61 protein-coding genes, 1 tRNA gene and 2 pseudogenes (1 of these 64 running past the window's edge) are annotated in these 47,463 nt (G+C 62.0%); 53 read left to right on the top strand and 11 right to left on the bottom strand.

All coding sequences use genetic code 11. From position 1 onward, the window contains the following. The 35 genes from tuf to BLP10_RS15265 all read left to right on the top strand — a co-directional run bounded on the left by tuf (position 1) and on the right by BLP10_RS15265 (position 22,163). Complete coding sequence (gene tuf, locus BLP10_RS15435) at positions 1 to 1,191, top strand: elongation factor Tu (protein WP_091136389.1); 1,191 nt, start codon at positions 1 to 3, stop codon at positions 1,189 to 1,191. A 67-nt stretch (positions 1,192 to 1,258) separates the two neighbouring features. Then, positions 1,259 to 1,567 (top strand): 30S ribosomal protein S10, encoded by a 309-nt coding sequence (rpsJ, locus tag BLP10_RS15430; protein ID WP_009764298.1) that lies wholly within the window; start codon positions 1,259 to 1,261, stop codon positions 1,565 to 1,567. A gap of 47 nt (positions 1,568 to 1,614) precedes the next feature. After that, positions 1,615 to 2,343 carry a 50S ribosomal protein L3 gene (rplC, locus tag BLP10_RS15425; protein ID WP_091136386.1) on the top strand — a complete coding sequence of 243 codons (729 nt, stop codon included), beginning with the start codon at positions 1,615 to 1,617 and terminating at the stop codon, positions 2,341 to 2,343. Further along, positions 2,343 to 2,963 carry a 50S ribosomal protein L4 gene (rplD, locus tag BLP10_RS15420; protein ID WP_091136382.1) on the top strand — a complete coding sequence of 207 codons (621 nt, stop codon included), beginning with the start codon at positions 2,343 to 2,345 and terminating at the stop codon, positions 2,961 to 2,963. The genes rplC and rplD overlap by 1 nt, the downstream gene beginning before the upstream one ends. Continuing rightward, positions 2,960 to 3,256 carry a 50S ribosomal protein L23 gene (locus BLP10_RS15415; protein ID WP_091136379.1) on the top strand — a complete coding sequence of 99 codons (297 nt, stop codon included), beginning with the start codon at positions 2,960 to 2,962 and terminating at the stop codon, positions 3,254 to 3,256. The genes rplD and BLP10_RS15415 overlap by 4 nt, the downstream gene beginning before the upstream one ends. A 20-nt stretch (positions 3,257 to 3,276) precedes the next feature. Beyond that, positions 3,277 to 4,113 (top strand): 50S ribosomal protein L2, encoded by an 837-nt coding sequence (rplB, locus tag BLP10_RS15410; RefSeq protein WP_091136376.1) that lies wholly within the window; start codon positions 3,277 to 3,279, stop codon positions 4,111 to 4,113. Positions 4,114 to 4,128: 15 nt separating this feature from the next. Continuing rightward, positions 4,129 to 4,407 (top strand): 30S ribosomal protein S19, encoded by a 279-nt coding sequence (gene rpsS, locus BLP10_RS15405; RefSeq protein ID WP_036358350.1) that lies wholly within the window; start codon positions 4,129 to 4,131, stop codon positions 4,405 to 4,407. Between the two features lies 1 nt (position 4,408). Beyond that, complete coding sequence (gene rplV, locus BLP10_RS15400) at positions 4,409 to 4,789, top strand: 50S ribosomal protein L22 (protein WP_091136373.1); 381 nt, start codon at positions 4,409 to 4,411, stop codon at positions 4,787 to 4,789. Positions 4,790 to 4,800: 11 nt separating this feature from the next. Further along, the gene (gene rpsC, locus BLP10_RS15395; RefSeq protein WP_091136370.1) at positions 4,801 to 5,505 is read left to right on the top strand and encodes a 30S ribosomal protein S3; all 705 of its coding nucleotides are present in this window, start codon (positions 4,801 to 4,803) and stop codon (positions 5,503 to 5,505) included. A gap of 24 nt (positions 5,506 to 5,529) precedes the next feature. After that, positions 5,530 to 5,943: a 50S ribosomal protein L16 gene (rplP, locus tag BLP10_RS15390; protein WP_091136366.1), complete on the top strand. Its 414-nt coding sequence runs from the start codon at positions 5,530 to 5,532 to the stop codon at positions 5,941 to 5,943. A gap of 12 nt (positions 5,944 to 5,955) precedes the next feature. Continuing rightward, the gene (gene rpmC / locus BLP10_RS15385; protein WP_091136363.1) at positions 5,956 to 6,168 is read left to right on the top strand and encodes a 50S ribosomal protein L29; all 213 of its coding nucleotides are present in this window, start codon (positions 5,956 to 5,958) and stop codon (positions 6,166 to 6,168) included. Between the two features lie 12 nt (positions 6,169 to 6,180). After that, entirely contained in the window at positions 6,181 to 6,420 is a 240-nt protein-coding gene (gene rpsQ / locus BLP10_RS15380) for a 30S ribosomal protein S17 (protein WP_091136359.1), read from the top strand. 164 nt (positions 6,421 to 6,584) lie between these two features. After that, complete coding sequence (gene rplN / locus BLP10_RS15375) at positions 6,585 to 6,953, top strand: 50S ribosomal protein L14 (protein ID WP_009764309.1); 369 nt, start codon at positions 6,585 to 6,587, stop codon at positions 6,951 to 6,953. Further along, positions 6,953 to 7,270: a 50S ribosomal protein L24 gene (gene rplX, locus BLP10_RS15370; RefSeq protein ID WP_091136356.1), complete on the top strand. Its 318-nt coding sequence runs from the start codon at positions 6,953 to 6,955 to the stop codon at positions 7,268 to 7,270. Before rplN ends, rplX begins: the two co-directional genes overlap by 1 nt. Further along, entirely contained in the window at positions 7,263 to 7,829 is a 567-nt protein-coding gene (rplE, locus tag BLP10_RS15365; protein WP_091136352.1) for a 50S ribosomal protein L5, read from the top strand. Before rplX ends, rplE begins: the two co-directional genes overlap by 8 nt. Before the next feature lie 38 nt (positions 7,830 to 7,867). Further along, entirely contained in the window at positions 7,868 to 8,173 is a 306-nt protein-coding gene (gene rpsN, locus BLP10_RS15360; RefSeq protein ID WP_091136349.1) for a 30S ribosomal protein S14, read from the top strand. A gap of 15 nt (positions 8,174 to 8,188) precedes the next feature. Then, positions 8,189 to 8,584, top strand: a complete 396-nt coding sequence (rpsH, locus tag BLP10_RS15355) for a 30S ribosomal protein S8 (RefSeq protein WP_091136345.1) — start codon at positions 8,189 to 8,191, stop codon at positions 8,582 to 8,584. 37 nt (positions 8,585 to 8,621) lie between these two features. After that, positions 8,622 to 9,155 (top strand): 50S ribosomal protein L6, encoded by a 534-nt coding sequence (gene rplF, locus BLP10_RS15350; RefSeq protein ID WP_091136343.1) that lies wholly within the window; start codon positions 8,622 to 8,624, stop codon positions 9,153 to 9,155. 12 nt (positions 9,156 to 9,167) lie between these two features. Next, on the top strand, positions 9,168 to 9,530 hold the full coding sequence (gene rplR, locus BLP10_RS15345) for a 50S ribosomal protein L18 (RefSeq protein WP_091136340.1): 363 nt from the start codon (positions 9,168 to 9,170) through the stop codon (positions 9,528 to 9,530). Between the two features lie 122 nt (positions 9,531 to 9,652). Beyond that, positions 9,653 to 10,222 (top strand): 30S ribosomal protein S5, encoded by a 570-nt coding sequence (rpsE, locus tag BLP10_RS15340; protein WP_091136336.1) that lies wholly within the window; start codon positions 9,653 to 9,655, stop codon positions 10,220 to 10,222. 14 nt (positions 10,223 to 10,236) lie between these two features. Continuing rightward, positions 10,237 to 10,443 carry a 50S ribosomal protein L30 gene (rpmD, locus tag BLP10_RS15335; protein WP_091136331.1) on the top strand — a complete coding sequence of 69 codons (207 nt, stop codon included), beginning with the start codon at positions 10,237 to 10,239 and terminating at the stop codon, positions 10,441 to 10,443. 11 nt (positions 10,444 to 10,454) lie between these two features. After that, complete coding sequence (rplO, locus tag BLP10_RS15330; protein WP_091136328.1) at positions 10,455 to 10,928, top strand: 50S ribosomal protein L15; 474 nt, start codon at positions 10,455 to 10,457, stop codon at positions 10,926 to 10,928. Positions 10,929 to 11,135: 207 nt separating this feature from the next. Beyond that, a complete protein-coding gene (gene secY / locus BLP10_RS15325) occupies positions 11,136 to 12,473 on the top strand; it encodes a preprotein translocase subunit SecY (protein WP_091136324.1) in 1,338 nt (445 codons plus the stop codon). A 60-nt stretch (positions 12,474 to 12,533) separates the two neighbouring features. Next, complete coding sequence (locus tag BLP10_RS15320) at positions 12,534 to 13,115, top strand: adenylate kinase (protein ID WP_091136322.1); 582 nt, start codon at positions 12,534 to 12,536, stop codon at positions 13,113 to 13,115. Positions 13,116 to 13,309: 194 nt separating this feature from the next. Further along, positions 13,310 to 13,678: a 30S ribosomal protein S13 gene (gene rpsM / locus BLP10_RS15315; protein WP_091136319.1), complete on the top strand. Its 369-nt coding sequence runs from the start codon at positions 13,310 to 13,312 to the stop codon at positions 13,676 to 13,678. 79 nt (positions 13,679 to 13,757) lie between these two features. Then, entirely contained in the window at positions 13,758 to 14,147 is a 390-nt protein-coding gene (gene rpsK / locus BLP10_RS15310; RefSeq protein WP_091136316.1) for a 30S ribosomal protein S11, read from the top strand. Between the two features lie 92 nt (positions 14,148 to 14,239). Further along, positions 14,240 to 15,262, top strand: coding sequence for a DNA-directed RNA polymerase subunit alpha (locus BLP10_RS15305; RefSeq protein WP_175493930.1), 1,023 nt, complete (start codon positions 14,240 to 14,242; stop codon positions 15,260 to 15,262). Between the two features lie 122 nt (positions 15,263 to 15,384). Then, positions 15,385 to 15,807 carry a 50S ribosomal protein L17 gene (gene rplQ, locus BLP10_RS15300; RefSeq protein WP_091136314.1) on the top strand — a complete coding sequence of 141 codons (423 nt, stop codon included), beginning with the start codon at positions 15,385 to 15,387 and terminating at the stop codon, positions 15,805 to 15,807. 150 nt (positions 15,808 to 15,957) lie between these two features. After that, the gene (locus BLP10_RS15295; RefSeq protein WP_091136311.1) at positions 15,958 to 17,364 is read left to right on the top strand and encodes a Do family serine endopeptidase; all 1,407 of its coding nucleotides are present in this window, start codon (positions 15,958 to 15,960) and stop codon (positions 17,362 to 17,364) included. Beyond that, on the top strand, positions 17,361 to 17,807 hold the full coding sequence (locus BLP10_RS15290) for a GNAT family N-acetyltransferase (RefSeq protein ID WP_091136308.1): 447 nt from the start codon (positions 17,361 to 17,363) through the stop codon (positions 17,805 to 17,807). Before BLP10_RS15295 ends, BLP10_RS15290 begins: the two co-directional genes overlap by 4 nt. Then, positions 17,804 to 19,126 (top strand): replication-associated recombination protein A, encoded by a 1,323-nt coding sequence (locus BLP10_RS15285; protein ID WP_091136304.1) that lies wholly within the window; start codon positions 17,804 to 17,806, stop codon positions 19,124 to 19,126. Before BLP10_RS15290 ends, BLP10_RS15285 begins: the two co-directional genes overlap by 4 nt. Before the next feature lie 2 nt (positions 19,127 to 19,128). Then, complete coding sequence (gene crcB, locus BLP10_RS15280) at positions 19,129 to 19,515, top strand: fluoride efflux transporter CrcB (protein ID WP_091136300.1); 387 nt, start codon at positions 19,129 to 19,131, stop codon at positions 19,513 to 19,515. Positions 19,516 to 19,558: 43 nt separating this feature from the next. Then, positions 19,559 to 20,872, top strand: a complete 1,314-nt coding sequence (locus BLP10_RS15275; protein WP_091136458.1) for an RluA family pseudouridine synthase — start codon at positions 19,559 to 19,561, stop codon at positions 20,870 to 20,872. Between the two features lie 117 nt (positions 20,873 to 20,989). Then, positions 20,990 to 21,451 carry a hypothetical protein gene (locus BLP10_RS15270; protein WP_091136296.1) on the top strand — a complete coding sequence of 154 codons (462 nt, stop codon included), beginning with the start codon at positions 20,990 to 20,992 and terminating at the stop codon, positions 21,449 to 21,451. Between the two features lie 124 nt (positions 21,452 to 21,575). Then, on the top strand, positions 21,576 to 22,163 hold the full coding sequence (locus BLP10_RS15265) for a GNAT family N-acetyltransferase (RefSeq protein ID WP_091136293.1): 588 nt from the start codon (positions 21,576 to 21,578) through the stop codon (positions 22,161 to 22,163). On the opposite strand, the gene BLP10_RS15260 is transcribed toward BLP10_RS15265, so the two are convergent. Next, on the bottom strand, positions 22,160 to 22,627 hold the full coding sequence (locus tag BLP10_RS15260) for a 5' nucleotidase, NT5C type (RefSeq protein ID WP_091136290.1): 468 nt from the start codon (positions 22,625 to 22,627) through the stop codon (positions 22,160 to 22,162). The genes BLP10_RS15265 and BLP10_RS15260 overlap by 4 nt on opposite strands. A 134-nt stretch (positions 22,628 to 22,761) precedes the next feature. Between BLP10_RS15260 and BLP10_RS15255 the strand changes: the two genes are divergently transcribed. Further along, positions 22,762 to 23,037, top strand: a complete 276-nt coding sequence (locus BLP10_RS15255; protein WP_091136286.1) for a GNAT family N-acetyltransferase — start codon at positions 22,762 to 22,764, stop codon at positions 23,035 to 23,037. 143 nt (positions 23,038 to 23,180) lie between these two features. Continuing rightward, positions 23,181 to 24,923, top strand: a complete 1,743-nt coding sequence (ftsH, locus tag BLP10_RS15250; RefSeq protein WP_244510560.1) for an ATP-dependent zinc metalloprotease FtsH — start codon at positions 23,181 to 23,183, stop codon at positions 24,921 to 24,923. Between the two features lie 6 nt (positions 24,924 to 24,929). On the opposite strand, the gene BLP10_RS15245 is transcribed toward ftsH, so the two are convergent. Further along, positions 24,930 to 26,531, bottom strand: coding sequence for a sensor histidine kinase (locus BLP10_RS15245; RefSeq protein ID WP_175493929.1), 1,602 nt, complete (start codon positions 26,529 to 26,531; stop codon positions 24,930 to 24,932). Between the two features lie 372 nt (positions 26,532 to 26,903). On the opposite strand from BLP10_RS15245, the gene BLP10_RS15240 reads away from it, so the two are divergent. The 4 genes from BLP10_RS15240 to BLP10_RS15225 all read left to right on the top strand — a co-directional run bounded on the left by BLP10_RS15240 (position 26,904) and on the right by BLP10_RS15225 (position 31,245). After that, the gene (locus BLP10_RS15240) at positions 26,904 to 27,581 is read left to right on the top strand and encodes an HAD-IA family hydrolase (RefSeq protein ID WP_091136275.1); all 678 of its coding nucleotides are present in this window, start codon (positions 26,904 to 26,906) and stop codon (positions 27,579 to 27,581) included. A gap of 17 nt (positions 27,582 to 27,598) precedes the next feature. Then, the gene (locus BLP10_RS15235; protein ID WP_091136273.1) at positions 27,599 to 28,381 is read left to right on the top strand and encodes an ATP12 family chaperone protein; all 783 of its coding nucleotides are present in this window, start codon (positions 27,599 to 27,601) and stop codon (positions 28,379 to 28,381) included. 258 nt (positions 28,382 to 28,639) lie between these two features. Continuing rightward, positions 28,640 to 30,172 (top strand): acyl-CoA carboxylase subunit beta, encoded by a 1,533-nt coding sequence (locus BLP10_RS15230; protein ID WP_091136269.1) that lies wholly within the window; start codon positions 28,640 to 28,642, stop codon positions 30,170 to 30,172. A 2-nt stretch (positions 30,173 to 30,174) separates the two neighbouring features. Further along, the gene (locus tag BLP10_RS15225; protein WP_091136265.1) at positions 30,175 to 31,245 is read left to right on the top strand and encodes a PLP-dependent cysteine synthase family protein; all 1,071 of its coding nucleotides are present in this window, start codon (positions 30,175 to 30,177) and stop codon (positions 31,243 to 31,245) included. A gap of 216 nt (positions 31,246 to 31,461) precedes the next feature. Here the strand turns inward: BLP10_RS15225 and BLP10_RS15220 are convergent, their stop codons facing one another. Both BLP10_RS15220 and BLP10_RS15215 read right to left on the bottom strand, forming a co-directional pair. Beyond that, positions 31,462 to 32,079 (bottom strand): alpha/beta hydrolase, encoded by a 618-nt coding sequence (locus tag BLP10_RS15220; protein WP_091136262.1) that lies wholly within the window; start codon positions 32,077 to 32,079, stop codon positions 31,462 to 31,464. Between the two features lie 50 nt (positions 32,080 to 32,129). Beyond that, positions 32,130 to 33,059 carry a ring-cleaving dioxygenase gene (locus BLP10_RS15215; protein ID WP_091136258.1) on the bottom strand — a complete coding sequence of 310 codons (930 nt, stop codon included), beginning with the start codon at positions 33,057 to 33,059 and terminating at the stop codon, positions 32,130 to 32,132. Positions 33,060 to 33,375: 316 nt separating this feature from the next. Between BLP10_RS15215 and BLP10_RS15210 the strand changes: the two genes are divergently transcribed. The 6 genes and pseudogenes from BLP10_RS15210 to BLP10_RS24055 form a co-directional block, all read left to right on the top strand. Further along, entirely contained in the window at positions 33,376 to 33,789 is a 414-nt protein-coding gene (locus BLP10_RS15210) for a hypothetical protein (RefSeq protein ID WP_091136255.1), read from the top strand. 112 nt (positions 33,790 to 33,901) lie between these two features. Then, positions 33,902 to 35,369: pseudogene (locus BLP10_RS15205) on the top strand (acetyl-CoA carboxylase biotin carboxylase subunit); the annotation flags it as partial. Beyond that, positions 35,354 to 35,902, top strand: coding sequence for a biotin/lipoyl-containing protein (locus BLP10_RS24060; RefSeq protein WP_425286959.1), 549 nt, complete (start codon positions 35,354 to 35,356; stop codon positions 35,900 to 35,902). The pseudogene BLP10_RS15205 and the gene BLP10_RS24060, both read left to right, overlap by 16 nt. A gap of 28 nt (positions 35,903 to 35,930) precedes the next feature. Further along, entirely contained in the window at positions 35,931 to 36,434 is a 504-nt protein-coding gene (locus BLP10_RS15200) for a gamma-glutamylcyclotransferase family protein (protein WP_091136252.1), read from the top strand. Positions 36,435 to 36,519: 85 nt separating this feature from the next. Beyond that, positions 36,520 to 36,924 (top strand): DUF6766 family protein, encoded by a 405-nt coding sequence (locus BLP10_RS15195; RefSeq protein ID WP_244510558.1) that lies wholly within the window; start codon positions 36,520 to 36,522, stop codon positions 36,922 to 36,924. Between the two features lie 6 nt (positions 36,925 to 36,930). Then, positions 36,931 to 37,101, top strand: a pseudogene (locus BLP10_RS24055) (acylphosphatase); the annotation flags it as partial. A gap of 119 nt (positions 37,102 to 37,220) precedes the next feature. Here BLP10_RS24055 and BLP10_RS15185 read toward each other — a convergent pair. Then, positions 37,221 to 37,628, bottom strand: coding sequence for a rhodanese-like domain-containing protein (locus tag BLP10_RS15185; protein ID WP_091136243.1), 408 nt, complete (start codon positions 37,626 to 37,628; stop codon positions 37,221 to 37,223). A 73-nt stretch (positions 37,629 to 37,701) separates the two neighbouring features. Here BLP10_RS15185 and BLP10_RS15180 point away from each other — a divergent pair, with 73 nt between their 5' ends. Beyond that, on the top strand, positions 37,702 to 38,394 hold the full coding sequence (locus BLP10_RS15180; RefSeq protein WP_091136239.1) for a DUF599 domain-containing protein: 693 nt from the start codon (positions 37,702 to 37,704) through the stop codon (positions 38,392 to 38,394). Further along, positions 38,387 to 38,668: a DUF3253 domain-containing protein gene (locus BLP10_RS15175; RefSeq protein WP_091136235.1), complete on the top strand. Its 282-nt coding sequence runs from the start codon at positions 38,387 to 38,389 to the stop codon at positions 38,666 to 38,668. Before BLP10_RS15180 ends, BLP10_RS15175 begins: the two co-directional genes overlap by 8 nt. On the opposite strand, the gene BLP10_RS15170 is transcribed toward BLP10_RS15175, so the two are convergent. After that, positions 38,629 to 39,462 carry a YdcF family protein gene (locus tag BLP10_RS15170; RefSeq protein ID WP_244510556.1) on the bottom strand — a complete coding sequence of 278 codons (834 nt, stop codon included), beginning with the start codon at positions 39,460 to 39,462 and terminating at the stop codon, positions 38,629 to 38,631. The two genes, BLP10_RS15175 and BLP10_RS15170, sit on opposite strands and share 40 nt — an antisense overlap. 149 nt (positions 39,463 to 39,611) lie before the next feature. Then, positions 39,612 to 40,313, bottom strand: coding sequence for a ribonuclease activity regulator RraA (locus BLP10_RS15165; RefSeq protein ID WP_091136229.1), 702 nt, complete (start codon positions 40,311 to 40,313; stop codon positions 39,612 to 39,614). Between the two features lie 141 nt (positions 40,314 to 40,454). Between BLP10_RS15165 and BLP10_RS15160 the strand changes: the two genes are divergently transcribed. Next, positions 40,455 to 41,033 carry a hypothetical protein gene (locus BLP10_RS15160; protein WP_091136225.1) on the top strand — a complete coding sequence of 193 codons (579 nt, stop codon included), beginning with the start codon at positions 40,455 to 40,457 and terminating at the stop codon, positions 41,031 to 41,033. A gap of 6 nt (positions 41,034 to 41,039) precedes the next feature. Here the strand turns inward: BLP10_RS15160 and BLP10_RS15155 are convergent, their stop codons facing one another. The 4 genes from BLP10_RS15155 to BLP10_RS15140 all read right to left on the bottom strand — a co-directional run bounded on the left by BLP10_RS15155 (position 41,040) and on the right by BLP10_RS15140 (position 45,135). Next, positions 41,040 to 42,212, bottom strand: coding sequence for an isovaleryl-CoA dehydrogenase (locus BLP10_RS15155; protein ID WP_091136221.1), 1,173 nt, complete (start codon positions 42,210 to 42,212; stop codon positions 41,040 to 41,042). Between the two features lie 189 nt (positions 42,213 to 42,401). Next, positions 42,402 to 43,307, bottom strand: coding sequence for a glycoside hydrolase family 25 protein (locus BLP10_RS15150; protein WP_091136218.1), 906 nt, complete (start codon positions 43,305 to 43,307; stop codon positions 42,402 to 42,404). 94 nt (positions 43,308 to 43,401) lie between these two features. Further along, the gene (gene mgtE / locus BLP10_RS15145) at positions 43,402 to 44,826 is read right to left on the bottom strand and encodes a magnesium transporter (RefSeq protein WP_091136215.1); all 1,425 of its coding nucleotides are present in this window, start codon (positions 44,824 to 44,826) and stop codon (positions 43,402 to 43,404) included. A 224-nt stretch (positions 44,827 to 45,050) separates the two neighbouring features. Beyond that, a tRNA-Leu gene (locus BLP10_RS15140) sits at positions 45,051 to 45,135 on the bottom strand. A 227-nt stretch (positions 45,136 to 45,362) separates the two neighbouring features. On the opposite strand from BLP10_RS15140, the gene lipB reads away from it, so the two are divergent. The 3 genes from lipB to BLP10_RS15125 form a co-directional block, all read left to right on the top strand. Beyond that, entirely contained in the window at positions 45,363 to 46,094 is a 732-nt protein-coding gene (gene lipB / locus BLP10_RS15135; protein WP_091136211.1) for a lipoyl(octanoyl) transferase LipB, read from the top strand. Positions 46,095 to 46,189: 95 nt separating this feature from the next. Then, the gene (locus BLP10_RS15130) at positions 46,190 to 46,516 is read left to right on the top strand and encodes a hypothetical protein (protein WP_091136208.1); all 327 of its coding nucleotides are present in this window, start codon (positions 46,190 to 46,192) and stop codon (positions 46,514 to 46,516) included. 108 nt (positions 46,517 to 46,624) lie between these two features. Continuing rightward, positions 46,625 to 47,463, top strand: the 5' portion of a protein-coding gene (locus tag BLP10_RS15125) for a carboxyl transferase domain-containing protein (protein WP_091136205.1). The gene runs 769 nt beyond the window's last position; the window shows 839 of its 1,608 coding nt (coding positions 1-839); its start codon is at positions 46,625 to 46,627; the stop codon falls past the right edge of the window.

Genomic DNA, 47,463 nt, shown 5'->3' with positions numbered 1-47,463 from the left:
ATGGCGAAGGAAAAGTTTGAACGCAATAAGCCGCACTGCAACATCGGCACGATTGGTCACGTTGACCACGGCAAGACGTCGCTGACGGCTGCGATCACGAAGGTTCTGGCTGAGTCTGGCGGTGCAACGTTCACCGCCTACGACCAGATTGACAAGGCGCCGGAAGAGAAGGCGCGCGGCATCACGATCTCGACGGCGCACGTTGAGTACGAGACCACGAACCGCCACTATGCGCACGTGGACTGCCCCGGCCACGCCGACTACGTGAAGAACATGATCACGGGTGCCGCCCAGATGGACGGCGCGATCCTGGTGGTGTCGTCGGCTGACGGCCCGATGCCGCAGACCCGCGAGCACATCCTTCTGGCCCGTCAGGTCGGCGTGCCGGCTCTGGTGGTGTTCATGAACAAGGTCGACATGGTCGACGACGCCGAGCTGCTCGACCTGGTTGAGCTCGAGGTGCGCGAGCTTCTGTCGAAGTACGACTTCCCCGGCGACGACATTCCGATCGTGAAGGGCTCGGCTCTTTGCGCTCTGGAAGACCGCTCGCCTGAGATCGGCCGCGACCGCGTGCTTGAGCTGATGGCTGAGGTTGACCGCTACATCCCGCAGCCGGAGCGTCCGATTGACCAGCCGTTCCTGATGCCGATCGAAGACGTGTTCTCGATCTCGGGCCGCGGCACGGTGGTGACGGGTCGCGTGGAGCGCGGCATCGTGAAGGTCGGCGAGGAAGTGGAGATCGTGGGTCTGCGCGACACGCAGAAGACGACGGTCACGGGCGTCGAGATGTTCCGCAAGCTGCTCGATCAGGGTCAGGCTGGCGACAACGTGGGCGTTCTGCTGCGCGGCACGAAGCGCGAGGACGTGGAGCGCGGCCAGGTGCTGTGCAAGCCGGGCTCGATCAAGCCGCACACGAAGTTCAAGGCCGAGGCGTACATCCTGACGAAGGAAGAGGGCGGCCGTCATACGCCGTTCTTCGGCAACTACCGTCCGCAGTTCTACTTCCGCACGACCGACGTGACGGGCGTGGTGAAGCTGCCCGAGGGCACCGAGATGGTGATGCCGGGCGACAACATCACGATGGAAGTGGAGCTGATTGCTCCGATCGCCATGGAAGAGAAGCTGCGCTTTGCTATCCGTGAAGGCGGTCGTACCGTCGGCGCCGGCGTCGTCGCCGCCGTGATGGATTGATAAGAGAGGATCAAAGGACAGCGGCCGGATTACGGTCCGGTCGCTTCCCTTGTTGAATGGATAAGCCATGAACGGTCAAAACATTCGTATTCGCCTTAAGGCGTTCGACCATCGGATCCTCGACGCTTCGACACGTGAAATCGTGTCGACTGCGAAGCGGACCGGCGCCCAGGTTCGCGGGCCCATCCCGCTACCGACGCGCATCGAGCGCTTTACGGTGCTTCGCTCGCCGCACATCGACAAGAAGTCGCGCGAGCAGTTCGAGATGCGCACTCATAAGCGTGTTCTCGATATCGTGGACCCCACCCCGCAGACGGTTGATGCTCTGATGAAGCTCGATCTTGCTGCTGGTGTGGACGTGGAAATCAAGCTCTAAGCCGTTGGGCTAGGAGCTTTCGGTAGACACGCCGAGAGGATACGCACATGCGCTCAGGCGTCATTGCACAGAAACTCGGGATGACCCGCATCTTCACGGATGCCGGTGAACATATCCCAGTCACGGTTCTGAAGGTCGACAGCTGCCAGGTTGTCGCTCACCGGACCATGGAAAAGAACGGCTACACCGCGCTGCAGGTCGGCGTCGGCAAGGCCAAGGTAAAGAACGTTTCGAAGGCTGAGCGCGGACGGTTCGCCGTTGCGCAGGTCGAGCCGAAGCGCAAGCTCGCGGAGTTCCGCGTTTCCGAGGATGCTGTCATCCCCGTGGGCGCCGAGATCACCGCTGATCACTTCATTGCCGGTCAGTTCGTGGACGTCACGGGCATCACCACCGGTAAGGGCTTCGCAGGCGGTATGAAGCGCTGGAACTTCGGCGGTCTTCGCGCCACTCACGGCGTGTCGGTCTCCCACCGTTCGATCGGTTCGACCGGTGGCCGTCAGGATCCCGGCAAGACGTTCAAGAACAAGAAGATGCCAGGTCACCTGGGTGTCGAGCGCGTCACCACGCAGAATCTGCGTGTTGTGTCGACCGACGTCGAGCGCGGTCTGATCCTCGTCGAAGGCGCCGTTCCTGGCGTTGCCGGCGGCTGGATCTTTGTCCGTGACGCGGTGAAGCGGAAGCTGCCGAAGGAAGTGCCGATGCCCGGCGCATTCCGCTCGGCCAACGACGCTGCGCCGGCCCCCCAGGCTGAGCAGGCCCAAGAGGAGAATGCGTGATGAAGCTCGATATCACCACGCTCGAGGGCAAGACGTCCGGTTCGGTCGATCTGAACGAGGCCATCTTCGGTCTCGAGCCGCGCGCCGACCTGCTCGCCCGTTGCGTTCGCTGGCAGCTTGCAAAGCGCCAGGCTGGTACGCACGCTGTGAAGAACCGTTCTGACATCGATCGTACGACGAAGAAGGTTTACAAGCAGAAGGGCACCGGTAGCGCCCGTCACGGTGCTGCCAGCGCTCCCCAGTTCCGGGGCGGCGGCCGCGCCTTCGGCCCGCAGGTTCGTAGCCATGCTCACGACCTGCCCAAGAAGGTCCGCGCTCTCGCTCTGAAGCACGCTCTCTCGTCCAAGGCGAAGGATGCCTCGCTCGTCGTGCTCGACGATGCGACGCTCTCCGAGCCGAAGACGAAGGCTCTCATCGAGCGCTTCGGCAAGCTCGGCCTCGGCAATGCCCTGATCATCGGTGGCGCCGAGATCGAGGCGAACTTCCAGCGGGCTGCTCGCAACATCCCGAACATCGACGTCCTGCCGGTGCAGGGCATCAACGTCTATGACATCCTGCGTCGCGAGAAGCTCGTTCTCACGAAGGCAGCTGTCGATGCGCTGGAGGCGCGCTTCAAATGAGCCTGGACCCGCGCCATTACGATGTGATCGTAAGCCCGGTCATCACCGAGAAGGCGACCGCTCTTTCCGAGCAGAACAAGGTCGTGTTCAAGGTGCGCCCGGAAGCGACGAAGCCGCAGATCAAGGAAGCGGTTGAGAAGCTGTTCGATGTCAAGGTGAAGAGCGTCAACACGCTTGTCACCAAGGGCAAAGTGAAGTTGTTCCGCGGCACCCGCGGCCAGCGGTCGGACGTGAAGAAGGCGGTTGTGACCCTCGAAGAGGGCCAAACCATCGACGTCACGACGGGCCTCTGATCGGTTGAGAGAGTGATCCGATGGCTTTGAAAACGTTCAAACCAATCACCCCCGGCCTGCGCCAGCTGGTGATCGTCGACCGCAGCGAGCTCTACAAGGGCAAGCCGGTCAAGAAGCTGACGGAGGGCAAGAGCTCCTCCGGCGGCCGTAACAACATGGGTCGCGTGACCGTCCGCTTCCGTGGCGGTGGTCACAAGCGCACCCTGCGCCTGGTCGACTTCAAGCGTCGCGGCCGTATGGGCGATGTGGCGACCGTGGAGCGGATCGAGTACGATCCGAACCGCACCGCCTTCATCGCGCTCATCCGCTACGCCGACGGCGAGCAGTCCTACATTCTGGCTCCGCAGCGTCTGGCTGTCGGCGACCAGGTGTCGGCTGGCGAGCAGGTCGACATTAAGCCGGGCAACGCGATGCCGATCGGCAACATGCCGGTGGGAACGATCATCCACAATGTCGAGCTGAAGATCGGTCGCGGCGGCGCTCTTGCCCGCTCTGCCGGCACCTACGCTCAGATCGTGGGTCGTGACCAAGGCTACGTGACGGTCCGCCTGAATTCCGGCGAGCAGCGCATGGTCCATGGTCAGTGCTTCGCCAGCATCGGCGCGGTGTCGAACCCCGACCACATGAACACCTCGATCGGTAAGGCCGGCCGTAACCGCTGGCTCGGCAAGCGCCCGCATAACCGCGGCGTTTCCATGAACCCGATCGACCACCCGCACGGTGGTGGTGAAGGTCGTACCTCCGGTGGCCGCCATCCGGTGTCCCCGTGGGGCGTCCCCACCAAGGGTAAGAAAACCCGTTCGAACAAGCGGACCGACAAGTTCATTGTGTCGAGCCGCCACGCTCGTAAGAAGTAAGGATAGAGGCACGTCATGGCACGTTCGCTTTGGAAGGGTCCGTTCGTCGACGGCTACCTCCTCAAGAAGGCCGAGGCTGCCCGTTCTTCGGGCCGCAACGAGGTCATCAAGATCTGGAGCCGCCGCTCCACGATCCTCCCGCAGTTCGTGGGCCTCACGTTCGGGGTCTACAACGGTCAGAAGCACATTCCCGTCTCCGTGAGCGAGGAAATGGTGGGGCACAAGTTCGGTGAGTTCTCGCCGACCCGCACCTTCCACGGCCACGCAGCGGACAAGAAGGCGAAGAGGAAGTAAGATGGGTAAGGCCGCAACTCCTCGCGCGCTGAGCGACAACGAGGCTCAAGCCGTCGCTCGCATGCTGCGCGTCAGCCCCCAGAAGCTCAATCTCGTTGCGGGCCTTATCCGCGGCAAGAAGGTTTCTGCAGCTCTCGCCGATCTCGAGTTCTCCCGTAAGCGCATCGCTCGCGATGTGAAGAAGTGCCTCGAGAGCGCCATCGCCAACGCCGAGAACAACCACAACCTCGATGTGGACGATCTCGTCGTCAGCCAGGCATTCGTCGGCAAGGCGCTTGTCATGAAGCGCTTCCACGCCCGGGCCCGCGGTCGCGGTGCTCGTATCGAAAAGCCGTTCTCGAACCTCACGATCGTGGTTCGGGAAGTTGCCGAACAGGCATAAAGGAGAACCAGATGGGTCAGAAAGTTAACCCGATCGGTCTTCGGCTCGGCATCAACCGGACCTGGGACTCGCGCTGGTTCGCCGGCAAGGGCGAGTACGCCAAGCTGATGCATGAGGATATGGCGATCCGCGAAGCTCTGATGAAGCAGCTGAAGCAGGCCGCCGTTTCGAAGATCGTGATCGAGCGTCCGCACAAGAAGTGCCGCGTCACCATTCACTCGGGTCGTCCGGGCGTGGTGATCGGCAAGAAGGGTGCCGACATCGAGAAGCTCCGCAAGATCGTCGCCAAGATGACCGACGCGGATGTGGCGATCAACATCGTCGAAGTCCGCAAGCCGGAAGTCGATGCTACCCTGGTGGCCGATTCGATCGCTCAGCAGCTCGAGCGCCGCGTCGCTTTCCGCCGCGCCATGAAGCGCGCCGTTCAGTCGGCGATGCGTCTGGGCGCTGAGGGCATCCGTATCAACTGCTCGGGCCGTCTGGGTGGCGCTGAAATCGCCCGCCTCGAATGGTACCGCGAGGGCCGCGTTCCGCTGCATACGCTGCGCGCGGACGTCGATTACGGCGTGTCGACGGCGTTTACGACCTATGGCACCTGCGGCATCAAGGTCTGGATCTTCAAGGGCGAAATCCTTGAGCACGATCCGATGGCTCAGGACAAGCGGATGAACGACGAAGGAGGCCGCTCTGGTGGCCGCCGCGAGAACGCGGCGTAACGGAGAGGTCAGGAGAGGTTTGCCATGTTGCAACCGAAGAAAACCAAGTTCCGTAAGCAGTTCAAGGGCCGTATTTCCGGCACTGCGAAGGGCGGTACGGACCTCAACTTCGGCCAGTTCGGCCTGAAGGCGATGGAACCCGAGCGTATCAATGCTCGTCAGATCGAGGCGGCTCGCCGCGCCATCACCCGCGCCATGAAGCGTGCGGGTCGGGTGTGGATCCGCATCTTCCCGGACGTGCCGGTGTCGACGAAGCCGACCGAAGTACGTATGGGTAAGGGTAAGGGCGCTCCCGAGTATTGGGCAGCCAAGGTAAAGCCTGGCCGCATCATGTTCGAGATCGACGGCGTGACCGAGGAGACCGCCCGTGAGGCGCTTCGTCTCGGCGCTGCCAAGCTCCCGATCAAGACGCGCTTCATCCAGCGCATTGCCGAGTAAGGAGAGGGGATCATGAAGTCCAAGCAGAGATTCTCTGACCTTAAGGCAATGTCCGCTGATCAGCTGTCGGAAGAGTTGCTGAACCTGAAGAAGGAGCAGTTCAACCTCCGCTTCCAGCGCGCCACCGGCCAGCTCGAGAACACCGGACGCGTCCGTGAAGTCCGCCGGGACGTCGCCCGCGTCAAGACACTGCAGCGCCAGAAGGCCGCTGCGGCTAAGGCTTAAGAGGAAATCAAGATGCCGAAGCGCGTTTTGCAGGGCGTCGTTGTCAGCGATAAGCAGGACAAGACGGTCGTCGTGAAGGTAGAGCGTCGTTTTACGCACCCGGTCCTGAAGAAGACCGTGCGTAAGACGAAGAACTACCACGCTCACGACGAGAATAACCAAGCTAAGGTGGGTGACACGGTCTTCATCGAAGAGACCAAGCCGCTCTCCAAACTCAAGACCTGGGTGCTCGTCGACCAAGCGAAGGCCTAAAAAGGCTTTCTTTTGGGGTTGTCCGATAGGGGCGGTTCGTGTATACGACCGCCTCTCTCGACATTTGAAGGGCAGGGGACATCAGATCCCCGTCAGGCGTAGTCCGGGGGGCAATCGTGCCTTGACCCGGAAACCTGTCTGAAACAAAGGAAAGGATCAAAGCCATGATCCAGATGCAGACGAATCTTGACGTCGCCGATAACTCCGGCGCCCGTCGCGTGATGTGCATCAAGGTTCTCGGCGGTTCGAAGCGTAAGTACGCTTCCGTGGGCGATATCATCGTCGTATCCGTGAAAGAGGCTATTCCGCGCGGCCGCGTGAAGAAGGGCGACGTCATGAAGGCGGTCGTCGTGCGCACCGCGAAGGACATCCGTCGCGCTGACGGCTCGGTCATTCGTTTCGACCGCAATGCCGCCGTTCTGATCAACAATCAGAAAGAGCCGGTCGGCACCCGTATCTTCGGCCCCGTTCCGCGTGAACTGCGTGCCAAGAACCACATGAAAATCATTTCGCTTGCGCCGGAGGTGCTCTAATGGCCGCGAAGATCAAGAAGGGCGACAAGGTCGTTGTCCTGACCGGTCGCGACAAGGGCAAGACCGGTGAAGTCGTGCAGGTGCTCCCCAAGGAAGATCGCGCGGTTGTCCGTGGCGTGAACCTCGTGAAGCGCCATCAGCGCCAGACGGCGACGCAGGAGAGCGGCATCATCTCGAAAGAGGCCTCGATCCAGCTGTCGAACCTGGCCTATGCAGACCCGAAGGACGGTAAGCCGACCCGGGTTGGTTTCAAAGTTCTCGAAGACGGCCGCAAGGTTCGCTTCGCCAAGCGCTCGGGAGACCTGATCGATGGCTAAGGCTCAGGTGGACGGCTACACGCCGCGGCTGAAGAAGCACTACGAAGAAGTGGTGCGTCCGAAGCTCATTGAAGAATTCGGCTACAAGAACCCCATGGAAGTGCCGCAGATCGAGAAGATCGTGCTCAACATGGGCGTTGGCGAATCGACTGCCGACTCGAAGAAGGCTTCTGTCGCTGCTGCCGACCTCGCGCTCATCGCGGGTCAGAAGCCGGTGATCACGAAGGCCCGTAAGGCTATCTCGCAGTTCAAGGTCCGCGAGAACATGCCGATCGGCACGAAGGTTACGCTCCGCAAGGTGCGTATGTACGAGTTCCTCGATCGTCTCGTCACCATCGCGCTTCCCCGCGTTCGCGACTTCCGGGGCCTGAACCCCAAGTCGTTCGACGGCCGCGGCAACTACGCAATGGGCATCAAGGAGCACCTGGTGTTCCCTGAGATCAACTACGACAAGGTAGAGCAGGTTTGGGGTATGGACGTCATCATCACGACGACGGCCAAGACCGACGATGAAGCCCGCGCTCTGCTGCGTCACTTCAACTTCCCGTTCCGGCAGTGAGGATAGCTGTCCTCAGACGCGGACACTGGAGATAAAAAATGGCTAAGAAAAGCGCTATTGAGAAGAACAAGCATCGTCGTGAGCTGGTGAAGAAGTTCGCCGGCCGCCGCGAGCGCCTCCTGGCGGTCGCTAATGACGAGTCGAAGTCCATGGAGGAGCGCTTCGAGGCGCGCCTCAAGCTGGCTGAGCTGCCGCGCAACTCGAACAAGACCCGCATCCGCAACCGTTGCGAGATCACGGGCCGTCCGCGTGCGTACTACCGCAAGCTCGGCATGTCGCGCATCGCTCTGCGCGAGCTCGGCAACAAGGGCCTGATCCCGGGCCTCGTGAAGTCCAGCTGGTAATAGGGAGAGCATCATATGATCAACGATCCGTTGGGCGATATGCTCACCCGTATCCGCAACGCGCAGATGCGCCGCCGCGGTACTGTTTCCACCCCTGGCTCCAAGCTCCGTGCTCGCGTTCTTGAGGTTCTCAAGAGCGAAGGCTACATCCGCGACTATTCGCAGACCGAGTTCGGCAATGGCCGCACCGAGTTTTCGATTGAGCTGAAGTACTATGACGGTCAGCCGGTGATCCGCTCCATCGAGCGCGTCTCCAAGCCGGGCCGCCGCGTGTATGCTTCCGTCGACGCCATGCCTCGCGTGGCCGACGGTCTGGGCATCACCATTCTCTCGACGCCTCAGGGCGTGATGGCCGATCATGAGGCCCGTGAGAAGAACGTGGGCGGCGAAGTGCTCTGCAAGGTCTTCTAAGGCCTAGGCATCAGCACAGAACCACGGAGATTCGAAAATGTCACGAGTAGGCAAAAAGCCGGTTCCGGTTCCGTCGGGTGTGACGGCGACCGTTGACGGTCAGATGGTTAAGATGAAGGGCTCGAAGGGCGAACTCTCGTTCCTCGTTCCCGAAGAAGTGTCGGTTGTTCTTGAGAACGGCGCCGTGTCGGTGACCCCGCGCGACCAGTCCAAGATTGCCCGCGCCAAGTGGGGCCTCTCCCGCGCTCAGGTTGCCAACCTGGTGCAGGGCGTGTCCAACGGCTTCGAGAAGCGCCTTGAGATCAACGGCGTCGGCTATAAGGCCGCCGTCGCTGGCAAGGTGCTGAAGCTGTCGCTCGGCTACAGCCACGACATCGACTACGAAATCCCGGCCGGCATCACGATCGTGACGCCCAAGCCGACGGAAGTGGTCGTGTCCGGGATCGACAAGCAGAAGGTTGGCCAGACTGCCGCCGAGATCCGCGAATACCGCGGTCCGGAGCCCTATAAGGGCAAGGGCGTCAAGTATGCCGGCGAGTTCATCTTCCGCAAGGAAGGCAAGAAGAAGTAAGGACGACGTATCATGGCTGAGAAGAAAGGCGCTGAAGATCGCCGCAAGGCTCGTGTACGCCGTGCGATCAGGAAAGCAGCGAACGGACGCCCGCGGTTGTCGGTGTTCCGTTCGTCCAAGCAAATCTATGCCCAGGTTATCGATGACGTGCGCGGCGTGACCGTCGCGTCGGCTTCGACGATGGAGAAGGATCTCAAGGGCAAGCTCAAGACCGGCGCGACCGTCGAGGCCGCAAAGGAAGTGGGCAAGCTCGTTGCAGAGCGCGCAGCCAAGGCTGGCGTGAAGCAGGTGATCTTCGATCGCTCGGGCTACCTCTATCACGGTCGCGTCAAGGCTCTCGCCGACGCTGCCCGTGAAGGCGGTCTGGACTTCTAATTCTACGATAATTCATGAGCGGGGCGGGGAGTGTTTACCTCCCGTCCCGATCGTGCTTTACGGCGGGTATCGTATAAACCCCTTAGCGAGCGGGCCCGCCGCCCGCGCAAGTGAGAGGTCTCATGGCAAGAGAACCCAGAGAACGTGCTGATCGCGAAGAGCGCGACAGCGAATTCGTGGATCGCCTGGTCCACATCAACCGCGTTGCCAAAGTCGTGAAGGGCGGCCGTCGTTTCGGCTTTGCTGCTCTCGTCGTCGTCGGCGACCAGAAGGGTCGCGTCGGCTTCGGTCACGGCAAGGCCCGTGAGGTTCCGGAAGCGATCCGTAAGGCGACCGACGCTGCGAAGCGCGCGATGATCCGCGTGTCCCTCCGCGAGGGCCGCACTCTGCACCACGACGTGAACGGCCGCCATGGCGCCGGCAAGGTCGTGCTGCGTGCTGCTCCCGCAGGTACCGGCATCATCGCAGGCGGTCCGATGCGCGCTGTCTTCGAGGCAGTCGGCATGCAGGACGTCGTGTCGAAGTCGCTCGGCTCGTCGAACCCCTACAACCTCGTTCGCGCGACTTTCGACGCGCTCAAGAACGAGGACAGCCCGCGCTCCGTGGCTGCGCGCCGTGGCCTGAAGGTCTCGACGCTGCAGGCTCGCCGTCGCGACGCCGATGCGTCTGCCGACGTTGGCGCTGACGCGTAAGGGAGGCTTCCACAATGGCAAAGAAGCCTGCAGCAGCAGCAACCACCATCACCGTTGAGCAGATCGGTTCGCCGATCCGCCGCGAGGCCAAGCAGCGCCAGACGCTGATCGGCCTCAAGCTCAACAAGCTTCATCGCACCTCGACCCTCGAAGACACGCCGTCCGTGCGTGGCATGATCGAGAAGGTCAAGCACCTCGTGCGCGTTGTCGACGGGCAGTGAGGAGAGCGATCATGAAACTGAACGAAATTCGCGATAACGAAGGTTCCACCAAGAACCGCATGCGCGTGGGCCGTGGTATCGGCTCGGGCAAAGGCAAGACCGGTGGCCGCGGCGTGAAGGGTCAGAAGTCCCGTACCGGCGTGTCCATCAAAGGCTTCGAAGGCGGTCAGATGCCTCTGCACCGTCGTCTGCCGAAGCGCGGCTTCAACAAGCCGAACGCCATCGACCTCAACGAGGTCAATGTCGGCCGCATTCAGCAGGCTATCGAAGCCGGCAAGCTCGACAAGGCCGCAACCGTGACCGTCGAGTCGCTGGTTGCCGCCGGTGTGGTCTCCAAGCCGCGTGACGGCGTGAAGATCCTCGGCGTGGGCGAGCTCAAGGCAAAGCTGTCCTTCCAGGTCCATGGCGCGTCCAAGTCGGCCGTCGAGGCGATCGAGAAGGCGGGCGGCTCGGTGACCCTCCTGGGCGCCGTTGCACAGGCGTGAGCCTGAGCCCACATTAAGCCAGATCCAAGCGGCGGCCCGCGTCTGATCGCGTGGCCGCCGTTTGTGTGATGTGAGTTACGTAAGTTTCAGTTTGACTGCGCCTCGCGAAGGCGCGATCAAGCTCCTGCCTTCCAAGTTTTTGCATGGTCCGTGCGGAGGTCGCCTTCGCTTTACGTCGATCATGCTTGGGTATTTCGGGGACGAAAAATGGCTTCAGCAGCCGAGCAACTCGCCGCAAACATCAATTTCGGTTCTATCGCCAAAGCCGAAGAATTGAAGAAGCGCATTTGGTTCACCCTCGGTGCGCTTATCGTCTATCGTCTCGGCACCTACATCCCGCTGCCCGGCATCAATCCGGAGGCCCTCGCTCAGAGCTTCCAGAACGCCAGCGGCGGCGTGCTTGGCCTTTTCAACATGTTCTCGGGCGGCGCCGTCGAGCGTATGGCCATCTTCGCCCTGAACATCATGCCCTACATCTCGGCATCGATCATCGTCCAGCTCCTCACGTCCGTTCTGCCCTCCCTCGAGGCGCTCAAGAAGGAAGGCGAGGCGGGCCGCAAGATCCTGAACCAGTACACCCGCTACCTCACGGTTTTCCTCGCGCTGTTCCAGTCCTGGGGCATTGCCGTGGGCCTGCAGAGCTCCGGCAACATCGTGCTGGATCCTGGCCCCTTCTTCCTGATCTCCACGGTCATCACGCTTACCGGCGGCACCATGTTCCTCATGTGGCTGGGTGAGCAGATTACCTCGCGCGGCATCGGCAACGGAACCTCGCTCATCATCTTCGCGGGCATCGTGGCCAACCTGCCCACCGCCATTGCCGGCACCCTCGAGCTCGGCCGTCAGGGCGCGATCTCTACGGGGCTGATCATCGGCGTGATCGTGATGGCGATCGCCATCATCTACTTCGTGGTGTTCATGGAGCGTGCCCAGCGCCGCCTGCTGATCAACTATCCGAAGCGCCAGGTCGGCAATCGCATGTACGAAGGGCAGACTTCCTTCCTGCCGCTCAAGCTCAACACTTCGGGCGTGATCCCGCCGATCTTCGCATCCTCGCTTCTCCTGCTGCCGGCCACCATCGCCAGCTTCCAGAGCAGCGCGGACGGCACAGGCATCATTGCCACGCTCACGGCCTACCTGGGCCACGGGCGCCCGGCCTACATGTTCCTGTATGCGGCCCTGATCGCCTTCTTCGCCTTCTTCTACACGGCCATCGTGTTCAACCCGACCGAGACGGCTGACAACCTGAAGAAGCAGGGCGGCTTCATCCCCGGCATTCGCCCCGGTGAACGGACGGCCGACTTCATCGATCAGGTGTTGACTCGCATCACCGTTATCGGTGCAGCTTACCTCGTCATCATCTGCCTGATTCCAGAGCTTCTGGTCTCATATGCGGCCCTGCCATTCTACTTTGGCGGCACTTCGCTTCTGATCGTCGTGTCTGTTACCATGGACACAGTTGCCCAGGTACACGGCCATCTGCTGGCCCACCAGTATGAGGGCCTCGTCAAGAAGGCGAAGCTGAAGGGCGCGCGGCGGCGTTAAAAGATCGGGTCTCCCGCACCGCACGGCGGGAGATCCTTCGACTTGTGAGGGGATAAGTCTATGAGGATCATCCTGCTGGGGCCGCCTGGGGCCGGTAAAGGGACCCAGGCTGTGCGTCTGGTCGAGCGCCTGGGGATCCCTCAGCTGTCGACCGGCGATATGCTCCGCGCAGCGGTGGCTGCCGGAACGCCGGTCGGACTCAAGGCCAAGGCCGTGATGGACCGGGGCGATCTGGTTTCCGACGATATCGTGGTCGGCATCATCGCGGACCGGATCGAAGAGGCCGATGCCAAGAAAGGCTTCATCCTCGACGGTTTCCCCCGGACCGTGGCCCAGGCTGAGGCCTTCGATGCCATGCTCGCTGAAAAGGGCCTCAAGCTCGACGCCGTCGTCGAGTTCAAGGTCAATGAAAACGAGCTCGTGGAGCGCATCGTCAAGCGCGCCCAGGAAACCGAGGCCCGCGGCGAACAGGTCCGCAAGGATGATAATCCGGAAGTCTTCAAGACCCGACTCGAGGCTTACCGCACTCAAACGGCGCCCTTGTCGTCCTATTACCAGGGCAAGGGCATGCTGAAGACCGTCGATGGCATGATGCCCATTGATGAAGTGACCGAAGCGGTCAAGGGAATCCTGGGTCGCTGAAGAGTAGGGGGTTGACATGCGAGGGGAATCTCGCTAGGGCCATGCCTCTTGCACATGAACCTGCATATCCAGAGGGTTTCTTAGGAAGCCACTCTGGTTTGTTGTGTTGCAATAAGCCCGCGCAGGGGCCGGCCTCCACCGGACGCGCGATAAACATCAACCGAAGCTCAGGCTTCGCCACATGGAGACGGACGATGGCTCGTATAGCAGGCGTCAACATCCCGACCGGCAAGCGCGTTGTGATCGCGCTTCAGTATATCCACGGCATTGGGCCCAAGAAGGCTCAGGAGATCATCGAGAAGGTCAACATCCCGGCCGAGCGCCGCGTGAACCAGCTGACCGACGCCGAGGTTCTGGCCATCCGTGAAACCATCGACCGTGATTACATGGTGGAAGGTGACCTTCGTCGCGAAGTGTCCATGAACATCAAGCGCCTCATGGATCTCGCCGCCTATCGTGGTCTTCGTCACCGTCGCAGCCTGCCCACCCGCGGCCAGCGTACGCACACGAACGCCCGTACCCGTAAGGGTAAGGCGAAGCCGATCGCCGGCAAGAAGAAGTAAGAATTCACAGGCCACCCAGTCCGGGTGGCCCTTTCTCCCGAGCGCCTGGCATGACGGGCGCGTTTGAAGGACCAGCAGAATGGCAAAAGAAGCGACCCGCGTCCGCCGCCGCGAACGTAAGAACATCGTCTCCGGCGTGGCGCATGTGAACGCCTCGTTCAACAACACCATGATCACCATCACCGACGCCCAGGGCAACACGATCTCGTGGTCCTCGGCTGGCGCGATGGGCTTCAAGGGCTCGCGTAAGTCGACCCCGTACGCCGCCCAGGTTGCGGCTGAGGACGCAGCCCGCAAGGCTGCCGAGCACGGCATGCGCACCCTCGAGGTCGAGGTGTCCGGTCCCGGCTCCGGCCGTGAGTCCGCGCTCCGCGCCCTTCAGTCGGCCGGCTTCACCGTCACCTCGATTCGTGACGTGACGCCGATCCCGCACAACGGCTGCCGCCCGCGCAAGCGTCGTCGCGTCTAATTCAAGATCATCCGGCGCGTGGGCTACGGCCCGCGCGCATTCCGGTTTAGGGCCGGCTTTGACGCCGCCCTTCGAGCGGTACCTCAAGAGGTGTGGTTGTGATCCAAAAGAACTGGCAAGAGCTGATTAAGCCGAACAAGCTCGAAGTCGCCCCCGGTGACGATCCGAAGCGCATCGCGACGGTCGTGGCCGAGCCGCTCGAGCGTGGTTTCGGTACGACGCTCGGCAACTCGCTGCGTCGCGTTCTCCTGTCGTCGCTCCAGGGCGCCGCTGTGACGTCGATCCATATCGACGGCGTGCTGCATGAGTTCTCGTCCATTCCGGGCGTCCGCGAGGACGTGACGGACATCGTCCTGAACGTGAAGTCCATCGCCATCAAGATGCAGGGCGAGGGCCCGAAGCGCATGACGCTTCGCAAGACCGGCCCTGGCGCCGTCACCGCCGGCGACATCAACACGGTCGGCGACGTGCAGATCCTGAACCCCGAGCTCGTACTCTGCACCCTCGACGAGGGCGCCGAGATCCGCATGGAGTTCACGGTGGATACCGGCAAGGGCTACGTTCCTGCCGAGCGCAACCGCGCTGAGGATGCTCCGATCGGCATGATCCCGGTCGACTCGCTCTACAGCCCGGTGAAGAAGGTGTCCTACCGCATCGAGAACACCCGCGAGGGCCAGATTCTCGACTACGACAAGCTCATCATGACGGTCGAGACCAACGGCGCTGTGACGCCTGAGGATGCCGTGGCTTATGCCGCCCGCATCCTGCAGGACCAGCTTCAGGTCTTCGTCAACTTCGAAGAGCCCCGCAAGGAAGAGACCGCTGCCGCTGCTCCGCAGCTGCCGTTCAACCCCGCGCTGCTCAAGAAGGTCGACGAACTCGAGCTGTCGGTCCGTTCGGCGAACTGCCTGAAGAACGACAACATCGTCTATATCGGCGACCTCATCCAGAAGTCCGAGGCGGAAATGCTCCGCACCCCGAACTTCGGCCGCAAGTCGCTCAACGAGATCAAGGAAGTTCTCGCCGGCATGGGCCTGCACCTCGGCATGGACGTGCCCGGCTGGCCGCCGGAGAACATCGAAGACCTCGCGAAGCGCTTCGAAGAGCACTACTGAGTTTCTTGAAGCCGCCTTTCACCTGGAAGGCGGCTTCAAATCTGCCCCTCGCCGGAGTGCGGGGATCATAAGAGAGACGGCCGTACCTTGGCACGGCGGCCGTAAGATCAAGGAGAGAGCCAATGCGTCACGGATTTCGTGGTCGTCGCTTCAACCGCACGACCGAGCACCGCAAAGCAATGTTCGCCAACATGGCTGCTGCGCTGATCAAGCACGAGCAGATCGTCACCACCCTCCCGAAGGCCAAGGACCTCCGTCCGGTCGTCGAGAAGCTGATCACCCTCGGCAAGCGCGGTGACCTGCATGCCCGCCGTCAGGCCATGTCGCAGCTCCGCGACGAGGCGATGGTGAAGAAGCTGTTCGCCATTCTCGGCCCGCGTTATCAGGAGCGCAACGGTGGCTACACCCGCGTTCTGAAGGCTGGCTTCCGCTATGGCGACAATGCCCCGATGGCTGTGATCGAGTTCGTTGACCGCGACGTGGATGCGCGCGGCCAGGACTCCGGTCCGACCCAGAAGGAAGAGATCGTCGAGGCCGCTGAGTAATCGCTCGGCTTCGCTAGACTTCATCAAGGGCGGTCCTTCGGGCCGCCCTTTTTGCTTGTGGGATCAGGCACCAGATCGGGGATGTTGGAACTTGGTGTTTCGGTCCTCGCGTTTTATCGATGGTTGCCGTTGTTGAAGGGATTCGCCGTGATGCGCTTTTCACCGTTCTGCCTGTCGATCATCGCCGTTGCCCTGGCCTTTGTAGCAGGGGAGGCGGCAGCCCAGACGCAGCGGGTGACACCCGAGAGCAAGGCGCAGGTTCAGCTCTCTTTCGCTCCTATCGTGCGCCAGACGGCAGGTGCCGTTGTGAACGTCTATGCCAGCCGTTCCGCCCGCCGTCAGAACTCGGCCATGGATGAGTATCTGCGCCGCTTCTTCGGCGACGATGCCCCGAGAGGCCCCCGCGGTCGCTCGCAGAATTCCCTCGGCTCGGGCGTAATCGTCGATCCCTCCGGTCTCGTGATCACCAACAATCACGTCATCGAGAACATGAGCGAGGTGAAGGTGGCTCTCGCCGACAGGCGGGAATTCGAGGCGGATATCCTGCTGCGCGACTCCCGTACGGATATCGCCGTGCTGAAGCTGAAGGACGCTTCGAACCTTCAGGCGGTCGAGCTGGGAGACTCCGAGGCTCTTCAGGTCGGCGACATCGTATTAGCCATCGGCAATCCTTTCGGCGTCGGCCAGACAGTTACCCAGGGCATCGTTTCCGCACTGGCGCGCACGCAGGTGGGCATCTCCGATTATCAGTTTTTCATCCAGACGGATGCCGCCATCAATCCCGGCAATTCGGGTGGCGCGCTCATTGACATGAACGGTCAAGTGGTCGGCATCAACACGGCCATCTATTCCCGCTCCGGCGGCAGCATCGGCATCGGCTTCGCTGTTCCGTCCAGCATGGTCCGGGTGGTGCTGAACTCCGCCAAGGGCGGCGCGCGCAACGTGGTACGCCCCTGGCTCGGCGCGCGGCTTCAGCCTGTCGACGGCGACATCGCCACGGGTCTGGGGCTCGAGCGTCCGACAGGGGTTCTCGTCACCGCCGTTCATGACAAAGGCCCAGCCACCGAGGCCGGCCTGAAGCGGGGCGACGTGATCCTCGCGGTGGATGGTCAGCCGGTCGATAACCCCGATTCCTTCGGCTATCGCTTCACGCTCAAAGGCACCCAGGGTCAGGTGCCGTTGACGGTGCTGCGCGGCGGAAAGCAGAACACGCTCCAGGTCAGGCTCATGCCTCCGCCGGAGACCCCATCCCGTGAGCCGGTGCGTGGTCGTGCGCGTACCCCATTTGCGGGCGCGACCCTCGTCAATATTTCACCCGCAGTAGCCGATGAGCTTCAGATCGAAGTGGCGGATGAAGGCGTTGTCATCGCCGAGCTTGAAGAGCGCAGCGTGGCCGCGAGCGTCGGCTTCGAAAAAGGCGATCTGGTCGTTGCCATCAACGGCGAGCGGCTGGCCTCGACCAAGGATGCCGAGCGTCAGATCGAGCGTACCGGAGGCTATTGGGAGATCACGATCAATCGCGGAGGCCGCGTCTTCACGACGGTTCTCGGTCGATGAGCGGGTGGACGGTTTCGAACACGCTCTCTCCGGGTGATCTCGATACGGCCTATCGCTGGATTGCATCGGAGACTTACTGGGGCAAGGATCAGCCACGTTCGTTCTTCGAGCGCTCGGTAGAAAACTCTCTGTGCTTTGCCTTGCGCGATGCCGTCGGTGATTTGCGCGGCTTCGCCCGGGTTGTGACGGACAAGGCGACCTTCGCTTATCTCTGCGATGTCTTCGTCTGCGCGAGCACGCGCGGACAGGGAGCGGGCAAGGCCCTGGTGAGCGCCATCATGGAGCATCCGGACCTTCAGAACCTGCGCCGCTGGATGCTGGCGACGCGGGACGCCCATGGCCTGTATGCGCAGTATGGCTTTTCACCACTGGAAAATCCGGAAAGGCTCATGGCGCGGCTGGACCCGGACGTCTATGCGCGCCTAAGCTCTTCGTCCTCATGAGCGACCTGTTTTCATCCGCCGGTCTCGACCAGAACGCACCCAGGCCCCTGGCCGACAGGATGCGTCCGCAGAAGCTGTCCGAGGTCGTAGGGCAGGATCATCTCGTCGGCCCGGATGGAATCCTGACCCGGCTCATTGCTTCGAAGTCCCTGGGCTCCCTGATCTTCTGGGGACCGCCCGGCACCGGCAAGACCACAGTTGCCCGGCTCCTCGCCCATGAGACTGAGCTGCATTTCGACCAGATCTCCGCGATCTTCTCCGGCGTAGCCGACCTGAAGAAGGTGTTCGAAACCGCCCGGCATCGCCGATCCATGGGAAAGGGCACGCTGCTCTTCGTCGACGAGATCCATCGCTTCAACCGTGCCCAGCTCGACGCCTTTCTGCCCGTCATGGAGGACGGCACGATCACGCTGGTCGGCGCGACAACCGAGAACCCGTCCTTCGAGCTGAACGCGGCGCTGCTGTCCCGGGCGCGCGTGCTTCTCTTCAAGTCTCTGGATGAACAAGCGATCGCGAAGATCCTCGCCAGGGCCGAGGAGATCACGGGCAGGACGCTGCCGCTCGACGAGGAGGCCCGCGCCTCCCTTGTGCGCATGGCCGATGGGGACGGGCGCGCCGTGCTCACGCTGGCGGAAGAGGTCTGGCGCTCGGCCAAGCCAGACGAGGTGTTCGATGCTGAGCAGTTGCAGGAGATCATTCAGCGCCGCGCGCCGATCTACGACAAGGGGCAGGAGGGGCATTACAACCTCATCTCCGCGCTCCACAAGACCGTCCGCGGTTCTGACCCGGACGCCGCGCTCTATTACCTTGCTCGCATGCTGGATGCCGGCGAGGACCGGCTTTTCATCGCGCGCCGCCTCGTGCGCATGGCGGTGGAGGATATCGGTCTCGCCGATCCGCAGGCGCTGGTAATCGCCAATGCGGCCAAGGATGCCTTCGACTTCCTTGGCTCGCCCGAAGGTGAACTCGCGCTGGCACAGGCTGCCGTCTATCTCGCGACCGCGCCTAAATCGAACGCGCTCTATACGGCCTACAAGGCGGCGACCAGGGTGGCGAAGGAGCATGGCTCCCTCATGCCTCCTCGCACGATCCTCAACGCGCCCACCAAGCTCATGAAGAAGATCGGGTATGGCGACAATTACCGCTACGATCACGATGAGCCGGATGCATTCTCGGGGCAGGATTACTGGCCGGAGAAGCTGGGGCGGCAATACTTCTACGAGCCGGTGGACCGTGGGTTTGAGCGCGAGGTGAAGAAGCGGCTCGACTGGTGGGAGAAGCTGCGCCGTGAGAGGAACGGCGAGGACGAGCAGGAGTAAGGATGCAGGCTTACCTCCTCGTCTTCCTCGGAGCCGGAATCGGCGGCGCCCTTCGCCACGGGGTGAATGTCGGCTGCGCCCGCTACTGTGGCACCGCGCTTCCCTGGGGCACCCTGACGGTGAACGTGCTGGGCTCCTTCGTCATGGGCGCCATTGCCGGGTGGCTGGCTTTCAAGGCAGGCGAGGGATGGAACCAGCCCCTTCGCCTGTTCCTGACCACAGGAATTCTCGGCGGCTTCACCACGTTCTCGGCGTTCTCGCTCGATGCGGTGTTGCTGTGGGAACGGGGCGAAACTGGGCTGGCGCTCGGCTACGTGGCGGCCTCCGTCATTCTTTCCGTCATGGGTCTTGTTGCCGGTTTGGCGCTGATGCGAGCCCTGTCGGCTTAAGACCTCGATTGCCGCAATGGCGGCGCTCTGGTACCCACTTCTCATGAGAAAAAGCAGTTCAGGACAGAATGGGGCCCGAGGCGGGCGGTCTGGCGCGCGGCAGGGTTTCCGCTCGCGCGAGGACAAGCCTGCCCGTAAGGGGCCTGCCAAGAGCGGACCGGCGAAGCCGCGCAGCGCCAAACCGGCGAGCAAGAGCGGTCCCGAAGAAGCACGGCGCGAGCGGCCGGTCGCCAAGGCGCCGGCAAGAGCCGCTGATGCCAGACGCGAGAAACCTGCAGGCAGAGCTCCCGTAAAGCCTGTGGCAGAGGCTCCGCAAAAGCCCACCCGCGCCCAAGCCAAGGCCGAGGCTCAGGAGGTTCTGGCGACGGGCGTGCAGACGCTGGTGGTCGAGCCCGACGAGGCGGACATGCGTGTCGACCGCTTCCTGGTCGCCCGCTTCCCGCAGCTTGCCTTCACTCACATCCAGCGCATCGTCCGCAAAGGCGAATTGCGCGTTGACGGCAAGCGGGCGCAGCCCAACGAGCGGCTTACCGCGGGACAGAAGGTTCGCATTCCGCCCCTGAAGCTCGATCAGCCGCGTCCGGTCTCGCGCAGCAGCGCGAAGGACCAGGGCGATCTCGAATTCCTGAAGTCCGTGACGCTCTATGAGGACAAGGACGTTCTCATCATCAACAAGCCCATGGGGCTTGCGGTGCAGGGCGGCTCGGGCACGACGCGCCATGTGGATGGACTGCTCGAATGCATGCGCGATGCAGAGGGGCAAAAGCCGCGCCTCGTCCACCGGCTCGACAAGGACACGGCGGGGTGCCTCGTGATCGCCAAGACGCGCTTTGCCGCGTCCACCATGGCGAAGTCATTCCGCGCACGCACCACGCGCAAGATCTATTGGGCGCTGGTCGCCGGCGTGCCGCGCGTGCGGCAGGGCAGGGTCTCGACCTATCTCGCCAAGGAGGGCGACGAGGGCGATTCCCGCATGAAGGTGGCCCATCATGGCGACGAGGGCGCAAGCCACGCGCTCACCTATTACGCGACCATCGAGACGGCGGCGCAGAAGCTCGCATGGCTTTCACTGAAGCCGGTGACGGGCCGTACGCACCAACTGCGCGCGCACACGGCCCATATCGGCCATCCCATCGTCGGCGATCCGAAGTACTTCGACATCGAGAACTGGGAACTGCCCGGCGGCATCCAGAACAAGCTGCATCTGCTGGCGAGACGCATCGTGATCGCTCATCCGCGAACTGGAAAGCCTATCGACGTCACCGCGCCGCTGCCGCCTCACATGCAGCAGAGCTTCAACCTCCTCGGGTTCGACACGAGCCAGTACGATCCCATCGTTGAGGCGCCAGAGGAGTAATTCGAACTATCTCCTTTTCGACACTCTCCTTGTCGTACTTTTGCCGCGCCTGAAGCGCACCATTCCATGTCCCGGCCAGCCACTCGGTTGGCCGGGACATTGGCAAGGAGGAGATCGATGGAGCATAAAGATCTCGACTATCTCCGTAGCGTAGCCGACGTTCAGCCAAAACCTCTCTCCCGTCAGGAGCGGCTGGATCGGTGGATCAGCCTTCTCGAGCGCGATCCGGCACGGCGTCTGAACTCCCTTGGTGAAATCGAATACAAACCCCCGGCCGAGCGGGCTCTGGTGCGGGAGAACAACTCTCCCCTGACCATCGCCTACGAGGATCCGGTTCTGCGGGCGGATGGGCTTGAAAGCGACAAGCTCGGCGATGCCATGCGGTATTTCGGTCTTTCCGATGGGCAGGCGCATTATGCCCTCTGTTCGTGCCTCAGCGGACATACGGCGGAAGCAGGAGCCTTCGCCCGGCGTCTGCGCAATTCGACAAGCGATGCGGCCTGGCAGCAGGCTGTCGGAGCCTGGACACTTGCGGGATTGGCAGTGGGCCTCCCGGCTCTTGTCTATCTGCTGAGCTGAGCGGAAGAGCCTTCATGCTCTCGCGACCGGGGAGGGCGTCCATTCCCCGGTCGATGCCGTTTGACTGTAGCCTCGGGCTCAACGATGAATGGCGAAGCTCCAAGCGCGTTGAGGCCCGTCGACCATGCTTCCTATCCAACCTGTAACTCTCGAGACCGACCGTCTCATGCTCCGGCCCATGAGCCTCGACGATGTCCCGGCTTTCGGTGAAGCCGCCCGCGACGGCAACCAGTGGGAGAAGAAGACAACGACCGTTCCGAGGCCGGAGGGCTTCGAAGAGTATGTGCGAAGAGCTCTCGAGCTACAGGCCGCGGGTCTTGCGCTTCCCTTCACAACGGTGGTGAAGGACGGGAACCGGGTCGTGGGCTCGACGCGGTTCATGAATATCGATGCGGTCAATCAGCGGGTGGAAATCGGCACCACCTGGATCGCGAAATCCTGGCAGCGCACCTTCGTAAACACGCATGCGAAGTTTCTCATGCTCCGGCATGCCTTCGAGGTCCTGGGATGCAATGCTGTCGAGATCCGCACGCATTCGCAGAACGACCAATCCCGCGCGGCCATTGAACGCCTCGGCGCCAAGCTCGACGGCATCCTGCGCCGGCACATGATCATGCCTGACGGGCATATCCGCGACACGGCGGTCTACAGCATCCTCCCGGAGGAATGGCCTGCGGTGAAGGCGCGCCTTGAACAGCGAATGAGCACTTAAAGGAACCCATGCTCCCGCAACTGGCGGATCGAGTCGGACGCGCTCCTGTGATGTACGAAGATGCCGCCGACGCCTTCCCAGAGATGGCGGTATTTGTCCCTGTCATCAACGAGAGCATCGCCGGGACTGCAATGCTCCCGCTTCAGGGCCGCCGTCGTAGTGATCACCTCGACGCCTGGAAAATGTCGTTCGGCCCAACGGCGCTTTTGAGGCTCGGCCCAGTTGCCGCGAGGCAGGCCCGTGAGGATCACGGGATTGAGGTGCCGAACCGCTTCGAACAACTCCATGGCGTCCGGGAGGGGTTCGAGAATGTTGAAGAAGTCCTCCGTTGCTCCGAGCTTTGCCCAGAATTTCCTGAGGCCGTAACGTTGCTCGTATTCTCCTGGCGGCATGCCGAAGATCTTGGCTGCTCCTTTGTCGAAATCGGCAAGAACGCCATCGCAATCGAGAAAGACGCTGGGCATGGATTCAACCTCCTGGTTCCCGAAACCGGAGGCGGGCCGGCTTGTTCCTCTCATTCGTCAAGCGCGGCAGTATTCGGAACGCACCCCATGGCGTAACGTTCTTCCTCAAGATGAAATAAAGACGGAGTTGGAGCATGAGCAGCGCCATTCGCGACAACACGGTCGGTCGTCGTTTCGAGCTTGAGCGGAACGGCCATCTCGCCTTCGCGACCTATGAGCGACGTGGAGAGGATCTCGTCATCCGTCATGTTGAGGCGGCTCCGCCTCTGCGTGGTACAGGCGCCGCTGGCGAACTGATGCGCGGCGTTGCCGAGATCGCCCGGGCCGAGGGACGCACGATCACGCCTCTGTGCGGCTACGCTTACACTTGGCTTCGCAGGCATAAGGATTATCACGATCTTCTGAACTGATCCGGGTTCCCTTCAATCCGGGTGTGCTTTTTCGCCGTACTGCGAACTGCGTCAAAAAAGACTAGAGGTCGGACTTCGCCGATAAGAAACGAAGCCGACAGGGGGCGTCTGTGTCTAGTGTGATCGAGAAAGCAAGAAGGCTCTTGGGCAGGAAGAGCATTGCCATCACTGCTGCCATTCTGGCCTTGGCCGTGGTTGCGGCAGCTGTGTCGGTGCCGTTCTTCCTCTCGGAAAAAGTCCCAGAGATCGCCTACTCGGATTTCTCCCGTGAACTGGACGCCGGCAAGGTCCAGAAGGTTCAGGTGCAGGATGGTGGCCTTTCCGTCTGGATCGGAGACGAGAAGTCCTTCGTCCGTCTGCCGACCTCTTTGCTGAGCGCTCAGACCATTGACCGGGCGACCGCCAACGGCGCGGAAGTCGACTTCGAGAGTTCGGGCATCGACCCTTCCCACGCCGCGAGCTTCATCATCTCTCTTATCATGGTGGCGGCAGTGCTGGCGCTTGTCGCCGTCCAGGTGGATTTCAAACCGACCAACCGCTGGCCCCGAACGGTCAAGGATGTTCCCGATCGTTTCGATGACGTTGCGGGCCAGGAGGAGGCGAAGGCCGAGCTTCAGGAGGTTATCGCCTTTCTGCGCAATGGTCAGGCCTTCGAGAAGGTCGGTGCCCGCATTCCGCGCGGCGTGCTGATGGTAGGTCCCCCAGGAACGGGCAAGACGCTTATCGCCAAGGCTCTTGCGGGTGAGGCCGGCGTTTCCTTCATGGCTGTCTCGGGCAGCGACTTCTCGGCTCCGCTCATCGGCATCGCCAAAGGCCGGGTGTCCAAGCTGTTCGAGCAGGCCCGCAGACGTGCGCCATGCCTGATCTTCATCGACGAGATCGATGCTATCGGCCGCAAGCGTGGCGGCGGTGGATCCGCGGCGGATCGCGAGTTCGAATCGACCCTGAACCAGCTTCTCGTGGAAATGGACGGCTTCAACAGCACCTCGGGGGTAATCGTCATCGGCGCAACGAACCGCGTCGATGTGCTCGATCCCGCCCTGCTGCGCCCTGGCCGGTTCGACCGTCAGGTACATATCGGCCTTCCCGACATTACCGGTCGCGAGGCCATCCTTGCCGTGCATGCACGTAACCTGAAGCTGGCTCACGGCGTGAATCTGGCCTCGATCGCCCGGGGGACACCCGGGTTCTCCGGCGCGGATCTCGGCAACCTTCTCAACGAGGCAGCGATCTTCGCGGCGCGTGCGGGCATGGCTGAAATCGGCCGCGATCATCTGGAGGCCGCGCGCAACAAGATCATCATGGGCCTGGAACGCCGGTCCCTCGTGATCAGCAGCGATGAGCGCAGGCTCGTCGCCGTGCATGAGGCAGGCCATGCTCTCTGCGCCTGCCTGACACCTGGCTCCGACAAAGTGCACAGCGCCACCATCATCCCGCACGGACAGGCTCTCGGCCTCGTCATGCGCCTGCCCGAGAACGACCGCTACTGCATCCCCGTTGAGAAGCTCGAGGCCGATCTGATCGTCGCCATGGGCGGCCGCGCGGCGGAAGAGGTGGTCTTCGGGCCCCGCAAGGTGACGACGGGTGCGGCGAGCGACATTGCTCACGCAACCAACATCGCTACCCGCATGGTCACCGAATGGGGCATGAGCCCTGCCATCGGCATGGTGAAGGTCGCGCGTTCGGGGGAGAGCTTCCCGCGGGAGGTGGAGCAGGAAATCCGCCGCATCATCGAGGAGATGTATGCCTCCGCGAAAGCCTGCATCGAGGATAATCGCGATGCTTTGGATGCCCTGGTCGATGCGCTTCTTGAAGACGAGACCATCGAAGGGGATGAAGTCCGCCGGATCGTTGCCCGGAGCGAGACGAAGCTGGCGGCTGCGTGACGCCGTTCAGCTTTCGGCCAAGGGGGCGTTGATCGTGCAGACGACCCCTTTCGGTGCGAAGTTGATCTCCACCGAGCCGTTCAGCTCCTGAGCCAAACTACGCTCGACCAGTCGGGTGCCGAAGCCGCGCTGCTTCGGCTCGACGACTGCCGGGCCTTCGGTTTCCTCCCAGGTCATTCTGAGATGAGGGGTGCCTGCTTCTTCGAGAACGGTCCAGGCGATAGCAATGCACCCCTTGGCATTCGATAGCGCCCCGTACTTCACCGCATTCGTTCCGAGCTCCTGGATCGCCATGGCGATGGCAAGGGCGATGCGGGGCGGCAGGCGGATGTCGGGGCCGGAGACGCTGAAACGTTCTCCGCCATGATTCTGAAATGGCTCAATGGCCTGCTGCACCACCTCGCTCAAGAAGGCGCCGTCCCAGTTCTCACGGGTGAGAACGTCATGAGCACGGGAGAGGGCAAACAGGCGCCCCTCGACCGCATCGCGCGCCTCCTCCGCCGTTCTTGCATTGCGGAGGCTCTGGGTGGCGATGGATTGCACGGTAGTGAGCGTGTTCTTCACGCGATGATTGAGTTCGTTGATCAGCAACTGCTGATGCTCTTCGGCTTTCTTGCGATCCGTGATGTCCAGGGCAACGCCGATCGTGCGGCGCGGGATGCCATTCTCGATCTCGCTCATCTCCGCGCGCAAAAGCAGCCAGCGCTGCGAGCCGTCAGGCCATCGAACCTCCAGCTCCGTCTCCGCATGACGCTCCCCACGCCTGAGTGCTTCAGCTGCGATCCGCCGAACCTTCTCCCGCTCACCGGGAGCATAGCGGCTCCTGATCTCGGCCGAACTGGGCGATGCGTCGGGCTCGAAACCGAGCAATCGGTTCAATTCCGGCGATGAATGGATCGTATCCGTTGCAGTGTCGGTTTCCCATACCGCCATGCGGCCTGCATCAATGGCGAGGCGGAGTCTCGCTTCGCTCTCGGCCAGCGCTGCCTGCGAGCGCTTGGACTCGGTGAGGTCGGAGGCAAGCACGTAGAAACCGGCAATGCTGCCGTCATCGCGTTGATCAGGGATGTATTCCGATCTGACGAACTTCAGGCCGCTTGGAAGGGGAGCCCACCATTCGTGTCTGGTCCGCTCTCCGCGGAGCGCCGTATCCACATAGGGACGTACCCGTTCGTAACCCGTCTCGCCGACGGCCTCCAGCAGGGACACCCCATAAAGGCTCTCCGGCGTGCGTCCGAACCAGGAAACATAGGCGTGGTTGTTGAAGCGGTAGCGCTGATCCGCATCCACATAAGCAATCAGAGCCGGAAGATTGTCAGCGATCTGCCGAAGCTGCTTTTCGCTCGCCCTTGCTCTCGTCTCGCTTTCCTCCAGGCGCTTTTCACTCGCCTGGAGAGAGCTGCGTGTGTCCTTCAGCGTTTCGATGCGGGCATTGGCAGACGACATTTCCTGCGCGTATTCGCGCCCAGCAGCCGCGTAATGCAGGGCTTTGGCCTCGGACAAAGCGACCTGTTCGTGCAGCTTTGCACGAAGCTCCCGATTCTCAGCCTCAAGCTCTTCGAGGCGTTTCAACAGGGCATCCGTATCCTGAGGGGCAGGCTTGTTCATATTGTCTTTATGCCTGTGAGAGCTCGGCCGTGTTGATTGAAGATGAGATAACCTGGCGAGGAGCGATACCATAAAACGGAGTTGTCCGAAAAAGACTTAAAAGCCCAAAACTCGGGTGAGGTTCCCTTATGAGCAGCAACGCGAAATCATGTCGAACATGACTTGGGCCTTCTGGCGGCAGGCGAAATAATTGAATAAGGTGCCGCTTCATAAAAAGGTGCTCGGGTTATGAAGCGTATTCTTCAGGCTGCCGTCGTGGTCGGTATCGGTTTGCTGGCAACGGCCTGCGACAAATGCGGAAACTGGAATATTAACACTCCCCAGTTCTGCCGCGGCTCCGCACCTCAAGGCTAAGCTCAGACAGGGCAATCCGTGAAACTCGTTCTCTTCGATGTCGACGGTACGCTGGTCGACAGCCAGAACATCATCGTCGCCTCGATCCGTGGGGCTTATCAGGCCTTCGATTTGGAGCCGCCGAGCCGGGAACGCTCGCTTTCCATCGTAGGTCTTTCCCTTGTCGAGGCCTTTACGGTTCTTGCGGGTCCGAAAGCCCCGGTCGAAGCCCTGGCCCAGGCCTATAAGGACGCCTATAACATCCTGCGTCTGGACCCGGCCAATGATGCTCCGCTCTTTCCTGGGGCTAGCGAGTGCATCGACCGCTTGAAAGCGCGGGACGATGTGCTGCTCGGTCTTGCTACGGGAAAATCCCGCAGAGGCGTTACTCTGCTGATCGAGACGCACGGCTGGGAGGGTGTGTTCGCTACGACCAAGACGGCTGACGATGCGCCCTCGAAGCCTCATCCTGCCATGATCCTGCAGGCCATGGAGGAGTTGGGCATCGCACCGGACGACACGATGATGATCGGCGATTCCAGTTTCGACATGAGCATGGCGCGTGCCGCCGGGGCGCTGCCGGTCGGCGTCTCCTGGGGCTTCCAGCCAGTCGCTGCGCTGAACGAGGCGGGGGCAGCCCGTATCGTCGACAGCTATGCGGCGCTGGAGCCGGTGCTGGACGCGTTCCTTGCCAAACCCTCGTATCTTCCTGCCTGAACGCCTATCTTTTGCCCATGACAGATTCTCGCGACTGGTTCCCCGACCAAGACGAACCGAACCCCATGCGGGCGGCCCAAGCCGGCATGAAGCCTGTGCTGCCCAAGCGTTTCTACAAGGAAGCGGGCGTCGAGGAGCGCGACGGCCTTTTCCATCTCACCCTCGACGGGCGCGTGGCCAAGACGCCGGGCAAGCAGGCCCTAGCGGTGCCGTCCCGCGCCCTTGCCGAGGCGATGGCCCGCGAATGGGCAGAGCAGGGGACGGAAATTGATCCGGCCACCATGCCGATCACCCGTATCGTCAACTCTGCCATTGACGGTGTTAAACCCCGTCAGGCCGAGGTGGTGGAGGATCTCTCCCGTTATGTGGGGTCCGATCTCATCTATTACAGGGTGAGCGAGCCTGCGCGGCTCGTCCAGTCGCAGGATTCTGCTTGGAACCCGGTTCTCGACTGGGCCAGGGATGCCCATGGGGCGCGTTTCACCTTGGCTGAGGGCGTTATGCACGTGACGCAGCCGGAGGAGGCGATTGCCGCTCTCCGATCCGTGATCGAGCGTATTCATTCGCCCTTCGCCCTGGCCGCCCTGCACGTGATGACCACTCTGTCCGGCTCGGTGCTGATCGCGCTTGCCCATACTCAAGGGCCGCTCGATGTGGATCAGGCATGGGCGGCCGCCCATGTGGACGAGCTTTATCAGGAGAGCGTCTGGGGTGAGGATGAAGAGGCCATGGAGCGCCGACGCAGGCGCGAAGCCGATTTCAGGGCAGCCTCGGAAGTCTACCGGCTGGCGAATGCATGAATAGAAAAGGCTGACGGAGGGGATGCTCCAGCGGCCTTAAGTTGATGCAGCAATAGGACGCCGCAACCCCATAAACTGCCGCACATCCTCAGAACGGCTTCAGTGTTTTGCGCCTAAAATGATATTACGTTTTATGTTTTGAGGCTGCAGCCTCCTTTGCAAAGTGCTGTGGAGCACACGCCGTTAGTGGGATTTTGAGAGTCCTGTCCCTGTGTTAAGCGGGAGCAAGCAATCTCCTCCCGGGACCAGGGAACACCCATGAAAGACATTCTCGAACGGCTTGAAGAACGGCGGGCCCAGGCCCGTCTCGGTGGCGGCGAAAAGCGCATCGAGGCGCAGCATGCCCGAGGCAAGCTCACGGCGCGGGAGCGCATCGAACTCCTCATGGACAAGGGCTCGTTCGAGGAGTTCGACATGTTCGTCGAGCATCGCTCCAACGATTTCGGCATGGAGAAGGTGAAGATCCCCGGTGACGGCGTCGTCACCGGCTGGGGCACGGTGAACGGCCGCACCGTTTTTGTCTTCGCCAAGGATTTTACGGTGTTCGGCGGCTCGCTCTCCGAGGCGCACGCCCAGAAGATTACCAAGATCCAGGACATGGCGCTGAAGATGCGGGCCCCTATCGTCGGCCTGTTCGATGCGGGCGGCGCGCGCATCCAGGAGGGTGTTGCGGCGCTCGGCGGCTATGGCGAGGTGTTCAAGCGGAACGTGATCGCCTCCGGCGTCATCCCGCAGATCTCCGTGATCATGGGGCCTTGCGCGGGCGGAGACGTCTATTCGCCCGCCATGACCGATTTCATCTTCATGGTGCGCGACCGCTCCTACATGTTCGTGACGGGCCCCGACGTGGTGAAGACCGTTACCAACGAAACCGTGACCTCGGAGGAACTCGGCGGCGCGAAGGTACACACCGCCAAATCCTCTGTGGCGGACGGCGCTTATGACAACGACGTGGAGGCGCTGCTGCAGGTGCGTCGCCTCATTGATTTCCTGCCCGCCAACAACATGGACGGCGTGCCGGAAATCCCGAGCTTCGACGATCCGAACCGCACGGACGAGAGCCTCGACACGCTGATCCCGGACAACCCGAACAAGCCCTACGACATGAAGGAGCTGATCCAGAAGGTCGTGGACGAGGGCGACTTCTTCGAGATCCAGGAATCCTACGCCAAGAACATCATCACCGGCTTTGCGCGCATCGAAGGCCGCACGGTCGGCTTCGTCGCCAACCAGCCGATGGTGCTCGCAGGCGTTCTCGACTCGGACGCCTCCCGCAAGGCCGCGCGGTTCGTGCGTTTCTGCGACGCGTTCAACATTCCCATCGTCACCTTCGAGGACGTGCCGGGCTTCCTGCCGGGCACCGCGCAGGAATATGGCGGTCTCATCAAACACGGCGCGAAGCTGCTATTCGCTTATTCCGAGGCGACCGTGCCGCTGGTGACGGTGATCACGCGTAAAGCCTTCGGAGGCGCCTACGACGTGATGGCCTCGAAGCATATCGGCGGCGACATCAACTACGCCTGGCCCACCGCGCAGATCGCCGTGATGGGCGCGAAGGGCGCGGTGGAAATCATCTTCCGCCAGGACATTGGCGATGCGGACAAGATTGCCGCGCGCACTAAGGAATACGAGGACCGCTTCATGTCGCCCTTCGTCGCCGCAGAGCGCGGCTACATCGATGAGGTGATCATGCCGCATTCGACCCGCCGCCGCATCGCGCGAGCTCTTGCGATGCTGCGGCACAAGGAAACCGAGCGGCCCTGGAAGAAACACGACAACATCCCGCTGTGATCATGCTCGCACCTTGTAATCGCTCATGGGTCGCGAATGCCATCCAGATCATTGAGGCAGACTTCAACCGCTCCTCGGATACGCATCTGTTGCAGGTGCCGTTGCCTGCGGTGCCGGGGATTTCGCTTTACCTGAAGGATGAGTCTACGCATCCGTCAGGGAGCCTCAAGCACCGGCTGGCGCGGTCGCTGTTTCTCTATGGCTTGTGCAACGGCTGGATCGGGCCGGAGACGACGATCATCGAGGCATCGAGTGGATCGACGGCGGTGTCGGAGGCTTATTTCGCGCGGATGCTGGGGCTTCGCTTCATCGCCGTGATGCCGCGTTCCACGTCTGCGGAAAAGATCGCGCAGATTGCGTTCTATGGCGGCGAGAGCCATTTCGTGGATTCGCCTGCGGCCATGTACGAGGAGAGCGCGCGTTTGGCGCGTGAACTGTGCGGCCATTACATGGACCAGTTCACCTATGCCGAGCGGGCGACGGACTGGCGCGGCAACAACAACATCGCGGAATCCATCTTCAGCCAGATGGCGCATGAGGAATATCCGATCCCGAGCTGGATCGTGGTCGGCGCAGGCACGGGCGGCACCTCCGCGACGCTCGGACGCTACATCCGCTATCGCCGTCTGCCGACGAAGCTGTGTCTCGCCGATCCCGAGGCTTCCGTGTTCCACAGGCATCTGGCGGATCGCGGCGTGTGCACGGTGTCCAACCCGCCGTCCGTGGTCGAAGGCATCGGTCGTCCGCGTTGTGAGCCGTCCTTCGTGCCCGAACTCATCGACCGCGCTTACGCGGTGCCGGATGCCGCCAGCATCGCGGCGGCTCGCGTTCTCTCCCGCCGCATCGGACGCTCCTGCGGCGGATCGACGGGCACCAATCTCTGGGTCGTGGCCCAGATCGTCGGCGAGATGGCGCAGAGAGGGGAGAAGGGCTCCGTCGTGACGCTTCTATGCGATTCAGGAGACCGCTACCGCTCCACGCATTACGACGACGCCTGGCTGAAAGAGCGTGGGATCGACATCAAGCCTGCAGAGGAAGCGATGGAGCGCTTCTTCGAGACGGGCGCTCTTTAATTTAGCAGGTAACAAGCAAAGCCCTCATCCTGAGAGCAAAGGGATGGCGCAGAATTCCCTCCCCCTTGTGGGGAGGGTTAGGGTGGGGGTGTTGGCGTCACGTTCTGAGATCTTGGCGCTCACACCCCCACCTCCAGCTCCTCCCACAAGGGGGCGGAGGGCTACCCGCGCTTTATCAGCGCCTCTTAAGATGAGGCGGCTGTTTGTGAGCGTCGCTTACTCACCGCTCACGGCAAACCACTTCAGCATCAGCTGAAGATCAGTCTGCGATAGACCGTGTCCGGTGGGCAGCGTCTCATGCTGCACATCGGCACTTGATTCAGAGAGGGATGCAGCCAGACGGTTTGAGTTCTCAACCGGAATGATCGGGTCCATCAGGCCCGACACCATCAGCACACGCTTGCCCGTCAGGTCTGCTTTCGGCGCATCCTGCAGCGGCACCATGGCACGCAGCAGCGCCGCGCCGGCGAGCGCGTCCGGGCGCAGCATCAACATGGCGGCTGCGATGTTCGCTCCGTTGGAGAAGCCGAGCGCAATCGGCGCTTCAAGCCCATAAGCCTTGCGTGCCTCCGCGACGAAATCCGCCAGCTCGTTGGCGCGGAAGCGCACGTCCTCCTCATCGAACACGCCTTCCGCCAGGCGGCGGAAGAAACGCGGCATGCCGTTCTCCAGAATTTTGCCGCGCGGAGAGAGCAGGGCGGAGCCGGGGGAGACGGTGCGGCCGAGCGCCAGCAAATCGGTTTCGTCGCCGCCGGTGCCGTGCAGGAGCAGCAGGGGCGGGCGGGCCGGTTCACTGGCGGGTTCGTAGCGGTGGATGAAGGACAATTCGGTCATAACTTTGCTTTCTCCCTCTCCCGACGCGGTGTCGGGAGAGGGGTTTTGCTTCAAGCCAATTCAGGCAGATGGGTTTCGATCGAGGAGCGGCGCGGCTCAAGAAAGTCAGGCAGCTTCAGCTCGCTGCCCAAGCGATCCTCTGCCTCGTCGACGGCAAAGCCCGGCTCATCCGTGGCGATCTCGAAGAGGATGCCGTTGGGCTCACGGAAGTAGACGGACCGGAAGTAGTTGCGGTCCTTCTGCTCCGTGGGGTGAAGCCCATGGTTCTCCGCGAGCTTTCTCACCATCTCGGCCTGGTCTGCATCGTCCGCCGAACGGAAGGCCACGTGATGGACCGAGCCGCCGCCCATGCGTCCCGGCAGGAAGCCGCCGACGCTGCGGATGTCGACCGTGCCGCCGATGCTGGCATCGCTCTTGTAGCGAACGAGAGAGCCCTCCCGCGCCACCTCACGGAAGCCGAACACATCGGTGAGGATCGCGCCTGTCGGCTCGCCGTTCTCGACGAGCAGCGTCACGCCCTCCAAGCCACGGATGGCATGCTCAGCCGGGATCTCGCTTCCCGTCCAGACGCCATCGCCGCCCGCATCTGCCACCCCGACAAGGGACAGGCTGGTGCCATGCGGATCCTTGAAGGGCAGGACGCTCTGACCGAAGCGCTTCTCCAGCGCGCCATGCTCGACGCCCTGCTCGAGGAAGCGGTGCGTCCAGTAGCCGAGAGACGTTTCCGGCACACGGAACGCAGTCTCGGAGGTCGAGCCGACGCCGTTGCGTCCCGGTGCGACATGCTCCCAGGGGAAGAAGGTGAGGATCGAGCCCGGGCTGCCGTGGCTATCGCCGAAGTAGAAATGGTAGGTGCCGGGATCGTCGAAGTTCACCGTCTTCTTGACGAGGCGAAGTCCAAGGACCCGGGTGTAGAAATCCAGGTTGCGACGGGCAGGACCCGCGATGGCGGTGACGTGATGAATGCCGTGGTGCCGCATGGCTGTGTTCCTTAACGACTGGCGCAGAAGCGCGCCGTTGAACTTCAAGATAAGTACCACTGCTGCGGGAGGAAGTGCTGAAAGGGCAACCTTGCGGGATTGCAATGCTGACGGCGAAGGGCGGTGAAATCCGCGCTGTTGCTGGAGAATTCCGGACGTCAAGATTCCAGCAACCAAAGACACTCAGCAAGGCTTAACCTCAACGCCGATTCAGCATTTCGCGTTAACGGTTTGCGGCCCGTGCCCGTGTGACATTCCTTTCCACACAAGAGATCAACCGGCTGCATTCTAGCAATAGCCGGAGGGAGTCTAAGGGATGTTGAAGGATAACCTTCGCGAGTTCATCGATAGCGCCGCAGAGCGCAACTTCATCTCGGTCGATGGCGTGAAGATGCTGACTGGCGAGCTTCTGGAAGCGGGTATCACCAGCCGCTTGGAGGTTGAGTCGCTCCTGGCTCTGGACCGGATGGTCGAGGCCGACGAGAGCTGGGGCCCGGTGCTCACCAAGCTCGTCGTGGACTTCGTGGTCTGGAAGCGGGCCCCGTCGGGCGTCGTGAGCGGAGACGATGCCCTCTGGCTCGCTACCGTTCTGGAGGTGAGCGGCCCGAGCCGAAACGCCATGAACATCGCCTACGCCATCCTGGACGAGGCGGGCTATGTGGACGTGGCGCTGCTCGATTTCATCATGCGCGGGCGCCAGCAGGCCCGCCTGAACCTCATGGCAGCCTGACCATTCGCTTCAATCTAACCTAAAAGCTAAACGCAGCCCCGCTTCCCGAATGCACGGATGTGCAGTAACGGAGGTGGGGCATTTAGTTTTTATGGTGGAGCGTCCGAGGCTCATGTTCGACAAGATCCTGATTGCGAACCGTGGCGAGATTGCGTGCCGGGTCATCAAGACCGCTCGACGCATGGGCATCAAGACCGTGGCGGTCTATTCCGATGCCGACAAGGATGCGCTCCACGTGGAGATGGCCGATGAGGCCGTTCATATCGGCCCCGCAGCGGCTGCCCAGTCCTATCTGGTGATCGAGAAGATCATCGAGGCCTGCAAGCAGACCGGCGCACAGGCGGTTCACCCCGGCTATGGGTTCCTCTCCGAGCGTGAGGCTTTCCCCAAGGCGCTGGCTGAGGCCGGAATCGTCTTTATCGGCCCCAATCCCGGCGCGATTGCCGCCATGGGCGACAAGATCGAGTCGAAGAAGGCGGCCGCAGCCGCGAAGGTGTCCACGGTTCCGGGCTATCTTGGCGTCATCGAAGGACCCGAGCAGGCGGTCAAGATCGCCAACGAGATCGGCTATCCCGTTATGATCAAGGCCTCCGCCGGCGGTGGCGGCAAGGGCATGCGCATTGCCTATTCCTCCGACGAGGTGGCCGAGGGCTTTGCCCGCGCCAAGTCGGAAGCGGCCAGCTCGTTCGGCGACGACCGGGTTTTCATTGAGAAATTCATCACCGATCCGCGCCACATCGAAATTCAGGTGCTCGGCGACAAGCACGGCAACGTGATCTATCTCGGCGAGCGCGAATGCTCGATCCAGCGCCGCAACCAGAAGGTCATCGAGGAGGCTCCTTCGCCGCTTCTCGATGAGGAGACCCGCAGGCTCATGGGCGAGCAGGCCGTGGCGCTTGCCAAGGCCGTGGGCTACGATTCCGCCGGAACGGTGGAATTCGTGGCAGGGCAGGACAAGTCCTTCTACTTCCTCGAAATGAACACCCGCCTGCAGGTGGAGCACCCGGTCACCGAGATGATCACCGGCGTCGATCTCGTGGAGGAAATGATCCGCGTGGCCGCCGGCGAGAGGCTGCGCCTTGCCCAATCCGACGTGAAGCTCAACGGCTGGTCCGTGGAAAGCCGCATCTATGCGGAAGATCCGGTGCGCAACTTCCTACCCTCCACAGGCCGTCTCGTCACCTACTGCCCGCCGCAGGAAGGCGAGCAGGACGGTGTGACCGTGCGCAACGATACCGGTGTCTACGAAGGCGGCGAAATCTCGATCTATTACGATCCGATGATCGCCAAGCTCGTGACCCATGCGCCGACTCGCGAGCAGGCCATCGAGGCTCAGGCGACGGCCCTCGATGCCTTCGCCATCGACGGCATTCGCCATAACATCCCGTTCCTCTCGGCCCTCATGCAGCATCCGCGCTGGAAGAGCGGCAAGCTCTCCACCGGCTTCATCGCGGAAGAATTCCCGCAAGGGTTCAAGGCTCCCGCGCCGGAAGGAGAGGTGGCGCTTCGCATGGCCGCGGCGGCGGCTGCCATCGACCACCTCCAGAACGTGCGCAAGCGCTACATCTCAGGCCAGATGCGTGACGTATCCGCCGTGCAGTTCGATCTGGAGCGTGTCGTGATGCTGGGCTCTGCCCAGTACGACGTGGTGATCGAGGACGACGAGGAAGGTGTTCTCGTGATGGTCGACGGCCGATCCTGGCCGGTGGAGTCCGATTGGGTTCCCGGCGAGCCGGTCTGGACCGGCACAGTCGGGGGCGAGGACATCGCGGTGCAGGTGCGCCCCATCCTCAACGGGTTCGCCCTCGCTCATGCGGGAGCCTCCGCCGAGGTGCGCGTTTATACCCGGCGTGAGGCGGAACTGGCGGCGCTCATGCCGGAACGTCAGGAGGCCGATACGGGCAAGCAGCTGCTGTGTCCCATGCCGGGTCTGGTGAAGGCTATCAGCGTATCCCAGGGCCAGGAAGTGAAGGCCGGTGAGCCGCTCTGCATCGTCGAGGCCATGAAGATGGAAAACGTCCTGCGCGCCGAGCGCGACGGCACGATTGCCAAAATTCACGCCAAAGAAGGCGATAGCCTCGCAGTCGATGCGGTCATTCTCGAATTCGCCTGAGAGGACCGGCCAGTCCTAAGCAGGTCCCATGCCTCTCTATTTCGCCTATGGGTCCAACATGGACCGAACTGCCATGCTTCAACGATGCCCGGCCTCGAAGCCGGTGGGCATCGCGCGGCTCATGCGTCATCGCTTCATCATCTTCGATGAAGGCTATGCCACTGTAACGCGCGATCCGCAGCGTAATGTCTGGGGCATGTTGTGGGATCTGGCTCTGGCGGACGTTCCGGCGCTTGATCGGTACGAGAGCCTCGCGACCGGGCTTTACACCAAGGTCGTCCAGCCGGTGGTGACGGAGCAGGGGCCTCGCCGTGCCGTCGTCTATATCGGGCGAAACGCCAAACCGGGCACGCCCAAGCCCGGCTACATGGAAGGCGTGATCGAGGCGGCTGGCCACGCCGGACTGCCAGCGGATTACATCAAGAGCCTCGGCATGTGGCTACCGAACGGTCCGGCCCCCGCTGCTCCAGTCGCGCAGCAGCCTAAAGTCCGCCCGCTCTTTGGCGCCCCTTCCAGCACGATCCGCAAATAGAACGGCCTGCCTCTTGCAGAACCTTTGCCATAGGCGCGCGTTGAATCCGGCGTGCTGCGTAAGAGGTGTCGCGATGAACTCAAGCGTGAAGAAAAGTTCGGTCTTGAAGGCTTACGGCTATGCCTGGGTCACCCTCGGTTTTTTCCTGATTTCCCTTGTCGGTCACTGGCTTTTCGGCTGGTTCGCCTATGTCAGCGAGCAACAGGCCCACGCCCAGCCGATCCTCATGTCCGATTATCTGGTTGAGATGATGCGGGATACGCTGGAGAACTGGCAATCAGAATTTTTGCAGCTTCTCTGGCAGGTCGGCGGTCTGGCGATCCTTCTCTATGTCGGCTCTCCCCAGTCGAAGGAGGGGAATGACCGTTTGGAGGCGAAGGTCGACGAGATCCTGCGGAAAGTGGATCCGCAGAATGGAGAGCGTACCATCCAGACCCTGGACGAGGATTATGCAGGACGTCATACCGACACCCGTCACGCGCATTACTGAGGAAAGATGACCATAGACCGTATCGCACATGTTCTGATCCATGGACGCGTTCAGGGCGTAGGCTTCCGAGCCTGGACGCACCATCAGGCCGAACTGCACGGGCTCAAGGGCTGGGTGCGAAACAGGCACGACGGCAGCGTTGAGGCGGTGTTCTCCGGCCCCGGGGAGATGGTCGAAATCATGCTCAAGGCCTGCCATCAGGGGCCCTCTGGTTCCCTGGTGCAGCTGGTCGAGCCCGTTGAAGGTGGCGACCACGATCTCGTGGATGTGGACGGCTTTGAGGTGCGCAGAACCGCTTAGGCCTTGGGCTCGACCGTCTCGAGAGGCCCGCCGGCGTTTTTCCAGGCCGTGAAGCCGCCCTCGATATGAGCCACTGGCTTCAAGCCCATATCCTGCGCCGTTGCCGCAGACAGGGCCGAGCGCCAACCGGCGGCGCAGAAGAACACGAAGGTCTTGTCCTGGTTGAAGACCGGCTTGTGGTAGGGGCTTTCCGGATCGACCCAGAATTCCAGCATGCCGCGCGGACAATGTACCGCGCCGGGAATGCGGCCCTCCCGCTCCAGCTCGCGTGGATCGCGCAGATCCACGAAAACGACATCGTCGCGGCCGTGAAGGGCTATTGCTTCCTGAGTCGGCAAGGTCTGAATCTTTGCGCTGGCCTCCTCGAGCAATGTCTTGTAGCCGCGTGTGATGGTCTGAGGCATGGGTTCAATCGCTCCCCTATGAGGCTTCCATCAAACTGGGCATGATAGCGATAGAGTCAACGGGAGACGAAGTGTGCTCGGGTTCACCCTTCTCGATTATGTGGCGCTGGGCTTCTTCATCCTGGCCTGGTTCGGCTATCACGCCGCAGTCGAATTCACGGATGCGGGGCAGAAAAGCTTGAACAAGGTGATGAACCAGTATCGCTTCCGCTGGATGGAGCAGCTGGTGGTGCGCGAGAACCGGATCGTGGACACCACGATCATGGCATCGTTGATGAACGGAACGGCCTTCTTCGCTTCCACCTCTCTCATTGCCATCGGTGGCGTGCTGGCGCTCTTTCGGTCGACTGACAGCGTTCTGCCGATCTTCTCCGATTTGCCTTTCGGCGAGCCGCCGACCCGCCTTGCTCTGGAAGCCAAGGTGATCGGCCTTGCGGTCATCTTCGTCTATGCCTTCTTCAAATTTGCCTGGTCGTACCGGCTGTTCAACTACATGGCGATTCTCGTCGGTGCGGTGCCTGTGCTGAAAGAAGGCAACCGCGAGGAGGCCATGACCGTCGCCCGCCAAGCCGCCGCCATGAACGTCGTTGCCGGTAAGCATTTCAATCGCGGGCAGCGGGCCTTCTTCTTCTCGCTTGCCTATCTCGGCTGGTTCATCAGCGCGTATCTGTTCATCGCCGCGACCGCTGGTGTCCTGTTCGTCATGTGGCGGCGCCAATTCATCTCGGATGCGCGCGATGCCGCCTTGGGAGGAAAGCATGACTAAGGGCGTGAATCAGGAGGAGCTGGAGAGGGTCATGCTCGCGCTTCTCAACGAACGTGGTCCGGGCAGGTCGATCAGTCCCACGGACGTGGCCAGTGCTGTCGGTGGCCACCGGTCGGAGGAGTGGGGGCCTCTCATGCAGCCCCTGAGACGGGTCGCGGTACGCCTGATGAAGGAGGGGCGCATTGTGATCGTGAGAAAGGGCAAGCCGGTCGATCCCGACGACTTCCGTGGCACCTATCGGCTGGCGCTTCCTACGACGACCGCTGAGGATTGAGGCGCTGGAAACAGCACATTCGTCCGGCCTGTCAGGTAATAGCCGATGAGGCCGATCCACTCCTTTGCGACCACATCGAGACGCCGCAGCCCATCGGATGTGAAGGCAAAGAGGCGAAAGTTGTTCGATCCGCCACCCGTTCGGAAGTCGACTGGATAAGCGGTGACGGAAAAGCCCACCTTCTCGAATACGCCGACGGCACGGGGCATGTGCCAGGCGGAGGTCACGAGAAGCCAGCGCTCGCCGTCCTTCGGCTGCGCCACTTCACGTGAGTAGAGGGCATTCTCCGACGTCGTGCGGGAGCGGTCCTCTATGAGGATGCGGTTGGGATCGATGCCGATGCTTTTCATGTACTCGGCGATGACGGGGGACTCTCCGACCCCATCTCCGAAGACGTTGCCGCCACCGCCGGAAATGAGGATGCGGGCCTGAGGATAGCGATGAGCGAGTTGGATCGTATCGAGCAGGCGTTCAGCCGATTCATTGGCTACCAGCTGCCCGCGGGACACTGAGTCCGACGCGTCCACCGAGCCTCCCAGCAGAATGATTCCATCGACCGGCCTTCCATCGTCCTTGAATGGTGGAAAGCGCTCTTCCAGTGGGACCATGAGATAGGTGGAGACGGGCAGGAGGCCGAGGCCGATCGTCAATATGGTGGCGGCAAATGACAGTCCAATGCCGAACTTCCGCAGCCGGCGGAAGAGGGCAAGGGCGAGGCCCAGCAGAATGAGGCTGAGGAGAAAGTTGGACGGTGTCGTGAAGAACCAGACAATCTTCGAAACGTAGTAAAACACCAGCCGCCCTTATGTCCATTTGTGAGTTTCACCCTGTCCTGAAGGGTTGCGCCGTGACGGCCTCGAAGGAGGTTCCATTGCCTCGGAACGCTCCTTCGAGATGAAGGCCTCAACACAACTCCTCAGGATGAGGGTGAGGTATCTTCTCGTTAAACCTTCGACTCGGCCTCGTAGCGCGCCTTCGTCTCGGCATTCGGCGGGTAGAGGCCGGGGAGAGGGATGCCCTTCTCCACTTCGCGCATCACCCACAACTCGTAACGCTCCTGCTCCACGGCAGCTTTCGCAACATCTTCCACGATGGCAGCCGGAATGACCACGACGCCATCGCGATCAGCAACGATCACATCGTCCGGGAAAATCGCCACGCCGCCGCAGCCGATGGGCTCCTGCCAGCCGACGAAGGTGAGGCCTGCAACGGAAGGCGGAGCGGCAACGCCCGAGCACCAGACAGGCAGATTCGTGCCTTCCACGCCGACCGCATCGCGAATGACGCCATCCGTCACGAGGGCCGCGACGCCGCGCTTTTTCATGCGTGCCGTGAGAATGTCGCCGAAGATACCGGCATCGGTTACGCCCATGGAATCGACAACCGCGATGCAGCCTTCCGGCATCGCTTCGATGGCGGCACGTGTAGAGATCGGAGAGGCCCAGGATTCAGGTGTCGCAAGATCCTCGCGGGCCGGCACGAAGCGCAGGGTGAAGGCCTTGCCGACCAGCTTCTCCGTGGCATTGAAGGCTGGCATCGGCCCCTTCATCCAGCAGCGGCGTATACCTTTCTTGAGGAGAACGGTGGTGATCGTGGCGGTGGAGGCAGCGCGCAGGGCGTCGGCGATCGTTTTGTCGAGGGTCATGAGAATTTCCTGACGTTGGGGTAGGCTACTCATAGCGGGCACCTGCGCAGATGGCCACCACAAGACGCATCCATTGCCACGTTTCAATATTCCATTATTGCCATTGCCGCTATCAATGTCGCCCTTCTGGAATAAGCCGCCATGAAACGCCTCGCCGCCTCTCTGCTTCTCGTTCTCCCGGTCCTTGCTCTTCCCGCCTGCGCGCAGCAGACGGAACCGAAGGCTGCACGTCAGGCTGTTCAAGCGCTCGTCCCAAAAGTGCTGGAAGCCTTGGCGAAGCGCGACTTCGACAGGCTTGCAACCTTCGTCGGGGACAATGGCCTTACCGTGAGTCCCTACGTGATGCTGGACGACAGCGATGTGCGCCTTTCGCGCCCCGACCTGCAAAGCTGCGTCACGGATCGAGAGGTGCGGCTATGGGGAGAGAGGGACGGCAGCGGAGATCCCATCGAGATCACCTGCAGCCAATATTTCGATGAATTCGTCTGGAACGCGGATTATCGGCAGCCGGATGAGGTGCTCTACAACGAGCCCCGCCAGCGCGGAAACGAGATCAACAACAATCACGATTATGCGCCCGACGGCATTGTCGTCGAGCTGCACATCCGCGGTGACGGCGACCAGGCTGCGATGAACTGGAAAAGCCTTCGCCTGATCTTCAGAGATGGCGAGAAGGGCTTGTCCCTGATCGCCATCACGCGGGATGTGTGGACGATCTGATCGTCGTTAAGCCGTCTTGTTGAACAGCTCGCGCCCGATCAGCATGCGGCGGATTTCGCTGGTACCGGCACCGATTTCATAGAGTTTCGCGTCGCGCAGCAGGCGGCCTGTCGGATAGTCGTTTATGTAGCCGTTGCCCCCGAGAAGCTGGATCGCATCGAGCGCCATCTTGGTGGCGTTCTCGGCCGCATAGAGGATTGCGCCGGCCGCGTCCTCGCGGGTCGTCTCGCCCCGGTCGCAGGCCTTGGCCACAGCATAGACATAGGCCTTTGAAGCATTCATCGTGACATACATGTCGGCGATCTTGCCCTGCACGAGCTGGAACTCGCCGATGGCCTGACCGAACTGCTTGCGCTCGTGGATATAGGGCAGCACCACATCCATGCAGGCCTGCATGATGCCGGTAGAGCCTGCCGCCAGCACCGCGCGCTCATAGTCGAGGCCGGACATGAGCACATTCACGCCCTTGCCGACTTGGCCGAGCACGTTCTCCTCCGGCACCTCGCAATCCTCGAACACCAGTTCGCAGGTGTCGGAGCCGCGCATGCCGAGCTTGTCGAGCTTCTGGTGCGTGGAGAAGCCTTTGAAGCCTTTCTCGATGAGGAAAGCCGTCATGCCGCGCGGACCGGCCTCCGGATCGGTCTTGGCATAGACCACGAGCGTCTCGGCGATAGGGCCGTTGGTGATCCACATCTTGTTGCCGTTGAGCACATAGCGGTCGCCACGCTTCTCGGCGCGGGTGCGCATGGAGACCACGTCGGAGCCGGAGCCGGGCTCGGACATGGCAAGCGCGCCCACATGCTCGCCGGAGATGAGCTTCGGCAGGTAGCGGCGCTTCTGCTCGTCGGTGCCGTTGCGGCGGATCTGGTTGACGCAGAGGTTGGAATGCGCGCCGTAGGAAAGGCCAACGGATGCGGAGGCACGAGAGATCTCCTCCATCGCGATCACGTGCTCGAGATAGCCGAGGCCCGTGCCCCCATATTCCTCCTCGACCGTGATGCCGTGGAGCCCGAGCTCACCCATCTGGGGCCAGAGATCGCGCGGAAACTGGTTCGTGCGGTCGACCTCCTCGGCGCGAGGCGCGATCTTCTCCTGGGCGAAGTCGCGCACGGTCTCGCGGATGGCATCGGCGGTTTCGCCAAGGTCGAAATTGAAGGCTTTTGAGGCGTTCGGCAGCATTCCTGGATCCTCCACATGCCCACTGGCGTCGATGCGCCGTGGATCGCTTGTCGTTCTTTTATCATCTTGGACAGCAGTGCTGACCTTTTCAAGCAGGGAGGCCTAAGGAAATTGGTCGAATGACCATTCAAACAAAAAGCTCCCCTGCCTTGCGGGAGGGGAGCTTGAGGTGTGGTTTGATGATGAGGATTACTCGTCGATGCTCGCCGTCTGGATCGGATCCAGGGGCTGGCATCGTCCATGAGCTGCGAGGCGTCGATAATCACGCGGGTCGCAGGCGCTCTGGACGAACATGCGCCACTGATTTTCGGTGCCGTAGAACGTGTTTCGGTCCACATCGCCAGTGACGCCAGGCACGCGGCCGGTGGTGGTGAATTGCCAGAAGGTCCAGCGGCGGTTGCTATACCGCTCATGAGGCTCCGCCGCGGTGCTGCGGATCCAATACGGGTAATCGTTGAACTCGCCTTCCAGGATTTCCTTATGGAAGGTGATGTCGGTGTAGATGATCGGACGCTTGCCAGTATGGGCTTCCATCTCGCGCAGCATCGTATCGATCATGGCGAGCGCCTGCTCGCGCGGAACCTTCTTCGGGCAATTCACGGACTGGCCGTTCCATTCCACGTCGAGAACCGGGGGCAGGGCCTCCGGGTCGGCGGGCACGTTTTTCCTGAACCACGCCGCCTGCTCATGGGCCGGGCGGCACCAGTACACGAAATGATAGGCCCCGCGCGGAACGCCGGCCTGCTTCGCGCCGTACCAGTTTTCCATGAAGCGGTTGTCCACATGGTCCCCGCCTTCGGTGGCCTTGATGAAGGCGAATTTCGTGCCGGCCTGGCGCAGGGCGGCCCAGTCGACCTTGCCCTGCCACTTGGAAATATCGACGCCGTGGATCGGCATGCGATGGGCCTTGGCGACGCCATGGTGAGGGCGTGCGTCGCTCTTCGTCGGATAGCGGCTGGACGTCATGCTCGGCGTAACGGCGCATGATGCGAGCCCCAGGGCAATCGTGGCCAAGGCGCCAAAACGCGCAACCCGAAGGAACGTCGTCAGGCCGGAGCTTTTGGAGCGGCGGGAGGAACGGCGGCGTGTCTTCATCGGGCTTATCTGTAATGAACGCAGAACTTGATCGCATCAGGGATGCCTGAAGTGGGTTAACAACCCCCTTACGATCCGGCTCTTCGCAATCCGATTACAGTTTAAACCACAGGGTTGCTATTCCTAGGAAGGAGAAAAAGCCCACGATGTCCGTAATCGTGGTCACGAAGGGACCGGAAGAAACGGCCGGATCCACGCCCAGACGGTTGAGGGTGAGGGGCACGAGAATGCCGCCGAGCGCCGCGAAGAGCAGAACCGTGATGAGGGCGAGCCCGATCACCATCCCGATTTCCGGCGCCTGGAACCACAGCGCCGCCAAGCTCCCCAGAATGGTTGCGAAGACAAGGCCGTTGAGAAGGCCGACCGCCGCCTCGCGGGTGATGATCCGCCAGGCGTTCGAGCGCCCGAGGTCTCGGGTGGCAAGCGCGCGGACGGTCACGGTCATGGTCTGCGTGCCGGCGTTCCCACCCATGGAGGCGACGATCGGCATGAGGATCGCCAGCGCCACCATGCTCTGAATCGAATCTTCGAACATGCGGATGACGCCAGCGGCGATGAAGGCGGTGCACATATTGGCGAAGAGCCAGGGGAACCGGCTGCGCTGGGTGTAGAACACCGTATCCGACAGCTCTTCGTCCGATTTCACGCCGCCGAGCTGCTTGATGTCGGCGTCGGCTTCCTCTTCGAGCACGTCGACGATGTCGTCGACGAGGATCGTGCCAACAAGACGGTTCTCCGCATCCACGACGGCGGCGGAAACGAGATTGAAGCGCTCGAAGAGGCGGGCGACGTTTTCCTGGTGGTCGGTGGCTTCCACACGATCCGGTTCGTCGTCCATGATTTCCCGGATCGTGACCGGGCGCTTGGAGCGCAGGAGCCGGTCCAGGGCGACGGCGCCGAGAAGATGCCCCGCCGGATCGATGACGAAAATCTCGTAGAAGGTGTCGGGCAGGTCGACCGTCTCGCGCATGAAGTCGATGGTTTGCCCCACGGTCCAGAACGGCGGCACGGCAATGAACTCGGACTGCATGCGCCGACCGGCGCTGTCCTCGGGGTAGTCGAGAGAGCGTTGCAACGCGACGCGCTCGATAGCCGGGAGTTGTTCGAGGACTTCAGCCTGCTCTTGTTCGGGAAGGCTTTCGAGAATCGTGACGGCGTCGTCCGAATCCAGCTCGCGCACGCCTTCCGCGACGGTCGATGTTTCGAGCTCCTCGAGAATCTCCTCGCGGACCGCATCGTCCACCTCGGTCAGCGCGGTAAAGTCGAAGGCCGACCCGAGAAGCTCGATGAGGCGAGGGCGGTGCTCCGGCTCGAGGGCTTCGAGCAGGTCGCCAAGTTCGGATTCGTGGAAGTCGTCCACCAGTTCCTGCAGGCGCTCGGAATCGGAAGCCTCGATGGCATCCGCGGCAGCAGCCAGGAACTCCAGATTGATCTCGCCTTCCTCGTCTCTGAAGGTGAGCGGCTGAGGACCCGGCCCTTCGGTCGGTGGAAGCGTCGTGTTGTTTTCGACTTCCATCATGAGCCTGTCCTCAAAAGGTTGCCGGGGCCTTTTAGGTGCGTGTGCAAGCCGATGCAATGCACCTGAAAAGCCTCGTTCAGGGAATCGTTTAGCCGCCGTTGCTGTAAGATTGATTCAGGTTCGAGAAGCACAGCTCTAGAACCTGGGGCGCGGCTCGGTATGGGCAACAAAAAAGGCCCCGTAAAGGGGCCTTTCTGTCACCGGCACGAAGAGTGCCGATAAATTGGTGCGGTCAAGAGGACTCGAACCTCCACGGGTCTCCCCGCTACCACCTCAAGGTAGTGCGTCTACCAATTCCGCCATGACCGCGAACTCGGTTTCAGGAGGGTTTCTCCTGAAGAGGCGGTCGATCTAACAGATGAATTCGGGCACCGCAAGCCCATCTTTTCAATCTGTCGGGAAACTCGACAATTCGTCTCAGAGGGTGTGCATGACACCACCCTCGATCCTTATATGAAGGCCGGTCCGAAGAGGTCGCATATTGACCCTTGAGGCTTCCGGTGACCACAACTCGATTCTCACGAGCAGAAGGTAGAATGGTGGCGAATCCTCGCGACAGCTTGGTTGAACGATTCTTGAGCGAAAGCGGCTCCGATTCAGTCGAATGGGCTATCGCCGAGGGATTGACCCCTTACGAGCAGGCGGTGGCGTTCATGGAGGCGCGGGCCGAGGCGATTGCGGATGGCCGGGCGCGCGAGCTCGTCTGGCTCGTGGAGCACCCGCCGCTCTATACGGCCGGAACCTCGGCGCAGGCGTCCGATCTTGTCGATCCCGACCGCTTTCCGGTTCACCAGACGGGGCGGGGAGGGCAATACACCTATCATGGGCCCGGCCAGAGGGTTGCCTACGTGATGCTGGATCTCAAGCGCCGCACGCCCGATCTGCGCCGCTATGTGGCGGCCCTCGAAGCATGGCTGATTCAGACCCTCGCGACCTTCAACATCCGGGGCGAGCGCCGGGAGGACCGGGTGGGGGTGTGGGTCCGCCGACCGGACAAGGGTGAGGCTGCCGAAGACAAGATCGCCGCGATCGGCATCCGGGTTCGGCGCTGGGCGACCTATCATGGAATCAGCCTCAACGTGGAACCGGACCTCGCCCATTTCTCCGGCATCGTCCCCTGCGGCGTCACCCAGCATGGGGTCACCAGCCTCGTGGATTTGGGAATCCCGGTCACCATGCCCGAGGTCGACGCGGCAATGCGCCGGGCTTTCGAGGATATTTTCGGTCCCACCGAGAGGGTCGTAGGGCCGTTGCCCGTCGGCAACTGAATGACAGTTTTTCACACCTGCCATCGTCAGGCTTCTCCTCAAGGCCGCTTCGTGCTCTAAGCTAGAGCAAACGGGTGACTATTGGCGGATTTTTCATGCAGCGCATTCTCCTTGCCTCTCTCCTTCTCGTAAGCGTTTCGGCCTGCGCCTACCGCCCCGATCCAACGGATCTGGTGCATATCGTTGATTCGCCGGCCGACGTGCGCGTTTGCCAGAATCTGGGAGAGGTGAGCCCGGTGGTGCCGACCACCCCAGGCTTCGGCTCCGCGACGGACAGCATGAAAGAGGCCGTGGTCGCCCTGGGCGGCACACATCTCTACCTCCAGCAGACCACGCATGATTGGTCCCTCGTCCGGGGCATCGCCTATCGCTGCGGCTCCGGCGTGGTTCGCCAGGAAGTCGTCATTCGTGCGAAAGGCTAATCCCTCAGCCTGATGGCGGAGTTGCCGGGCTCCCTGGTCCCAGCTACTGACGGAGAGCCCCCGGTTCGACCGTGAGGAGCTAAAAGAAAAATCAGGGAGCCTGACGCCGTGCCCGTTATCGCCACTTCAGCCGACCTCTCATCGGATAATGCGCGGGCAAACCGCGCCGCCTGGGCGGACCTCGCTCAGGAGCTCCAGGCCAAGCGGCAGGCCGTCGCTGAAGGCGGACCCGCTAAAGCCCGCGAGCGCCATCTCGCCCGCGGCAAGCTCCTGCCGCGCGAACGGGTGATGCGCCTGCTCGATCCGGGAGCGCCTTTCCTGGAACTCGGCTCTCTTGCCGCCCACGGCATGTACGAGGACGCCATCCACGGCGCTGGCATCATCACGGGCATCGGACGTGTCGAAGGCCGCGAGGTCATGATCGTCTGCAACGACTCGACGATCAAAGGCGGCACCTACTACCCGATGACGGTGAAGAAGCATCTGCGCGCGCAGGAGATCGCGCGGGAGAACAGGCTGCCCTGCATCTATCTGGTCGATTCCGGCGGCGCGAACCTGCCGCACCAGACGGACGTGTTTCCCGACCGCGAGCATTTCGGCCGTATCTTCTACAATCAGGCGACGCTCTCCTCGATGGGCATTCCGCAGATCGCCTGCGTCATGGGTTCCTGCACGGCGGGCGGCGCCTACGTGCCTGCCATGTCGGACGAGACCATCATCGTGCGTCGTCAGGGCACGATCTTCCTCGGCGGGCCGCCCCTGGTAAAGGCCGCGACCGGCGAGGTGGTCTCGGCGGAGGATCTCGGCGGCGCGGATGTGCATGCCCGTCAGTCAGGGGTCGCGGATCACTACGCCACCGACGATGTGCATGCCCTTGCCATCGTGCGCCGGATCGTCGGCACCCTGAACACGCGCAAGACGATCAACATCGATCTCGCCGAGCCGGT

The sequence above is a fragment of the Microvirga guangxiensis genome (assembly GCF_900102135.1).
Lineage (GTDB): Bacteria > Pseudomonadota > Alphaproteobacteria > Rhizobiales > Beijerinckiaceae > Microvirga > Microvirga guangxiensis.
This window is presented reverse-complemented; position numbering and strand designations above follow the sequence as displayed.

What these genes read in the sequence shown, in the direction of transcription:
- rpsH (WP_091136345.1), top strand. Translation starts at nt 8,189, where the DNA reads ATGATCAACGATCCGTTGGGCGATATGCTCACCCGTATCCGCAACGCG.
- BLP10_RS15155 (WP_091136221.1), bottom strand. Translation starts at nt 42,212, where the DNA reads ATGCTGCCGAACGCCTCAAAAGCCTTCAATTTCGACCTTGGCGAAACC.
- BLP10_RS15260 (WP_091136290.1), bottom strand. Translation starts at nt 22,627, where the DNA reads ATGCCCAGCGTCTTTCTCGATTGCGATGGCGTTCTTGCCGATTTCGAC.
- rpmC (WP_091136363.1), top strand. Translation starts at nt 5,956, where the DNA reads ATGAAGTCCAAGCAGAGATTCTCTGACCTTAAGGCAATGTCCGCTGAT.
- secY (WP_091136324.1), top strand. Translation starts at nt 11,136, where the DNA reads ATGGCTTCAGCAGCCGAGCAACTCGCCGCAAACATCAATTTCGGTTCT.
- BLP10_RS15210 (WP_091136255.1), top strand. Translation starts at nt 33,376, where the DNA reads ATGTTGAAGGATAACCTTCGCGAGTTCATCGATAGCGCCGCAGAGCGC.
- BLP10_RS15265 (WP_091136293.1), top strand. Translation starts at nt 21,576, where the DNA reads ATGCTTCCTATCCAACCTGTAACTCTCGAGACCGACCGTCTCATGCTC.
- BLP10_RS15165 (WP_091136229.1), bottom strand. Translation starts at nt 40,313, where the DNA reads ATGACCCTCGACAAAACGATCGCCGACGCCCTGCGCGCTGCCTCCACC.
- BLP10_RS15255 (WP_091136286.1), top strand. Translation starts at nt 22,762, where the DNA reads ATGAGCAGCGCCATTCGCGACAACACGGTCGGTCGTCGTTTCGAGCTT.
- BLP10_RS15295 (WP_091136311.1), top strand. Translation starts at nt 15,958, where the DNA reads ATGCGCTTTTCACCGTTCTGCCTGTCGATCATCGCCGTTGCCCTGGCC.
- tuf (WP_091136389.1), top strand. Translation starts at nt 1, where the DNA reads ATGGCGAAGGAAAAGTTTGAACGCAATAAGCCGCACTGCAACATCGGC.
- rplB (WP_091136376.1), top strand. Translation starts at nt 3,277, where the DNA reads ATGGCTTTGAAAACGTTCAAACCAATCACCCCCGGCCTGCGCCAGCTG.
- BLP10_RS15230 (WP_091136269.1), top strand. Translation starts at nt 28,640, where the DNA reads ATGAAAGACATTCTCGAACGGCTTGAAGAACGGCGGGCCCAGGCCCGT.
- BLP10_RS15130 (WP_091136208.1), top strand. Translation starts at nt 46,190, where the DNA reads ATGCAGCGCATTCTCCTTGCCTCTCTCCTTCTCGTAAGCGTTTCGGCC.
- rplF (WP_091136343.1), top strand. Translation starts at nt 8,622, where the DNA reads ATGTCACGAGTAGGCAAAAAGCCGGTTCCGGTTCCGTCGGGTGTGACG.
- BLP10_RS15270 (WP_091136296.1), top strand. Translation starts at nt 20,990, where the DNA reads ATGGAGCATAAAGATCTCGACTATCTCCGTAGCGTAGCCGACGTTCAG.
- rpsM (WP_091136319.1), top strand. Translation starts at nt 13,310, where the DNA reads ATGGCTCGTATAGCAGGCGTCAACATCCCGACCGGCAAGCGCGTTGTG.
- BLP10_RS15245 (WP_175493929.1), bottom strand. Translation starts at nt 26,531, where the DNA reads ATGAACAAGCCTGCCCCTCAGGATACGGATGCCCTGTTGAAACGCCTC.
- BLP10_RS15290 (WP_091136308.1), top strand. Translation starts at nt 17,361, where the DNA reads ATGAGCGGGTGGACGGTTTCGAACACGCTCTCTCCGGGTGATCTCGAT.
- rpsC (WP_091136370.1), top strand. Translation starts at nt 4,801, where the DNA reads ATGGGTCAGAAAGTTAACCCGATCGGTCTTCGGCTCGGCATCAACCGG.
- BLP10_RS15275 (WP_091136458.1), top strand. Translation starts at nt 19,559, where the DNA reads ATGAGAAAAAGCAGTTCAGGACAGAATGGGGCCCGAGGCGGGCGGTCT.
- BLP10_RS15320 (WP_091136322.1), top strand. Translation starts at nt 12,534, where the DNA reads ATGAGGATCATCCTGCTGGGGCCGCCTGGGGCCGGTAAAGGGACCCAG.
- rplP (WP_091136366.1), top strand. Translation starts at nt 5,530, where the DNA reads ATGTTGCAACCGAAGAAAACCAAGTTCCGTAAGCAGTTCAAGGGCCGT.
- BLP10_RS15235 (WP_091136273.1), top strand. Translation starts at nt 27,599, where the DNA reads ATGACAGATTCTCGCGACTGGTTCCCCGACCAAGACGAACCGAACCCC.
- rplQ (WP_091136314.1), top strand. Translation starts at nt 15,385, where the DNA reads ATGCGTCACGGATTTCGTGGTCGTCGCTTCAACCGCACGACCGAGCAC.
- BLP10_RS15415 (WP_091136379.1), top strand. Translation starts at nt 2,960, where the DNA reads ATGAGCCTGGACCCGCGCCATTACGATGTGATCGTAAGCCCGGTCATC.
- rpsE (WP_091136336.1), top strand. Translation starts at nt 9,653, where the DNA reads ATGGCAAGAGAACCCAGAGAACGTGCTGATCGCGAAGAGCGCGACAGC.
- BLP10_RS15225 (WP_091136265.1), top strand. Translation starts at nt 30,175, where the DNA reads ATGCTCGCACCTTGTAATCGCTCATGGGTCGCGAATGCCATCCAGATC.
- BLP10_RS15175 (WP_091136235.1), top strand. Translation starts at nt 38,387, where the DNA reads ATGACTAAGGGCGTGAATCAGGAGGAGCTGGAGAGGGTCATGCTCGCG.
- BLP10_RS15150 (WP_091136218.1), bottom strand. Translation starts at nt 43,307, where the DNA reads ATGAAGACACGCCGCCGTTCCTCCCGCCGCTCCAAAAGCTCCGGCCTG.
- BLP10_RS15285 (WP_091136304.1), top strand. Translation starts at nt 17,804, where the DNA reads ATGAGCGACCTGTTTTCATCCGCCGGTCTCGACCAGAACGCACCCAGG.
- rpsK (WP_091136316.1), top strand. Translation starts at nt 13,758, where the DNA reads ATGGCAAAAGAAGCGACCCGCGTCCGCCGCCGCGAACGTAAGAACATC.
- rplN (WP_009764309.1), top strand. Translation starts at nt 6,585, where the DNA reads ATGATCCAGATGCAGACGAATCTTGACGTCGCCGATAACTCCGGCGCC.
- rplV (WP_091136373.1), top strand. Translation starts at nt 4,409, where the DNA reads ATGGGTAAGGCCGCAACTCCTCGCGCGCTGAGCGACAACGAGGCTCAA.
- BLP10_RS15215 (WP_091136258.1), bottom strand. Translation starts at nt 33,059, where the DNA reads ATGCGGCACCACGGCATTCATCACGTCACCGCCATCGCGGGTCCTGCC.
- rplE (WP_091136352.1), top strand. Translation starts at nt 7,263, where the DNA reads ATGGCTAAGGCTCAGGTGGACGGCTACACGCCGCGGCTGAAGAAGCAC.
- rpsS (WP_036358350.1), top strand. Translation starts at nt 4,129, where the DNA reads ATGGCACGTTCGCTTTGGAAGGGTCCGTTCGTCGACGGCTACCTCCTC.
- BLP10_RS15185 (WP_091136243.1), bottom strand. Translation starts at nt 37,628, where the DNA reads ATGCCTCAGACCATCACACGCGGCTACAAGACATTGCTCGAGGAGGCC.
- BLP10_RS15220 (WP_091136262.1), bottom strand. Translation starts at nt 32,079, where the DNA reads ATGACCGAATTGTCCTTCATCCACCGCTACGAACCCGCCAGTGAACCG.
- lipB (WP_091136211.1), top strand. Translation starts at nt 45,363, where the DNA reads ATGGTGGCGAATCCTCGCGACAGCTTGGTTGAACGATTCTTGAGCGAA.
- rplD (WP_091136382.1), top strand. Translation starts at nt 2,343, where the DNA reads ATGAAGCTCGATATCACCACGCTCGAGGGCAAGACGTCCGGTTCGGTC.
- BLP10_RS15160 (WP_091136225.1), top strand. Translation starts at nt 40,455, where the DNA reads ATGAAACGCCTCGCCGCCTCTCTGCTTCTCGTTCTCCCGGTCCTTGCT.
- crcB (WP_091136300.1), top strand. Translation starts at nt 19,129, where the DNA reads ATGCAGGCTTACCTCCTCGTCTTCCTCGGAGCCGGAATCGGCGGCGCC.
- rplC (WP_091136386.1), top strand. Translation starts at nt 1,615, where the DNA reads ATGCGCTCAGGCGTCATTGCACAGAAACTCGGGATGACCCGCATCTTC.
- rpsN (WP_091136349.1), top strand. Translation starts at nt 7,868, where the DNA reads ATGGCTAAGAAAAGCGCTATTGAGAAGAACAAGCATCGTCGTGAGCTG.
- rplX (WP_091136356.1), top strand. Translation starts at nt 6,953, where the DNA reads ATGGCCGCGAAGATCAAGAAGGGCGACAAGGTCGTTGTCCTGACCGGT.
- mgtE (WP_091136215.1), bottom strand. Translation starts at nt 44,826, where the DNA reads ATGATGGAAGTCGAAAACAACACGACGCTTCCACCGACCGAAGGGCCG.
- BLP10_RS15200 (WP_091136252.1), top strand. Translation starts at nt 35,931, where the DNA reads ATGCCTCTCTATTTCGCCTATGGGTCCAACATGGACCGAACTGCCATG.
- rpsJ (WP_009764298.1), top strand. Translation starts at nt 1,259, where the DNA reads ATGAACGGTCAAAACATTCGTATTCGCCTTAAGGCGTTCGACCATCGG.
- rpmD (WP_091136331.1), top strand. Translation starts at nt 10,237, where the DNA reads ATGGCAAAGAAGCCTGCAGCAGCAGCAACCACCATCACCGTTGAGCAG.
- rplO (WP_091136328.1), top strand. Translation starts at nt 10,455, where the DNA reads ATGAAACTGAACGAAATTCGCGATAACGAAGGTTCCACCAAGAACCGC.
- rpsQ (WP_091136359.1), top strand. Translation starts at nt 6,181, where the DNA reads ATGCCGAAGCGCGTTTTGCAGGGCGTCGTTGTCAGCGATAAGCAGGAC.
- rplR (WP_091136340.1), top strand. Translation starts at nt 9,168, where the DNA reads ATGGCTGAGAAGAAAGGCGCTGAAGATCGCCGCAAGGCTCGTGTACGC.